This window comes from Weissella sp. ESL1177, from assembly GCF_058107185.1.
In genome coordinates this window covers 864205-921875 of record NZ_CM176591.1, presented here as the reverse complement: position 1 = coordinate 921875, position 57671 = coordinate 864205, and the positions used below count along the sequence as shown (strand labels likewise).

General features: G+C 33.4%; 58 protein-coding genes and 1 pseudogene (2 of these 59 only partly in view). 43 read left to right on the top strand and 16 right to left on the bottom strand.

What is annotated here, in order from left to right:
* The 4 genes from AC3B5D_RS04390 to AC3B5D_RS04375 all read left to right on the top strand — a co-directional run.
* Positions 1-1191, top strand: the 3' portion of a protein-coding gene (locus tag AC3B5D_RS04390; RefSeq protein ID WP_489839321.1) for a glycoside hydrolase family 65 protein. It extends 1119 nt beyond the left edge of the window; 1191 of the gene's 2310 nt are visible here — the last part of the coding sequence; its start codon lies off the left edge, out of view; the stop codon is at positions 1189-1191.
* 4 nt (positions 1192-1195) lie between these two features.
* Positions 1196-1867: a beta-phosphoglucomutase gene (gene pgmB / locus AC3B5D_RS04385; protein ID WP_489839322.1), complete on the top strand. Its 672-nt coding sequence runs from the start codon at positions 1196-1198 to the stop codon at positions 1865-1867.
* 202 nt (positions 1868-2069) lie between these two features.
* Positions 2070-3464: a flavocytochrome c gene (locus AC3B5D_RS04380; protein WP_489839323.1), complete on the top strand. Its 1395-nt coding sequence runs from the start codon at positions 2070-2072 to the stop codon at positions 3462-3464.
* A gap of 88 nt (positions 3465-3552) precedes the next feature.
* Entirely contained in the window at positions 3553-3870 is a 318-nt protein-coding gene (locus AC3B5D_RS04375; protein ID WP_489839324.1) for a SemiSWEET family transporter, read from the top strand.
* Between the two features lie 87 nt (positions 3871-3957).
* Here the strand turns inward: AC3B5D_RS04375 and AC3B5D_RS04370 are convergent, their stop codons facing one another.
* Positions 3958-4095: a hypothetical protein gene (locus tag AC3B5D_RS04370; RefSeq protein ID WP_489839325.1), complete on the bottom strand. Its 138-nt coding sequence runs from the start codon at positions 4093-4095 to the stop codon at positions 3958-3960.
* Between the two features lie 284 nt (positions 4096-4379).
* On the opposite strand from AC3B5D_RS04370, the gene AC3B5D_RS04365 reads away from it, so the two are divergent.
* Both AC3B5D_RS04365 and AC3B5D_RS04360 read left to right on the top strand, forming a co-directional pair.
* The gene (locus AC3B5D_RS04365; RefSeq protein WP_489839326.1) at positions 4380-5396 is read left to right on the top strand and encodes a zinc-dependent alcohol dehydrogenase family protein; all 1017 of its coding nucleotides are present in this window, start codon (positions 4380-4382) and stop codon (positions 5394-5396) included.
* A 187-nt stretch (positions 5397-5583) separates the two neighbouring features.
* Positions 5584-5967, top strand: coding sequence for a VOC family protein (locus tag AC3B5D_RS04360; RefSeq protein ID WP_489839327.1), 384 nt, complete (start codon positions 5584-5586; stop codon positions 5965-5967).
* 174 nt (positions 5968-6141) lie between these two features.
* Here the strand turns inward: AC3B5D_RS04360 and AC3B5D_RS04355 are convergent, their stop codons facing one another.
* Both AC3B5D_RS04355 and AC3B5D_RS04350 read right to left on the bottom strand, forming a co-directional pair.
* Positions 6142-6471 (bottom strand): putative quinol monooxygenase, encoded by a 330-nt coding sequence (locus AC3B5D_RS04355; protein ID WP_489839328.1) that lies wholly within the window; start codon positions 6469-6471, stop codon positions 6142-6144.
* A gap of 263 nt (positions 6472-6734) precedes the next feature.
* Entirely contained in the window at positions 6735-7835 is a 1101-nt protein-coding gene (locus AC3B5D_RS04350; RefSeq protein WP_489839329.1) for an iron-containing alcohol dehydrogenase family protein, read from the bottom strand.
* A 296-nt stretch (positions 7836-8131) separates the two neighbouring features.
* On the opposite strand from AC3B5D_RS04350, the gene AC3B5D_RS04345 reads away from it, so the two are divergent.
* The 4 genes from AC3B5D_RS04345 (at position 8132) to AC3B5D_RS04330 (ending at position 11425) form a co-directional block, all read left to right on the top strand.
* Positions 8132-8521, top strand: a complete 390-nt coding sequence (locus tag AC3B5D_RS04345; RefSeq protein ID WP_489839330.1) for a tautomerase family protein — start codon at positions 8132-8134, stop codon at positions 8519-8521.
* A 372-nt stretch (positions 8522-8893) separates the two neighbouring features.
* Positions 8894-9991, top strand: coding sequence for a glycerol dehydrogenase (locus AC3B5D_RS04340; protein WP_489840581.1), 1098 nt, complete (start codon positions 8894-8896; stop codon positions 9989-9991).
* 103 nt (positions 9992-10094) lie between these two features.
* Positions 10095-10922 (top strand): helix-turn-helix transcriptional regulator, encoded by an 828-nt coding sequence (locus AC3B5D_RS04335; protein WP_489839331.1) that lies wholly within the window; start codon positions 10095-10097, stop codon positions 10920-10922.
* Between the two features lie 71 nt (positions 10923-10993).
* Entirely contained in the window at positions 10994-11425 is a 432-nt protein-coding gene (locus AC3B5D_RS04330) for an SRPBCC family protein (protein ID WP_489839332.1), read from the top strand.
* Positions 11426-11537: 112 nt separating this feature from the next.
* Here the strand turns inward: AC3B5D_RS04330 and AC3B5D_RS04325 are convergent, their stop codons facing one another.
* From AC3B5D_RS04325 to AC3B5D_RS04315, 3 genes are read right to left on the bottom strand one after another with little or no spacing between them, the layout of a single operon-like run.
* A complete protein-coding gene (locus AC3B5D_RS04325; protein WP_489840582.1) occupies positions 11538-12512 on the bottom strand; it encodes an amidohydrolase family protein in 975 nt (324 codons plus the stop codon).
* A 42-nt stretch (positions 12513-12554) separates the two neighbouring features.
* Complete coding sequence (locus AC3B5D_RS04320; protein WP_489839333.1) at positions 12555-14012, bottom strand: PTS transporter subunit IIC; 1458 nt, start codon at positions 14010-14012, stop codon at positions 12555-12557.
* A 29-nt stretch (positions 14013-14041) separates the two neighbouring features.
* Positions 14042-14779, bottom strand: a complete 738-nt coding sequence (locus AC3B5D_RS04315; RefSeq protein ID WP_489839334.1) for a sugar phosphate isomerase/epimerase family protein — start codon at positions 14777-14779, stop codon at positions 14042-14044.
* A 614-nt stretch (positions 14780-15393) separates the two neighbouring features.
* Between AC3B5D_RS04315 and AC3B5D_RS04310 the strand changes: the two genes are divergently transcribed.
* From AC3B5D_RS04310 to AC3B5D_RS04300, 3 genes are read left to right on the top strand one after another with little or no spacing between them, the layout of a single operon-like run.
* A complete protein-coding gene (locus AC3B5D_RS04310) occupies positions 15394-15843 on the top strand; it encodes a NanQ anomerase/TabA/YiaL family protein (RefSeq protein ID WP_489878070.1) in 450 nt (149 codons plus the stop codon).
* Between the two features lie 12 nt (positions 15844-15855).
* Positions 15856-17118 carry an MFS transporter gene (locus tag AC3B5D_RS04305; protein WP_489839296.1) on the top strand — a complete coding sequence of 421 codons (1263 nt, stop codon included), beginning with the start codon at positions 15856-15858 and terminating at the stop codon, positions 17116-17118.
* Positions 17119-17144: 26 nt separating this feature from the next.
* A complete protein-coding gene (locus AC3B5D_RS04300) occupies positions 17145-17612 on the top strand; it encodes a NanQ anomerase/TabA/YiaL family protein (protein WP_489839297.1) in 468 nt (155 codons plus the stop codon).
* A 118-nt stretch (positions 17613-17730) separates the two neighbouring features.
* Here the strand turns inward: AC3B5D_RS04300 and AC3B5D_RS04295 are convergent, their stop codons facing one another.
* On the bottom strand, positions 17731-18738 hold the full coding sequence (locus AC3B5D_RS04295) for a LacI family DNA-binding transcriptional regulator (protein ID WP_489839298.1): 1008 nt from the start codon (positions 18736-18738) through the stop codon (positions 17731-17733).
* A 425-nt stretch (positions 18739-19163) separates the two neighbouring features.
* On the opposite strand from AC3B5D_RS04295, the gene AC3B5D_RS04290 reads away from it, so the two are divergent.
* The 5 genes from AC3B5D_RS04290 (at position 19164) to AC3B5D_RS04270 (ending at position 24363) form a co-directional block, all read left to right on the top strand.
* On the top strand, positions 19164-20120 hold the full coding sequence (locus AC3B5D_RS04290) for an NAD(P)-dependent oxidoreductase (protein WP_489839299.1): 957 nt from the start codon (positions 19164-19166) through the stop codon (positions 20118-20120).
* A gap of 72 nt (positions 20121-20192) precedes the next feature.
* Positions 20193-21200 carry a hypothetical protein gene (locus AC3B5D_RS04285; RefSeq protein ID WP_489839300.1) on the top strand — a complete coding sequence of 336 codons (1008 nt, stop codon included), beginning with the start codon at positions 20193-20195 and terminating at the stop codon, positions 21198-21200.
* Between the two features lie 11 nt (positions 21201-21211).
* Positions 21212-22738 carry an FGGY-family carbohydrate kinase gene (locus AC3B5D_RS04280; protein ID WP_489839335.1) on the top strand — a complete coding sequence of 509 codons (1527 nt, stop codon included), beginning with the start codon at positions 21212-21214 and terminating at the stop codon, positions 22736-22738.
* Position 22739: 1 nt separating this feature from the next.
* Positions 22740-23642, top strand: a complete 903-nt coding sequence (locus AC3B5D_RS04275; RefSeq protein WP_489839336.1) for an L-ribulose-5-phosphate 3-epimerase — start codon at positions 22740-22742, stop codon at positions 23640-23642.
* Positions 23635-24363, top strand: coding sequence for an L-ribulose-5-phosphate 4-epimerase (locus AC3B5D_RS04270; protein WP_489839337.1), 729 nt, complete (start codon positions 23635-23637; stop codon positions 24361-24363). The genes AC3B5D_RS04275 and AC3B5D_RS04270 overlap by 8 nt, the downstream gene beginning before the upstream one ends.
* 377 nt (positions 24364-24740) lie before the next feature.
* Here AC3B5D_RS04270 and AC3B5D_RS04265 read toward each other — a convergent pair whose 3' ends face one another.
* Positions 24741-25235 (bottom strand): GNAT family N-acetyltransferase, encoded by a 495-nt coding sequence (locus AC3B5D_RS04265; protein ID WP_489839338.1) that lies wholly within the window; start codon positions 25233-25235, stop codon positions 24741-24743.
* A 430-nt stretch (positions 25236-25665) separates the two neighbouring features.
* Here AC3B5D_RS04265 and AC3B5D_RS04260 point away from each other — a divergent pair, with 430 nt between their 5' ends.
* Complete coding sequence (locus AC3B5D_RS04260; protein WP_489839339.1) at positions 25666-25935, top strand: hypothetical protein; 270 nt, start codon at positions 25666-25668, stop codon at positions 25933-25935.
* A 60-nt stretch (positions 25936-25995) separates the two neighbouring features.
* Here AC3B5D_RS04260 and AC3B5D_RS04255 read toward each other — a convergent pair whose 3' ends face one another.
* Both AC3B5D_RS04255 and AC3B5D_RS04250 read right to left on the bottom strand, forming a co-directional pair.
* On the bottom strand, positions 25996-26280 hold the full coding sequence (locus tag AC3B5D_RS04255) for a hypothetical protein (protein WP_489839340.1): 285 nt from the start codon (positions 26278-26280) through the stop codon (positions 25996-25998).
* A 32-nt stretch (positions 26281-26312) separates the two neighbouring features.
* The gene (locus AC3B5D_RS04250; RefSeq protein ID WP_489839341.1) at positions 26313-27215 is read right to left on the bottom strand and encodes a helix-turn-helix domain-containing protein; all 903 of its coding nucleotides are present in this window, start codon (positions 27213-27215) and stop codon (positions 26313-26315) included.
* 104 nt (positions 27216-27319) lie between these two features.
* Between AC3B5D_RS04250 and AC3B5D_RS04245 the strand changes: the two genes are divergently transcribed.
* The 5 genes from AC3B5D_RS04245 (at position 27320) to AC3B5D_RS04225 (ending at position 32266) form a co-directional block, all read left to right on the top strand.
* Entirely contained in the window at positions 27320-28594 is a 1275-nt protein-coding gene (locus AC3B5D_RS04245; protein ID WP_489839342.1) for an MFS transporter, read from the top strand.
* Between the two features lie 66 nt (positions 28595-28660).
* Positions 28661-29254 carry a DJ-1/PfpI family protein gene (locus AC3B5D_RS04240; RefSeq protein WP_489839343.1) on the top strand — a complete coding sequence of 198 codons (594 nt, stop codon included), beginning with the start codon at positions 28661-28663 and terminating at the stop codon, positions 29252-29254.
* Between the two features lie 364 nt (positions 29255-29618).
* Entirely contained in the window at positions 29619-31019 is a 1401-nt protein-coding gene (locus tag AC3B5D_RS04235; RefSeq protein WP_489839344.1) for an MFS transporter, read from the top strand.
* A 305-nt stretch (positions 31020-31324) separates the two neighbouring features.
* Positions 31325-31837, top strand: a complete 513-nt coding sequence (locus tag AC3B5D_RS04230; RefSeq protein ID WP_489839345.1) for a PadR family transcriptional regulator — start codon at positions 31325-31327, stop codon at positions 31835-31837.
* A 144-nt stretch (positions 31838-31981) separates the two neighbouring features.
* On the top strand, positions 31982-32266 hold the full coding sequence (locus tag AC3B5D_RS04225) for a MarR family winged helix-turn-helix transcriptional regulator (RefSeq protein WP_489840583.1): 285 nt from the start codon (positions 31982-31984) through the stop codon (positions 32264-32266).
* Positions 32267-32483: 217 nt separating this feature from the next.
* Here AC3B5D_RS04225 and AC3B5D_RS04220 read toward each other — a convergent pair whose 3' ends face one another.
* A complete protein-coding gene (locus tag AC3B5D_RS04220) occupies positions 32484-33053 on the bottom strand; it encodes a TetR/AcrR family transcriptional regulator (protein ID WP_489839346.1) in 570 nt (189 codons plus the stop codon).
* Positions 33054-33177: 124 nt separating this feature from the next.
* Here AC3B5D_RS04220 and AC3B5D_RS04215 point away from each other — a divergent pair, with 124 nt between their 5' ends.
* The 3 genes from AC3B5D_RS04215 (at position 33178) to AC3B5D_RS04205 (ending at position 38304) form a co-directional block, all read left to right on the top strand.
* Entirely contained in the window at positions 33178-33888 is a 711-nt protein-coding gene (locus tag AC3B5D_RS04215) for an ABC transporter ATP-binding protein (RefSeq protein WP_489839347.1), read from the top strand.
* 2 nt (positions 33889-33890) lie between these two features.
* Positions 33891-36461, top strand: coding sequence for an ABC transporter permease (locus AC3B5D_RS04210; RefSeq protein ID WP_489839348.1), 2571 nt, complete (start codon positions 33891-33893; stop codon positions 36459-36461).
* Positions 36462-37359: 898 nt separating this feature from the next.
* Entirely contained in the window at positions 37360-38304 is a 945-nt protein-coding gene (locus AC3B5D_RS04205; protein WP_489839349.1) for an aldo/keto reductase, read from the top strand.
* A gap of 331 nt (positions 38305-38635) precedes the next feature.
* Here AC3B5D_RS04205 and AC3B5D_RS04200 read toward each other — a convergent pair whose 3' ends face one another.
* A complete protein-coding gene (locus AC3B5D_RS04200; protein ID WP_489839350.1) occupies positions 38636-39484 on the bottom strand; it encodes a hypothetical protein in 849 nt (282 codons plus the stop codon).
* Positions 39485-39630: 146 nt separating this feature from the next.
* Between AC3B5D_RS04200 and AC3B5D_RS04195 the strand changes: the two genes are divergently transcribed.
* From AC3B5D_RS04195 to AC3B5D_RS04165, 7 genes and pseudogenes are all read left to right on the top strand, one after another.
* On the top strand, positions 39631-40179 hold the full coding sequence (locus AC3B5D_RS04195; RefSeq protein ID WP_489839351.1) for a TetR/AcrR family transcriptional regulator: 549 nt from the start codon (positions 39631-39633) through the stop codon (positions 40177-40179).
* A gap of 186 nt (positions 40180-40365) precedes the next feature.
* Positions 40366-40449, top strand: a pseudogene (locus AC3B5D_RS04190) (putative holin-like toxin); the annotation flags it as partial.
* 273 nt (positions 40450-40722) lie between these two features.
* Positions 40723-42438, top strand: a complete 1716-nt coding sequence (locus AC3B5D_RS04185) for a DUF2207 family protein (protein ID WP_489839352.1) — start codon at positions 40723-40725, stop codon at positions 42436-42438.
* 929 nt (positions 42439-43367) lie between these two features.
* Positions 43368-44480: a glycoside hydrolase family 172 protein gene (locus AC3B5D_RS04180; protein ID WP_489839353.1), complete on the top strand. Its 1113-nt coding sequence runs from the start codon at positions 43368-43370 to the stop codon at positions 44478-44480.
* Positions 44481-44504: 24 nt separating this feature from the next.
* Complete coding sequence (locus AC3B5D_RS04175; protein WP_489839354.1) at positions 44505-45683, top strand: glycoside-pentoside-hexuronide (GPH):cation symporter; 1179 nt, start codon at positions 44505-44507, stop codon at positions 45681-45683.
* Positions 45640-45849 carry a hypothetical protein gene (locus AC3B5D_RS04170; protein ID WP_489839355.1) on the top strand — a complete coding sequence of 70 codons (210 nt, stop codon included), beginning with the start codon at positions 45640-45642 and terminating at the stop codon, positions 45847-45849. The genes AC3B5D_RS04175 and AC3B5D_RS04170 overlap by 44 nt, the downstream gene beginning before the upstream one ends.
* 215 nt (positions 45850-46064) lie before the next feature.
* Complete coding sequence (locus AC3B5D_RS04165; protein ID WP_489839356.1) at positions 46065-47063, top strand: LacI family DNA-binding transcriptional regulator; 999 nt, start codon at positions 46065-46067, stop codon at positions 47061-47063.
* A 783-nt stretch (positions 47064-47846) separates the two neighbouring features.
* On the opposite strand, the gene AC3B5D_RS04160 is transcribed toward AC3B5D_RS04165, so the two are convergent.
* Genes AC3B5D_RS04160 through AC3B5D_RS04150 form a run of 3 tightly spaced genes read right to left on the bottom strand, consistent with a single transcriptional unit; the run spans position 47847 to position 51357 of the window.
* Positions 47847-48383, bottom strand: a complete 537-nt coding sequence (locus AC3B5D_RS04160; protein ID WP_489839357.1) for a YbhB/YbcL family Raf kinase inhibitor-like protein — start codon at positions 48381-48383, stop codon at positions 47847-47849.
* A gap of 4 nt (positions 48384-48387) precedes the next feature.
* Positions 48388-50325 carry a hypothetical protein gene (locus AC3B5D_RS04155; protein WP_489839358.1) on the bottom strand — a complete coding sequence of 646 codons (1938 nt, stop codon included), beginning with the start codon at positions 50323-50325 and terminating at the stop codon, positions 48388-48390.
* A gap of 3 nt (positions 50326-50328) precedes the next feature.
* The gene (locus AC3B5D_RS04150) at positions 50329-51357 is read right to left on the bottom strand and encodes a zinc-binding alcohol dehydrogenase family protein (protein WP_489839359.1); all 1029 of its coding nucleotides are present in this window, start codon (positions 51355-51357) and stop codon (positions 50329-50331) included.
* Positions 51358-51580: 223 nt separating this feature from the next.
* Here AC3B5D_RS04150 and AC3B5D_RS04145 point away from each other — a divergent pair, with 223 nt between their 5' ends.
* The 8 genes from AC3B5D_RS04145 (at position 51581) to AC3B5D_RS04110 (ending at position 56281) form a co-directional block, all read left to right on the top strand.
* Positions 51581-51919 (top strand): winged helix-turn-helix transcriptional regulator, encoded by a 339-nt coding sequence (locus tag AC3B5D_RS04145; RefSeq protein WP_489839360.1) that lies wholly within the window; start codon positions 51581-51583, stop codon positions 51917-51919.
* Positions 51920-52245: 326 nt separating this feature from the next.
* Complete coding sequence (locus AC3B5D_RS04140) at positions 52246-52617, top strand: hypothetical protein (RefSeq protein WP_489839361.1); 372 nt, start codon at positions 52246-52248, stop codon at positions 52615-52617.
* 36 nt (positions 52618-52653) lie between these two features.
* The gene (locus AC3B5D_RS04135) at positions 52654-52782 is read left to right on the top strand and encodes a hypothetical protein (RefSeq protein WP_489839362.1); all 129 of its coding nucleotides are present in this window, start codon (positions 52654-52656) and stop codon (positions 52780-52782) included.
* Between the two features lie 64 nt (positions 52783-52846).
* Positions 52847-54496 (top strand): hypothetical protein, encoded by a 1650-nt coding sequence (locus AC3B5D_RS04130; RefSeq protein ID WP_489839363.1) that lies wholly within the window; start codon positions 52847-52849, stop codon positions 54494-54496.
* Positions 54497-54710: 214 nt separating this feature from the next.
* Entirely contained in the window at positions 54711-54875 is a 165-nt protein-coding gene (locus AC3B5D_RS04125; RefSeq protein ID WP_489839364.1) for a type II toxin-antitoxin system RelB/DinJ family antitoxin, read from the top strand.
* Between the two features lie 281 nt (positions 54876-55156).
* Complete coding sequence (locus AC3B5D_RS04120) at positions 55157-55366, top strand: helix-turn-helix transcriptional regulator (protein WP_489839365.1); 210 nt, start codon at positions 55157-55159, stop codon at positions 55364-55366.
* On the top strand, positions 55359-55808 hold the full coding sequence (locus AC3B5D_RS04115; RefSeq protein ID WP_489839366.1) for a hypothetical protein: 450 nt from the start codon (positions 55359-55361) through the stop codon (positions 55806-55808). Before AC3B5D_RS04120 ends, AC3B5D_RS04115 begins: the two co-directional genes overlap by 8 nt.
* Positions 55809-56008: 200 nt before the next feature.
* Positions 56009-56281: a hypothetical protein gene (locus AC3B5D_RS04110; RefSeq protein WP_489839367.1), complete on the top strand. Its 273-nt coding sequence runs from the start codon at positions 56009-56011 to the stop codon at positions 56279-56281.
* 361 nt (positions 56282-56642) lie between these two features.
* Here the strand turns inward: AC3B5D_RS04110 and AC3B5D_RS04105 are convergent, their stop codons facing one another.
* Positions 56643-57092 (bottom strand): PH domain-containing protein, encoded by a 450-nt coding sequence (locus AC3B5D_RS04105; RefSeq protein ID WP_489839368.1) that lies wholly within the window; start codon positions 57090-57092, stop codon positions 56643-56645.
* Between the two features lie 132 nt (positions 57093-57224).
* Here AC3B5D_RS04105 and AC3B5D_RS04100 point away from each other — a divergent pair, with 132 nt between their 5' ends.
* Positions 57225-57671: the 5' portion of a hypothetical protein gene (locus tag AC3B5D_RS04100; protein WP_489839369.1), read on the top strand. Its footprint extends 213 nt past the window's final position; the window shows 447 of its 660 coding nt (coding positions 1-447); its start codon is at positions 57225-57227; its stop codon lies beyond the right edge, outside the window.

The window sequence follows — 57671 nt, the reverse complement described above, 5'->3', positions numbered from 1 at the left end:
GCACAAATTGATGGTGAAAGTGGTGCGATGTATCCTTGGCAGTCTGGTATGGCAGGTGATGAACAAGCGCAGATCATTCATTTAAATACCGTTAATAATGAATGGGATCCGGATAACTCAAGATTACAACGACATGTTTCACTCGCAATTGTCTATAATTTATGGATATACGTACAACTAACAGGAGATGACAGTATTCTTCAAGAAGGTGGTTTGGATGTTGTCGTTGAAACTTCAAAATTTTGGCTGAATAAGGTAACTTTAGGTGATGATAATCGTTATCACCTGGCTGGTGTCATGGGACCAGATGAATTCCATGAAGCGTATCCTAATGCAAAAATTGGTGGTATGACGGATAATGCTTATACCAATTTAATGCTCACATGGTCACTCAATTGGTTGCAAGAATTGAGTAAAGACAATACCTTACCTTCTATTGATGCAGCTTTACTCACAAAGGCAGAAGATGTTGCGAAACGCTTATCATTGGAAATTAATGAAGATGGTATTATTGCGCAATATGCAGGGTATTTTGATCTCAAATCTGTTGATTTTAAAGCATATCGTGATAAGTATGGTGATATTCATCGCATTGATCGTTTAATGAAAGCAGAGGGTGTATCACCTGATGATTATCAGGTTGCAAAACAAGCTGATACATTAATGACACTGTATAATTTAGGTGCTGAACATTGCTTGAAATTAGTGAAACAACTTGGATATACGTTACCCTCAGATTGGTTGGCAAAAAATAAGGATTATTATCTTGCTCGGACAGTCCATGGTTCAACAACCTCACGTCCTGTTTTTGCAGAAATTGATATTAAACTAGGTCATAATCAGGAGGCACTAGATTACTTAACAACAGCAATTGGTTCTGACTATTATGATATTCAAGGCGGTACGACGGCAGAAGGTATTCACATTGGTGTCATGGGTGAAACTTTAGCTGTTATTCAAAATGGTTTTGGCGGTGTTTCATTACGTGATGGTCATATTGTGATTAATCCTAGTTTGCCTGATGGTTGGAAAAGATTATCATTCAAACAAAAATTCCGAGGTATTTTAATTTCGTTGGACATTTATCCGCATGAAGTCAAAGTTGTGACTGATCAGACTACTGTTGCGACAATTTATGATCAAGTGGTTAATTTACGAGCTAACGAAGAAAAAACAATTACGGAGGTTTAGACATATGGGTGATTTTAATGCAATTAAAGGTTTTGCGTTTGATATGGATGGTGTTTTGGCTGATACGGCTCGTTTTCACACAATTGCTTGGCGCAAAATTGCTGATGAAGTCGGTACAACCTGGACAAAAGAATTAGAAGAAAATTTAAAAGGCATCGATCGCATGGGAAGTTTAGCGCTAATCATTTCAGCTGGTGGTCATGAAAATGACTATGATGAATCAGCTCGTGAGACATTAGCTGAGAAGAAAAATGCCAATTATCGAGAACTAATTTCAACATTAACCCCAAAAGATATTCTACCAGGGATGCAATCATTCTTAGATGAACTAAAGAAAGCTGGTTATCAAATGAGCGTTGCTTCGGCTTCTAAAAATGCGCCATTTATCATTGAACGATTAGGTTTAGACACATATTTTACAGCTGTTGTTGATCCAGCATCAGTGTCTGCCGGTAAACCTGATCCTGCTATTTTTTCTGCAGCAGCAACTGTTTTGGATTTGTCACCTTGGCAAGTCATTGGATTAGAAGATTCAGCAGCTGGTATTAAAAGTATTAATGGTGCCGGCGAAATTAGTATTGGTATCGGGGATGTCACTGTATTATCTGAAGCAGATGTGAACTTTAAGCAAACGAGCGATGTGACTTTAGATGCTATTAAGGTTGCCTTGTCTTAAATAATAACGACATATGAAAAGTGTCGGTATGATGTATACTCCAAAAGTTAAAGTAAAAACTTAACTTTTGGGGTATTTTTGTATCTTTTTTATTAATTAATAATTCTTAAAACGTTTAACCCTTAAAAAGGGTTAAACGGTGCATACAAGTATGGTATTATTTGTGACACATATCATTAAGTATAATAAAGGAAGTGATATCATGGCAAAGTTTATTTTTCCAACGACAGCGATTAGTGATTTAAAGAATAGTTATGATTTTGTGGTGATTGGTTCAGGTATAACAGGAATGACTGCAGCAATTCAAGCACAAGAATTAGGGCTGGATGTGGCTATTTTTGAAAAGTTATCAGTATTAGGTGGTAATTCTGTGCGTGCTTCAACGGGGATGAATGCGACTGAAACTTTAGTGCAACTTTCACATGGGGTTATTGATGATCGTGTGGCTTTTTATGACGAAACTTTACGTGGTGGTCATGGTACAAACAATCACCAGTTATTAAAATATTTTGTCGGTCACTCTGAATCAGCGATTAATTGGTTAGCAAAACACGACATTAATTTAACGGATTTGACGACAACTGGTGGTATGTCACAAAAACGTGCGCATCGACCAGAAAATAAAGAGGCCATTGGCAATTATTTAGTAAAGAATTTACAAAAACAACTACTTAACAAGCAGATACCACTTTTTTCAGAGACAAAGGCAGTACAAATAATCAAAGATGATGGGGAAGTAACAGGATTAAAGGTTAATCACCGTGCTATCGGTGATAAAGTCATTCAAACGCGAGCAATTTTAATTGCGACTGGTGGCTTTGCTCAGAATAAGATGATGTTAGCAAAGTATGCTCCAGAGTTACTGTCCTTAAAATCAACGAATCACGCAGGAGCAACAGGTGATGGGGTACAATTAGCAGTTGCAGCTGGTGCCTCATTAGTTGATATGAACAAAATTCAAGTGCATCCTACTGCACAACAAGATACTGATCATGTTTATTTGATTGGAGAAGGTGTGCGAGGTGAAGGTGCCATTTTAGTTAATCAAGATGGTCAACGTTTTGTGAATGAGATGACTACTCGTGATGAAGTAACTGCGGCAATTAATCATTTAAATGAAGATGGTGCGACGCTAATTTTTGATCAAGGCGTACGCCAAGCATTTCCAGCCATTGATTTTTATGATGCTGTTGGTTTAGTAAAGCAGGCAGATAGTTTGTCACTACTTGCTGAAAAAGCTCATTTAAATGGTGAAAAGCTTGTGACAACGGTTGCAGAGTGGAATGAAAGTCAAAAATTAGGGATAGACACGGCGTTTGGCCGGCAGAATGTCATTCATCGTGAGCTGACGATGTCACCATTTTATGCGATTCATATTAAGCCTGCTATCCATTACACGATGGGAGGTATTAATATTAATCAGTTGACGGAAGTTTTAAATAGACAGGGAAATAAGATTAATGGGTTATATGCTGCTGGTGAAGCTGCTGGTGGTTTACATGGTGACAATCGAATTGGTGGTAATTCAATTGCCGAAACTGTTATTTTTGGCCGTCAAGCAGGAATCCAAGTTGCAAAATACATTTTAGAACTTTAAACTGCTATTTTTACTTGCATATTATTTTTATATTAGTATTATGAAATATGAGTATTATTATGTCTGTTGGGAGGAAAACAGTAAGACAATGAACAGTGGTACCGACGATTCGGGTGATAGACAGGGTGTTATCGATTCACAAAAGAAAGAAAAAATCGTACGTATTATTAGTGAACTAGCGACGATAATGTGTGTATTGATGTATGTTTCGTATATTTCAGAAATAAATAGTAATTTATCGGGACACCCCGTACCGCTTAGTCAACCGCTAACAATGATGTTAGATGCAATCTTATGGACTGGTTATGGATGGTTAAAAAAATATCGTGATTGGCCGCTAGTGATTTCAAATGTACCTGGCGTATTTTTTGGAATTGTGACAATTTTGACGATATATATTCACTGACAGTAAAAAGTTAAATATAAAAAGTGATTGGCTATTTTCATAGTCAGTCATTTTTGGTTTTTTTAAATAAAATGTTGTCTATAAAGTTTATTGTGCCACGTAGCCACCATCAATAACAAATTCTGATTCATTTAAAGCGAAATAAACACAGCTATAGGCGATATTATCTGGTTCCCCAAGATGTTTCATTGGTGTTTTAGAACGTTGTAACATAAATTCAACCATACCAGGGGCATTTTCTTTAACTATGGGTGTGCGAATGTAACCAGGTGTGCAGTTATTCATATTTTTAATGATTTATACCATTATAATTAAAGCAACAAAATGACGCACTTAATTATTAATAAAACACTTTTATTTATTTAAATATATTTTATATAGTATGTTTAATAATATTTTTAGTATAAAAATAAGTCAATAATATGTCATTACAAAAATCACTTGATATTTGTTGCGTAAGCGTTTACTATGTTTGTGAGGGTTATTTATATACAAAAGGAGATTTTATCATGGAAGCACTTGTGTTAACGGGGATTAAGCAGTTAGAGGTGAAGGATGTTGATCGTCCATCAGTATTACCTAATGAGGTCTTAATCCATACTGCATTTGCAGGAATTTGCGGAACAGACCATGCGTTGTATGCTGGATTACCTGGTTCTACAAATGCTGTTCCACCAATTGTTTTGGGACACGAAAATTCGGGCGTAGTTACTGAAGTAGGGGATGCAGTCACAAATGTTAAAGTAGGGGATCGTGTGACTGTTGATCCTAATATTTATTGTGGTCAATGTAAATTCTGCCGTACCGGGCGTCCTGAATTATGTGAGAATTTGTCAGCTGTTGGTGTGACGCGTGATGGGGGTTTTGAAGAATATTTTACTGCACCAGCTTCAGTCGTTTATCAAATTCCTGATAATGTTTCATTGAAATCAGCATCAGTTGTTGAGCCAATTTCTTGTGCTGTTCATGGTATTAAGCTTTTGAAGGTATCACCTTACCAAAAGGCATTAGTTATTGGTGATGGCTTTATGGGTGAGTTGTTTGTTCAAATTTTGCAAGCTTACGGTATTCATCAAGTTGATTTAGCAGGTATTGTTGATGAAAAACTTGCAATGAATAAAGAAAAGTTTGGTGTTAAGAATACTTTCAATACAAATAATGGTGATAAAATTCCGACAGAAGCTTACGATGTTGTGATTGAAGCAGTTGGTATGCCACAAACACAAGAAGAAGCGATTGCATCAGCTGCACGAGGCGCACAAGTATTGATGTTTGGTGTTGGTGGTCCAGATGCAAAGTTTGAAATGAACACATATGAAATTTTCCAAAAACAATTAACAATTCAAGGATCATTCATCAATCCAAATAGTTTTGAAGATTCATTAGCTTTGTTATCGTCTGGTAAATTAAATGTTGAAGATTTGATGTCACATGAATTGGATTACAAGACAGTTGATGATTTTGTTAATGGTAAATTAGGTGTTGTTTCTAAGGCTGTCGTCAAAGTTGGTGGTGAAGAAGCTTAATTGACTTTGAAACGCAAAAATAGTGATGTAGACGCATTAATAAGTGGCTTTTTTGCTCAGATAAGTGTTAGTTGACGTTATTGGGAGAACATGTCTTTCGTAACTTACTTTACTGATTAATTGCTGTTGGCATATAACATCAGTGAATACGAAATAGGTGTTATTATAAAAGGTAAAGGGGAAAATGATGGCATTTGCTGATTATTATTCAGGATTACAACATGTTGGTATTCCAACATCTTCCTTAGAGGAATCAGAAAAATTTTGGAAAAAGTTAGGATTTAAAAAAGTTGGTGATTTTCCAGTTGGTCATGTTATCTTTATGCAACGTGAAAATTTAGTTATTGAAGCATGGACAGGCGATGAAATTGTTGGTAAGCCTGGTGCAATTAATCATATTTCAATGGACACAAGTGATGCAGATGCAGCATTTGTGGCAGCCAAAAAAGAAGGCTTCCAGTTAATTGATAATGAAGTACAACATTTACCATTTTGGGATAAAGGCATTAAATTTTTTAACGTTCAAGGACCAGATGGTGTGATTGTTGAGTTTTGTGAAATAATTGCGTGAGATTAACAAAAGAAGCTAGGATAAAAGTAAAAACAAATCTGAATATTCAAATTATACATGATGAAATTGACTACTTATCGTAATTATATGATAAGCACCTGTTGAACTACAGGCGTCACTTCGTATAGTATGGATATTTTATTGTTAATAAGACTTTTATCCCAGCTTCTTTTATTAGTGACGTATGAACTTATCATCGTGTGATGAGTCAGATGTATCTTTTCGATAACGTTCGACGGTCATATGTAAATCGTATTTCTCTCGCAATTGTGCTAAATCTGTCATCATTTCTGATGCGTGGTGCTTATCGAGTGCATCTTGATTTTCCCAACTATCAATTAACATGACTGTTTCAGGATCATCCCAGGGTATAAAATAATGATATTTCAAGTTACCTCTTTCAGCACGAATTTTTGCAACAATTCCCTGGTCAATCATTTCTTGAACGAATTTTTTTGCAGCACCATTTGTCCCAGTGTAGTATAAATTAACGGTTAAACACATTGTTTTTTCCTTTCGCCTGTGTCTTTTAAACAGTACTATTATATTAGAAAACGATTTCAAAATCAAAAGAACAGATATCATATCAGGCACTAAATGATTAAATAACATGAAATGAGTGAATTTTATACTGTCGTTATTTTAGTATAATATCCGTGTATGTTACAAATATTTATAACATTTTTTTATTTAAAAAAGAACTTGAAATCTAATTGATTGACATCAGGACATCAGTAGATAACAAGTTCTTATTTTTGTTATTATGTCTATTTCGTAACGGCCGTTGTAATATCTTCCACTGCTAAAATAGACTCTTTGATCGTATCCGTGGTAATTGGCGTTTTCGTAGGAACGAAATGCATTTGCGTACTTGGAGCCGCTGCAGTTTGCGCAAGATATTCAATATCTTGGTCACTAATATCTTTTAAATCAAGATCCGCTAGGCTAATTGGTAAACCAAGCTTGATATAGAAGGGTAATAGCTTTTTCAAATCGTCAGTGTGATGTTCAATCGCCAATAGGACGAGAATACCATAAGCAACTTTGGCACCATGTAGATGTGATGATGTTGCTGGAAAGCTAGTCAATGCGTCATGAATGGCGTGAGCACCAGAGGCACGACCATAGTCATCACCCCAACCGCCAACAGTTCCTGCCATAACAATAATCGTTTCAGCAACCTGGCGCCATCTTGGTGTTAACTGACCTGCGCGCATATCATTTACGGCGCCAATAGCATGCTTGAGCAAAATTTCTTTACAGTTACGGCCCATTTGTTGTGAAATCATTAGGGCAATTGTATATGCGTTTTCAGGTAATTGTTCAAAAATAAGTTCAGATTCATAGAATTTTGCTAAGGTATCACCAATACCAGCCACAAAATAATCAATTGGTGAATTTAGAATAACCTGTGGATTTAATAACATTAAATTTGCGGTTTCTAAATAGATTTGATGATCAATATGTTCACCGGATTCTTTGTAGTGGACAGAAATAGCAGACCAAGGTGCGCAATTACTAGCTAAAGTTGGTATTAATACAAGGTAACGATGGGTTCCTGTTGTGACACTTTTAGCGGTATCAAGAACTTTACCACCACCAAGACCAACGACCATATCAATTTGATTCTCATCTGCAATGCTTCGTATCCGAGCAATTTCTTCATATGAACATTCACCGCCAAAAGGCACGTCAATGACTTTAACATTAGTTGGCCAATCGGGTAAGTACGGTTGTGCAGCCGCTAAAGATTTCTCACCATGTAAAAATAATAATGACTTAATATTTAATTCATTAATAAATTCTGGTAAATAATTGTAAGCCTCATTATCTGAAATATAACGCTGTGGTCCACTTTGTGAAATCATATGATGCTCCTTTATAAATTAATTAATAAACCTAACAAATTATCTGTGTAACGGGTTCATTAGTAACGTATTATCGACCTAAAAAAATAAAAAGTCAATTACTTTTTAATTAAATTCTAATTATTTTAATTTATCGATATTGTTTATTGTTGTTACAATATTTTTATTAAAAATTTCTTCATATATTCTTGCATTTAATCTTGTCATGTTGAAAATATGATTAAATGAAAGTATGTTTTTGTATTAATCAGTTAATTTCAGTAGAATGATAGGTAAACAGAAGGGAGATTCGTGTGATGCCACTTGTGAGATTTGATTTAATTAAAGGACGTACAAAAGAGGATATTGAGAATATTCTGAAAATTACGCAAATAACTGTAGTCAATAATTTTGGGGTTGATCAACGAGACTGCTATCAAATTGTAACGCAACATGAGCCCTATGAAATGAATATTCAGGACACAGGATTGGGTTTTGAACGGAGTCAAAATGTGCTGGTTGTCTCGGTGACTAGTCGGCCTCGAAATGAATCTGATATTAAGAATTTTTATGCGGAGTTAGCCCATGAATTGGCAGCACACAAGTTAGTGGCTGAAAATGATTTGATGGTTAATTTTACGATCAACGGGGATGCTAATTGGAGCTTTGGCTTTGGTGAGGCACAATTTTTAACGGGGAAACTTTAAATAGCAATGATGTTTGGAGAAATTGGAACACAAGTTGTTATGACACCCTTAAACGTGTTTCAAAAAAATGACGTCTTACCAACAACAAGCACCTAATTGTTGTTACAATCGTCTTTAGAACGTCTTTTATTTCATTCTCGTTTTGTTATATTTTGTAAAAAATATGGTTGATAATGATGGCGTATGCAATATAGATTGGTAAGCATCAATAAATGATAACTTATTTACCAGCGTCATACGGGTAAATTGCACGTTTTGAAAAATTTTGAGCAAGTTGCTGGTCATATACCTTCAGATTTGTTAGACTTTATTTAGTGAAATAAATCACAAAATAAGAACCGTAAATTTTTCATATGGGGGATAATAAATATGATTAAAGCATTTTCAAGTCCAGCACACTATGTTCAAGGAAGTGGGGTATTGGATCATCCCAAGGAATACCTTGAAAACTTTGGACAAAAACCAATATTATTGTGTGATGAGATTGTTTGGGGAATTGTGGGTGAAAAATTAAGTCATACCTTATCATCTGATTTTATGGTAACGCATGTGACCTTTGGTGGTGAAGCGTCAGAGGAGGAAATTGATCGAGTCGTTGCCATTGGTGAGAAAAATGCAAATGATTTTATTATTGGTTTAGGTGGTGGTAAGACATTAGATACGGCAAAAAATATTGCTGATACATTGCAAATTCCTGTTGCTATTTTACCAACAGTAGCTTCAACAGATGCACCTTGTTCAGCATTGTCGGTACTCTATACACCTGAAGGACAATTCACTAATTATGCTTTTTATGATAAGAATCCAGATATCGTTTTAGTTGATACAAAGGTTGTTGCTAATGCACCAGTACGGAATTTAATTGCTGGTATTGGTGATGCGATGGCTACGAATATTGAGGCACAAGATGTTGCAAGAGGGTATAATAATTCAATGTTAGGACAATCACCAACACTGGCATCTTTGGCGATTGCACAAACATGTGAGGATAATTTGTTTGCGCACGCCCATGAAGCTGTTGCTGCGACAAAAGCTCATGTTGTGACAGCAGCGCTAGAAACAATCGTTGAAGCAAATACGTTACTAAGTGGTATTGGCTTTGAAAGTTCAGGGTTGGCTGCTGCCCACGCCATTTATAATGGTTTTACCGTTTTGTCTGGTGAGAGTGAAAAAATGATGCATGGTGAAAAAGTTGCCTATGGATATCTTTGTGAACTAGTGTTAGATAATGTTCCAACGGAAGTATTAAATAAATATATCGATTTTAATCAATCATTAGGTTTGCCAACAACTTTGGCTGATTTACACTTAGAGAATGCAACATATGATGATTTCTTAAAAGTTGGTCAGCAAGCAACGATTCCAACAGAGACAATTCATCAAATGCCGTTTGAAGTAACTGCGGAAGATGTTGCTAATGCGATCATGACTGTCGATAGCTATGTTAAAAATAGAGAAAAAAAGAATTAATAATATTTAGATGAGAAGATTTGGTTATAAAATAGCTGAGTCTTTTTTAGTGACTGCTTGTATAATGTATTTTAAGTACAGACTGTGTTGGAGGAATCGAACAATGAAAAATCAATTGGGAAGTTCATTAAAAAAAATTCGTAAACAACAGCATCTTTCACAGGACGCTGTTGCACGAGGTATTTGCGCACAGTCAATGTTATCAGCTATAGAGAATGGCAAGTATATGCCGAATGCACGTTTGTTGCTATCTTTGTGTGACCGTCTTTCAGTTAGCTTAGATGAAATTAGTTTATCTAGTGATTTTTTGATCTCAACTAATAAACAGTTTAATCAAGTACTTTCCAAATTGTGCAACCAACATCAATATGAAGACTTAAAAAAATTTTTGCTAGATAAAAATACAATTGATAGTGTTCAAACAGCAACACAAACACAAGCCTATTACTATTACTTAAGTATTGTGAATGTGCAAGTTGATGCAAATCTTTTAGAAGCAGAACACAATATGAAATTATCTCTATCTAATGACAACAGGCTTAAAAATAAATCTGTTTTAACAAGACTAGGCCTTATTTCATTAGGCGTTATACAAGCGAAAAAAGGTTTTTTTAAACAAGCAACAGACTTAATTAATGAAGCAATGGATGAATTAATTAGCATGAAGTATGAAGAAAATTTGAACATCGTTTTTTATTTAGCAGCTTTAATTAATTATGAATGCGATCATAAAAGTGTCGCTTTAGAATGGGCACTTAAGGGAATTGATTATATTACCACTCATAATTCGCATTATATGTTAGCAAATCTATATCGATTAATTGCGCAAATTGCAAAAGATAATGAAAAGGAAGATGAACGACTAGAAGCACAACAACATAGTGATTTTTTAAGAGAACTTTTTGATGAAAAAATAAATGAGAATTTATAAATATCAGTATTCTGATTATGAAATATTTTATTTATTTAATACATTAAGACTATCAAGTATTGGAGGACTTAATGATGAATCAAAAAATTTTTTCAAACGTAATTATTGCTAACACAAGTCAAGTACAGATCGCTAAAATTTTGTCAAACCCACAAACTTTAATAAAATGGGTACCAGAAATCACATTAGTAAAGCAAGAAGGCGACCACTTCGTAATTACTAGAAGTGGTTCGGCAGTTAATCAATATGAGAAAATTACTGTCAAAACAGAAGATGGTATTATCGGATATACGAGTACTAGTGGTAATTTATCATATGAAATTATATTTAAATTAAAGGGTAATCATGAACAAACGACTGTTCAAGAAGATGTTTATTTAGCAGAAAAGGCGGAGATACATTTACCGTTACAATTACTGAAACCAATTGCAAAGCATGCTCTTAATATCAACTTAAATCATTTAAAGACATATGTTGAGCAGGTAGGTCATATTGAAAAATAAAGAGACAAAAAAGATCAAAGTGAAGATAAATCCTTCATTTTGATCTTTTTTCATTTTAATTGAAATGGCGCTGTCTTAGTTTTCTAAGTTTAGGATATTCGGTAAATGTGATTTACTGTTTTACAACTGGGTCATCGGCATTAGCGATGGCAGCAACGGCTGTTGGTTTGAAGTAGACGCGTAAAGCATTGTTATACATGACATCGGCATATTCTGCTTCAGTAAATATGTTTGTGCTTTCTAACCAAGTTGCTAACTCATGATATGTGTTGAATGTGGCAGACCATGGAGAGTCAGTTCCCCAGATGATACGTTTTGCGCCTAACATTTCTTTAGCAATTTTAACATCTTGTTCACAACGTGGAAATGGAAAGACTGTTTCACTTTCAATATCTTGAATAGCTGAGATATCTGTGTAAATATTCTCATATGGTTGCCATTGTGCAAGTGCAGCACGTAAACGGTCTGGGTGATCAGCATTTGGAAATGACAAATGGCAGACAACAAAGTCAATATTTGGATACATTTTAGCCAGATTAGCAATCGCCTCTGGTTGATAACTAAATTGTTCAAAATTACCATAATCTACCGTGACAACGAAACCAGGATAGTCAGAAATAAAATGCATGATACGGCCAATGCGTGGATTAGTATCTAGTCTGAATGGTGTGTCATAGTGATAACCATGCATACCACCACCTTGGCTAATTTCAAATTTAATAGCCCGGAAACCTAAATCAACGACATATCGTTTAACGATATCCATGTAAAATTCTGAAAATGGATCAACTGAGAAGGCACCGATAAACTTATCGGGATATTTTTTAATTGCTTGATAGGTGTAATAGTTTTGATAACCATTAAGACTACCCTGTAAAACAACAGCTTTTTCAATATTAGACTCAGCCATCATATCTAGGGCTGCCTCAGCGGTAAAATTATCATCACCTCGACCATCGGGAATTAGCTTAATGATAGTACCATCATCCCAAACTGCACGACCATCTCCCAATGGGGTTAAGCGTCCTTTACCATTAAAACCAGCAATTGCTCGAACTAAATGTAAATGTCCATCAATTTTTTTAATCATTATTAAATTAACCTCAATTTCTTATTTGTTGTGTAAAAGTTATACGATTTTTTCAGTACTACCATTAAAACCAGCGTTCTTTTCAGACATTTTCTTAAGGTATAGCCAGATTTGTTCGCGATGTGTTCGAAGCAAAACGGCAAATACGACATAAATAATGATAGTTAAGCCGATCCATATTGGATTTTTTGAAATCCAAGCGGCGAAAATTAACGCGTTTAAAGGACGCGCCATTAAGTTAAAACTGGTGATAAGCACAATACCAGCAGGAATAGCAACACCATAATGTGAAATAGCACCTGTATAAACACTACCTAGCCAACTACTTGCATAAAGACCTAGACTAAACCAAATTACGCCGTTGCAGATAACCTTTAATATGTTACCGTGTGTAATTGCAACAATCGATTCAATCATAAATGGAATTGAAATAAGATCTACAACGGGCAAAGTTTTGTTGCCAGGCAAAATAAATGCGATCAGGACCATGATCGGAATTAAAATAATACCCGCAATAATGGTTGCTGGTTCACCATAACCCACACCATCATCAACAGCTAAGAACCAACGTTTCTTATCTTTTATAGCTAATTCTTCAGCGTCTTCATCAGTTGTCACCTCATCCTTTGAACGCTTGTTATCAATTTCTTCAGCTAGAGGTGAAAATGCCTTTGAGAAAACGTCAGTTACAAGAGGGAAGATTGTCATGACAGCTGACAGAGCAATTGCAAATGACAAAATTTGTCCCCAAGCTGCCAGTGTATTTAATGACTTTAGATTTCCTAATAAGCCAATAATGATTCCCAAAATTGCCCCTAGTGTGGTTGGTTCACCAAAGACACCTAACTTTGTTTTAAATGTTTCTGGTGTCATTTTCACTTTGTTAAATCCTAATAGGTTCCAAAGCGGATCAAGTAAAATAGCTGGGACGGCTTGCTCCATATTATGAAGAGAACAAACACTTGCATTTTTAACACCAAAATAATTTGACCAGCGATCAGCTTGTGTTTCTGCCAGTGCCAACGTGTATAGTAACATAAAAAATGATAATCCTAATGATAACCAAAAATTATGAGTGACATAATATGCAAGTGTTCCCCAGACCATGAAGCCAAAATTATTCCATAAATTAGAAGGCATAAATATTTTAGTCCAGCCAATTGCAAACAACACTAATTCCAGAATTAAGCCGAAGACGAAAAAACTAAGGCCGACAGTAGAACCGAATGTTGCCAGTGAGCCGGCTTGCCAACCGATATCCACAATTGGTAGATGAATACCAGTGTTATTCACCATTTGTTTGATAATTTTAGTAACGATGGGGGTAAATGCCGAAATAATCCAACTAAATCCGGTTAGACCAACACCAGCATAAAAGGCGCTCATCATAGCAGTTTTTAATGAAACTCGTAAGCACAAGGCTACGATAAAAATCATAATGGGCACAACGACTGTCGCCCCAAAGGTTTGAAAAATATGATTTATAAACTCTAACATAAAAAGTTTCTCCGTTTGAAATAGAAGTGTTAGTAAGCTTTTGTAATAGATTTAATTTTTAATAAATCCTGTGTTAATTTTTCAGTAGTTGATTGATATTCAAAACCATAGTTTTGAACTGAACATTTAGAAATAATCCTTGGAATATTAATAACACCAATTTCAAGAGATTGCGTTGTAGACCAAGTGTCTGAAGATTTAGAAGCATTCTTTAAATGTAAGTAACTAACATTTGGCAATAATTTATCAATAGCAGTTATTGGATTTGTATCTAACCAAAGCCAGTTCGCTGTATCAAAACAAAATGTAATAGGCATTTTGTTAGCATTAATAATCTCAAAAAAATGCAAAATGTTGTTTAGATTACTTTCTATTGATGATTGATTATTTTCAACAGTTAAAGAAATGTTTTGTGAGATAGCATCTAAAAATCTGCTTGGGAAAATATTGTCAAAATTTTCTAATGAACCAATTGTCATTTTTAAATTTTTAGCATGTAATTTCTGTAAAATATTTAATTGATCAAAAAAATGTTCATTAAAGTGGCCGTCTTTAATAAGCGGTTCGTTTGCACTGTAATAGACTGCCATATTTAAATCTTGCGCTTGCTGTACAATTTTAGGAATGTCTTTTTCTTGCAAAAATTCATCACGCAATTCAATAGCATCAAAACCCATGTCATGAGCTAGAGGAATGAGTTGTGATTGTGAATAACCACTGTTTAACTTATCTACCAATGCAATGGTATTAAGAATAAAGTGGGCCATGTTGTACCTCCAATAAAAATATTAAGCATAATTCATGAATTATATTAATCGGTTAACCTATGACACGAATTGTATTATCTATCACAAATAAATGCAAGCGTTTTCTGTTTGTTTACCAAAATTATTTTAGATAAAAAGCATTCTATTAGTGTTATATAATATATATTTATCATTTGAAATAATTATAGTATTTGGTTTAATTTTATAATTAAACATATCATTAACAAATTTTTTTGTTTATCGATTAATTAATGAAAATAATTGTATTGATTATTTTGTTAATTACAAAATAAAATGTCATGGTATTTTTAACTTATTGTGAATAATCGAGTAATTTTTAAAAAAATAAATGGTTTTATACATTGATTTGACAGCTTTTACAATATTTTAGCAACGTATTTTGTGAAATATATATAAAATGGTTGCAATTAAAAATGAAATCGCTTACAATAGCTCTTGTAAGTTAGTTAAGCGATAAACCTACAAAAAGTAATTTTAGTTATAAATGTTGATTTTATAGTAATATATTGAATAAATTATTACTTTATTTTTTTGAATAAATTGTTAAACGATTAACTATTTAAGATTAATTGATTTTTTGGGGAGGTAAAGTGTTGTTAATATCAAATGTGAATGAATTTAATGATAAAGATTATCAACAGATTCAAGCGGCAATCGATTATTTAAAAAGTAATCGTTTGTCAGAAATTACGGTGGGACGTCATTATCCGAATCAGGGGAAATTTTACGTACAATGTTTAGAATATGAGACGGCGAACATTGAAAATATTGACTTTGAAGTTCATCGTAATCGGCTTGATTTGCATTATGTTGTTAGTGGTGAAGAGCGAATTGATGTTGGTGTTAGGGGGCAAGTGACACCTCATTCTGAATATGATGACCAACGGGACATTCAATACGTTGAAAAACCGACTGTTTTTAATCAAATTATTTTGCATAGTGGTGATTTTGTTCTAATCGGGATGAATGAGCCGCATCGAACAAATGGGATCGTGAATCACACGTCATCAGTTAAAAAGTTAGTTTTGAAGTTAGAAAGATAAGGGATAATGGGGATGGAAACTTTATCAAATACACACAACAGATGGACTGCGAAGCAATTTTTAGTTTTAGCAGGAATATGGTTGGCTTTTTTAATTAGTTTTATTACAAGGTTATCTTGGTCGACTATTATGCCAGCAGCGATTGACTCACTGCATTTTACTGTTCAACAAGGTAATAATTATTTAACCGCTTTTTATATTGGGTACGCTATTACAGTACTTCCCGGGGGTATGTTAGCCGATAAATTTGGTTACCGTAAATTATTATTAGCGGCAGTTCTAGGTAATTTAGTTGTTATGGCAGCGATGGTATTTATGCATGGCTATTGGGATGGTCTAGCACTACGGTTTATTTTAGGATTAGTTAGTGGTCCTGATTTGTCAGCATGTTTGGGTATTATTACTGAATGGTTTGGTGGCAAAAAAAGAGCTACTGCAACTGGTATTTTTAATACCTGCACATCATTTGGTTTAACCGTTATTAATTTGTATGCACCAACTGTTATGGTGCATTATGGTTGGCGAGCAACTTTAGCAGTGACAGCATTTTTCCCATTAGTCGCATTTATATTCGCTTATTTTGCACTTAAGGGGAACCCACCTTATCCGCAACAATTTGTGATTAAAAAGAGTGATGGAGAAGTTGAAGAAGAAACGGCGCTCGAGCGTATAAAGAAAGCAGTCAATAATCGTAGTGTTTGGATGCTTGCGATTACAGGTTTATTTGCAACTGGTGCCAAGTGGGGTGTTACGAATTGGGCAAATTTGTTCATTGTAAAGAATTTGCACTTTAGTTTGGTGACGGCTGGTGTTGCAATGTCTATTTTTGGAATAACTTCCGTCATATCAATGGTCGTTGCTGGTTGGATTTCAGATCATTCAACACTCTCAAAGCATGCTTGGGCAGCAATATTTATGGCAATCTTTACGCCAACTATTATTGGCTTTACATTTGTGCCACATGGTAATATCGCTATGCTTTACTTTTGGACTGGTGCAATGGGTGTTGGTGCATTTATGTTCAGTACCATTACGAATAATTTATCGGTAGAAGTTGCACCGGCTGATCAAAGAGGTACAGTATCAGGATTTATAAACGCATTCAATCAAGTAGGATCATTTTTGGCACCAGTATTATTGGGTCAAATTCTAGCAACTACAGGTAGTTATGTCACATCATACCTAATTATTTCAGTATTTCCATTGATTGCAGTGGTTGCATTAATGTTTGTGCGTGAATCAGATGCACATAAGTATGATGAAGTTAGCGATTAAACACATTTAGAATAGGGGAAAATAAAATGGAATTTGGATTAAGCAAGAACCACATTAGAAATGAAAAAGTACAAGAACGTATTCAGTTAGCTTTAGATTGGTTAGATAAGCATACGACCGAGGAGTTATTAGCAGAGCCTTTAGGTGCAAAAAAGATTGCGGAAGGTGTTGAGTTACGGTTCCAAGAGTACGATACACGTGATTACAGTGCCATGGATTATGAGACACATCGCGATCATATTGATATTCATTATATGATTACAGGAGCCGAATGGGTACGCTGGGCAGACATTGGCACAACTGAACCGACTGATGAGTATGACCCAGAAGAAGAAATTCAACACTTTCATCATCCAGAATTTCATAGTAAGGCATTGTTAACAGATCGACATTATGCGATTTTTGATCCGAGTGATTTACATGCAGCTCATGGTATGGTCGATGGTCAGGTTGGGCACAATCATAAGCTATGTGTCAAAATTGCACTTGCTTAAAATGTAAAATTTTAATTTAAAAAGCAGTAGGTTATAGTGAAATACCCCATAATTGTATACCTAACAATTATGGGGTATTTCACTATAACCTACTGCTTTTGTATTTCAAAAAAGTCGTTTAGAAACTATCTCGAATAATAATGTCTGTTGGGATAGTTTTCATTCTAGGTGCCGGTTCACTTGTATAATCCATTGCCAATTTTTCCTTGAGCAAATCCATAGCAGCATAGCCAATAGCAACAGAATCTTGACTAATACAGCTAATACCGGGTGTCATTAATTGCATCCAATCAAAATTTTCATAAGTTGCAACACCAAAATCATCAGGATAGGTATAACCTAAACTTTGAGTGACCATCAAAAAGTTTTGTAAAACGCGTGAATTCATTGTAAAGAAACCAACTTTATCATGACGATTACTAATGATTTGATGAATCGTCTGCGTAAAACGATCATCGTTTGTGGATTCATAATCATAAGGAATGGTTAGCAAGTGATCATCGTTTGTATATTTTGTTGCATTTTTAAAACCAGTGTATCGATTAATACGTGTACTAATACCGGATAGTGGCCAAGTGACAAAATATAAATCAGTATAACCAGAAGCTAACATTTTTTGTGTCATTACTTCAACAGATTTCATATTATCGGTAGTAACTGTATCGATAATGCTTCTTTGAGCTTGTCGATCAACAATAACGGTATATGTATTTGATAATCTTTGGTAAGTATTATTATTTGGATTAACTGGATCAATGATTAAACCAGCGACTTCTTCTTCCAGTAATCGATTAATATTTTCGATTTCTTTCTGTTCGTCGTTATTTGAGTTTGTAAACACTAGTTTGTAACCATAGTCTAAACAGCGTTCTGAAATACCAGAAATAACGGGCGATGTAAACGGATTAGTAATATCGGCTACAGATACACCAATGGTTTTATTTTCACTTTTTGCGAGATTTCTTGCCGTTGTGCTTGGACGATAGTTCGTTTTTTCAATGATGTTGGCCAACTTTTGTTTTGTATTTTGTGACATTTTAGTATAGTTACCGTTCAAATAGTTCGAGACTGTTGCGGTTGAAACGTCACTGAGTTTAGCAATGTCTTTTATCGTGAATTTATCCATGTGTCATAAGTTCCTTTTAAATTTTAATTTATTTTATATATTTAAAAATAATAAATATCCGTTAATTTATATTGATTTTCCCTAATGCTTCTTAAATTAGTAAAACGGGTAACATCCTACAATAGTTTGGAAGAATATTTTCAAATAATTCTAAGCTAATTAATCATTATTATTTCTAATTAAAGCACATATGATAAGTATATGTAAAGAACAGATAGCTTTGCGATATAACGTAAATAATACTTGAAAAGATGAGACGCAAGAATTAAAAAAACGTTGAAATATTTGACAAAAATACGAGCATGAGATAGAATTCACTTGTAGATAGTTAATCGCTTAACTAAATTATATTGTTGTCAAATATAAGCTTTAAAAAATAAAATTAAAGCGAATAAAGCAGTTGAAAAAATAGGGGATTTTTAAAGATGAATAAAGCAAAAGTATTAGTGACTGGCATCATACCTGAAGCAGGTTTAACTGAATTGCGTGAAAATTTCGATGTTACTTATGAGCCTGAAAAAGAAACGCGTGAGTGGATTTTAGATAATTTAAAAGATTATGATGGCCTATTATTGATGGGAACTAAGGCTGATAAAGAATTAATTGATGCAGGTACTAATCTAAAAATTATTACAGCCAACGGTGTTGGTTTTGATCATATTGATATAACATATGCTAAGGAAAAAGGAATCGTTGTTTCAAATTGTCCGACAGGTGTACGAGTACCAACGGCTGAAATGACTTTTGCATTATTGTTGGCAACGGTTCGTCGTTTATCTTTCTATGATAAAGTAGTTCGTAATGGTGATTGGATTGACGTTTCTGAACAACAGTACATGGGAATGAGTTTACAAGGTAAGACGCTTGGTATCTATGGTATGGGACGTGTTGGGTCAGAAGTTGGTCATTTCTGTCAGGCATTGGGAATGACAGTCATCTATAATGATGTTCGTCGTTTGGATGCGGATTTAGAAAAAGAACTCGATGTAAAATATGTTGATTTCGATACGTTAGTTCACGAATCAGATGTTGTTACGTTGCATGCGCCAGCACTTCCTTCTACAAAAGGTATTTTCAATAGCGAGGTATTCAATAAAATGAAGAATACGGCTTACTTGATCAATGCAGCACGCGGCGTGTTAGTTAAAGAAAAAGATTTAGTTGATGCATTGGTATCTGGCCAAATTGCAGGTGCTGGCTTAGATGTTTTTGAAAATGAACCAGTCGTTTCAAGTGAATTGCGGGCATTAGATAATGTTATTATGGCACCACATGCAGGAACAGGTACCTTAGAAGCACGGACTGCAATTGCTAAAGAAGCATCTAATAATTTGATATCATTCTTACAAAAGGGTGAGCCGTTAAATTATGTTAATGCATAGCTTTAAAAAAGATAGGAGTAATCCTATTTTTTTAATGTTTTTGTTAATCGGTTAACCAAAGAAGAGGAAATTATGATATTTACAAAAGTATTTGAAGATGAATTAGATCATTGTTATGCCATTATGCGGCTTAAAAATAATAATGAGGATTTTATTGTTGTGGCATCAGAAGAAGATAGTCCTTGTTATGCCTATGATTTAAATAATAATTATGCAAGAAAGACCGTTTGGTCAACCGTAGGCGGTACGATGACAATGGTACAAATTCCAGAGACTTTGAATTTTTTGGCAACACAAAAATTTTATCCTGGATTTAATGCACCACATTGTCGGATCGTTAAAGAAAAATTCAATGGTCACGATTGGGATCAAGTAGTTGTTGGCGACTTTCCTTATATTCATCGTTTTGATATTTTTCCAAAGTCAGACCATACGGGTTATTGGTTTGTTGGGTGCTCAATTGCAAACTCCAAAAAAGATGTAGATGATTGGTCTGATCCAGGAAAGATATGGGTTGGTGAGTATGATGACGACCGTGAGACGGTGAACAATTTACATACGCTTGATTTTGCTTTGACCAAGAATCATGGCTATAAACGTATGACCGATTATTCATTGATTACTGGTGTGGAAGGTATTTTTAAGTTACAACATCCAACGGCAACTAGTGATTGGCAATTAACGCAGTTATCAGATATTGAAACTTCAGATATTTTTAGTGCTGATATTAACAAGGACGGACAAACTGAATACCTAACAATAGAAGGATTTCATGGCCCATATCTAAGAATTTCAGATGAAAACTTTAACACGATTAAATTAAGTCAGCCAGAGACACCATTTGGTCACGCAATTTGGGGCGGTACATTAATTGACGGTAATGAATACTTTATTTTCGGTTGGCGTGCAGGTAAACAAAATTTAGAGTTAATCACTAGTGATCAATTAGATACACAATTGATTGATGAAAAAGTTGGCCCAAGTAACGTGACAGTCTATGAAAAAAATGGTCGAGAATTTTTACTATCAGCGAATCGAGAATCAAACAAAGTAGCTGTTTACGAGATTAGTCTAAACTAGGGGAAAGTTTTATGACAAACTATTATTTAACAATTGATAATGGTGGCACAAATACAAAGGTGACTATTTTTGACGATAAAGGTTGTCAAACTTCAGTTTCAGCCTTTCCGACAAAAGGACTTGAACGAAAAGCAGGATTCCATGAAATTAATTTACTAGATCTAAAAGATAAATTAGTAATTGCTGTAAAGGATGCATTAACTAAGGCTAGCCTCTGTGGTAATGATATTGTTGGCGTTACAACGGTGGGTCATGGTAAAGGATTGTATGTTCTAGATAAGAATAATCAAATTTTTATGAATGGTATTTTATCTGCTGATAGTCGTGCAGCAGATTATGCAGCAAATTTTGAAAATAAAGTGACAGAAATTTTTGACATTAGTCACCAACATGTGATGTCAAGTCAGGCACCGGTTATTTTGCGATGGTTAAAAGAGTATGAACCTGAACGTTACAATCAAATTGGGAAAGTTTTATCCAATAAAGATTTTGTACGGTTTTTATTAACTGGTGAAATTAAGCAAGAAATTGGGGATGCATCTGGAAATAACTTTATTAATTTAAATTCAAGACAATATGATCAGAGACTATTTGATTTTTTTGAAATTTCTGAAATGTTCGATAAGATGCCAGATTTGGTAAATGCGACTGATCAATGTGGTGTCATCACGAATGAAATTGCGATGATGACAGGGTTACGAGTTGGTACGCCAGTATTTGGTGGGATGTTTGATATTGATGCATGTGCAATTGCGACAGGTGTCTTAAATAATGACAAACTAAGTTTAATTGCAGGTACATGGAATATGAATACATTTGCTGACAGTAAATTAGCCCCACTTGAAAGTGGCTTAATGAACTCTATTTTTCCAACGGGTAAGCATTTGATTGAGGCCTCAAGTCCAACTTCAGCTGGAAATTTGTCGATTATCATTAATATGTTGATGACATCGGAAATACGTGATGCAAAGGCAAGTGGTAATTCAATTTATGATACTTTAGAGGTGTTTTTAGAAAACACCGATGCGAACTTTTCTAAAGTTATTTTCTTTCCTTATCTATATGGTAGCAATTCTGATGCGAAGGCAACTGCTTCATTTATTGGTCTCCAAAGTACCACAACAAAATCGGAGTTAATTCGAGCTGTGTATGAAGGAATAACTTTTGCTCATAAGTATCATGTACAAAAGTTATTGACTGTTTTAGGAAAGAAACCAGAGGTTATTCGAATGTCTGGTGGTGGTACAAATTCAACAAGTTGGGTACAAATGTTTGCAGATGTTTTAAATTTGCCGATTGAATTAGTTGAAGCTAATGAACTTGGTGGTTTGGGTGGCGCCATGGCAGCAGCAGTAGGTTCAGGTGAATATGCGACCCTTGAGGAAGCTGTTGTTAAGATGTGCCATGTTAAGAGAAGGTATGAGCCCCAAGCTGATCAAACGTCTGTTTATGACAAAAAATATGCGGCATTTGTTTCATTGATGAATGCTTTAGATGGTAATTGGGAACTCTTAAAGTCATTTCAAGAAGGTAAATAACATGACAGTAAATGCATTGGGAATTTATGAAAAAGCCTTGCCACAGGATTTAACGTGGGAAGAAAAATTTAATTTAGTACACGAATTAGGATTTAATTTTTTAGAATTTTCTATTGATGAAAGTGACGACAGATTAGCTCGTTTGGATTGGACACGCGCTCAAAGAACGGATTTTAGAGATATTATGTGGAAGACGCATAGTCGTATTAATACCTTAATGCTTTCAGGACAACGACTCTATCCATTGGGTTCTGCCGATGAAAAAATTCGTCAAGAATCGTTAACCATTATGGAAAAAGCAATTGATTTGGCCGTTGACTTAGGCATTAGGAATATTCAAGTGGCCGGTTATGATGTGTATTATGAGAAGAAAACGGTTGAGTCACGAGAATTATTTGTTGAAAATTTAGAAAAATGTGTGCGTATGGCCGCCAAAAAAATGGTGATGCTTTCAATAGAAACAATGGATGATCCATTCATTAATTCGATTAGCAAAATTTCACATTATAAAAAATTAATCAAAAGTCCTTGGTTACAAGCTTATCCCGATTTAGGAAATATTTCTGCCTGGCCAGAGAATGATATTTCTTACGATATTGAGGATTATGTGCAAAATATTGCAGCTATTCATCTTAAGGATACTTTACCAGTCACATCCACATCCAAAGGAAAATTTAAAGAAGTTCCATTTGGTACAGGTTGTGTTGATTTTGAAGGATGTTTACGGATGTTAAACAGACTAAATTATTCAGGAAGTTACACCATTGAGATGTGGACAGGTGCTAATAACAATGCGATCGCCGAATTGAAACATGCTAAGAAGTTCTTTGCTGATATTTTCGAAAAAGTGGGTATTATGCAAGAGCCGATAGATTATTTTGAAGGAGTAAAAACGAATGCTTGAAAATTTAAAACAAGAAGTTTATGAGGCTAATATGAAACTGCCAGCGTTAGGCTTGGTTTCTTTTACTTGGGGAAATGTATCTGGTATTGATCGGGAAAAAGGATTATTTGTTATTAAACCATCTGGTGTTTCATATGATGAATTAAAACCTGAACAAATGGTTGTTATCGATTTAAATGGTAAAGTTGTTGAGGGTAATATGAATCCATCAAGTGATACGCCAACACATACGTATCTGTATAATCATTTTCCAAACGTTGGTGGGATTGTGCATACGCATTCACCATGGGCTGTTTCTTTTGCTGCTGCAAAAATGGATGTTCCGGCAATGAATACGACACATGCAGATACCTTTTATGGTGATATTCCGGCGGCAGATGCGCTTAACCAAAGCGAGATCGAAGAAGATTATGAAGGTAATACTGGTAAAACAATTGTAAAAACATTTAATGAACGACACATTGATTATGAAGCGGTACCAGCAGCTTTAGTTAGTCAACACGGTCCTTTTGCGTGGGGACCAACACCGGACAAAGCAGTCTATAATGCGAAAGTTCTTGAAGTAGTTGCTGAAGAAGATTATCATACAATGTCATTAACGCATAATAATTCTGATTTACCACAATACTTGTTAGATAAGCATTATTATCGTAAGCATGGTGCAAATGCTTATTACGGACAAGATAACGCGCAATCAAAAAATCATGCTGATCACGTTTAATAGGCATGTACGCCAAAGATAGTAAGAAACTATTTTGCATGATACGCCTTAAACATCTTTTGTCGCACTCACTTTTTATGGATTGATCTTAAATACAAATATATGATTTTTTTAAAATATCAAATTGTGTTACCAATAGAAAATATTTAAATGAATAATTGTACCTAAAAACCACTAAATTTTTCGAAATTTAGTGGTTTTTAGTTAATAATTATTTGAAATAAAAAACGCTAGTAACTGACGTTAGAGTTAGTTATCTAGACAGCAGATTTTTTTTAAACTTGTTTCTGCTTGAACTAGATTAGCATTCATATGGTAAAAATTTGTTAATTCATTTATATTTGTTTCGTAGTGTCATTCCTTACTAGAAGAACTTACTAATATTTTTTCCCTAAAATATCTAAGTCACGTTTAATACCATCCATTTCGGCTACTTCAGGTAAATGTGCCCAAGTCTGATAATTAAATTTTTTAAATAGATGTTGACTGGCAATATTGTGACTAAAAATAAACGCTAATATTGTCTCAATGCCAAGGCTTTTAACATTATTTTCCACAAATGTCAGTGCCTGAGAACCGAAGTGATTACCAATATAATTTTGATTGATATAAATGCTTACTTCAGCTGTTTTATGATAGGCAATTCGTCCATAAAAATCAGACAAACTTATCCAACCAACAGTCGTGTTTTCTAACTGAATAATCCAGAGAGGACGGTGCTTTTTGTTATGTGATAAAAACCAAGTTTTGCGGTCTGACACAGTAACGGGACTTAAGTCAGCGGTTGATTGTCGGGTTGGAATCGCTTGATTATAGATACGAACAATTTCGGGTAAATCTTTTTCCGTTGCAATGGAAAATATTGGCTTCATGATACAGAACCTCCCATGAATGATCACTAAAAAATGTACACATTAAAAGTTAGAGAATAGGTGGATGCACAAGATTAAAAATTGTAGGCAAAATATGTTAATTACTGATAGGTAAATTGTAGCACGATTTATTTCGTTGACAAAAAACTGCATATTTCGATATTAGCTACTTAATATTAATAAATAATAATCTATTAGTAACTGATATTGCCAGATCGTGTATCAGTTATAAGTGATATTGTCATAAGAAATCTAGGAAAGTGGTAATATAAATATACTGCTGAACCATATGCTTTCTTTGTATAGTAAAGATATAAAATCATGGAAGATGCTTCAATCAATCTGATCAATGTAACATATAACTGATGTTGCCTTTAATGATTGGACACAGATTATTGATAGACTATTCACAATAATTGAGGTAGATAATATGTTTAAAAATGACAAAAAAATTTTTTTATTAAATTTTTTAGAGAAACATCCAAATACAAATAATGATGAGAAAAAAGTCATAAATGATACGATCAATAGAATTAATAATAAAAATCAGGACAAAGAAGTGTTGGACTTGATTAAGGCGTTACGACGGTTATCTATTGATGGTATCTTATCAGAAACTGGACGACTATTGCTAAAAAAGTTGCAACGAAGTCAATGGATAGCTGGAATTTTCAACATTGCCCCATTCTTTGGCAGATAAATAATGCTTAATGAACACGACGGATGTAAACGATAGTTCAAATTTTACTAGTGAAATAAATTATGGCATAAAATCCTCTTGGTTAATTTCAATAGAAGGGTAATGAGATAATTTAGTTAGGTCTACATCTGTTGGACAACTGTATAACATATAATAATCATCACTATTTTTATTTTTGTTAAGTTCGTCCAATTTTATTTTGGCTTTTTGCGGATTTTTACTAATGAACACGACTGAAACAACACCCATTTTTTTATTATGTTCACTTAAAATTTCTCCTTTGAGAATAAGTTTGATTTCGTCATTGTCTGTTAGCGCCATATTAACGTAATCTTGATAATTCATACATTTTTCCCCCTGTGCAAGTGATAATACCGTTATTCAATCCGTTTGGTCAATCGATAAGCTTTTGCATCAGCCACACGGATTTTAAATATTGCATCAATGTTTAATGAAAAACTCGTTTGAAACATTGATTTAAAATCGATTATTTTAATCAGCGTTTCTTTCCCAGTTTTATAATTACCAAAGTATAACTCCCATACAGCTAACCATAGTTGTTTAGAAATTTGCCCGTTCCAATCTAAGAAAAGTTTATCGGCAGCAAACTTATGGCGTAAATTATATGCTGCTTGATAATGTTTAGTATTTAAATAATTTTGTAAGACGACCCCATAGTAATTAATTAATTCATCAGAAATTTGAAAAGGGTCGGCATATTTTGTTAAATAATGTTTATAATTTTCTTCAATACGAGCTGTGATTGTTTCAATATCAATATGAAATTGTTTATGAGTTGCGATGATGGGAATCAAGATTTTAACCATTTTAATTTCTTGGAGCGTCCAACTTTTTTCATGCAATAAATGCAGCATTAACATCTGCATATTTTTTGACAATGGAAAATGATGATAGCTATAAGCGGCTAATAATACTTCGGCATAACCACTAACAATCTGTATTCGAATATTATGTGAATTTTTATGCTGTTTAACCCAGTTTGATAATGTTTTAAAAGCATGTGTTTCATATAAGTAGTTTATTTTAGTTATTAGTTGCTCAGAAATCGGTAATTCATAACCGTTGTTAATATATTGAAACTCAGAAGGCGAAATACCTAAATTATCAAGAATCATTAAAAACTTTTCGGCTTGAATATCATTAGCGCCACTTTCAAATCGATTAGCGAACGATCGCGAAATAATATTTGTATATACCTGTTTTTGTGACAAGCCTTTGATAATACGTATTTTTTTAATCGCAGGACCTAGTTTATTCATATTTTTCTCCTGTTATCATGTTGCATATTTGCAACCTAGTTAATAATATTATCTCTTAATTTATTGATAAAGTGAAATTACCAATTAATAAAGGAGAAAAAGTTATGATAATTAGTATGCAGGCTTCAAATAAACAAATCTTTAAAGACGTATTAACTAACTTGATTAGTTCATTAAGCAGTAATATGTTTACGTATGGTCTGGGACTGATGCTTTTAAATCAAACGCATTCAGCATTAAGTTTTGGCGTCGAATTAGCGATTAGTCCGGTGATTAGTTTTTTATTTATGGTTCCAATAGGTAATTTAACTGATCGATTACCACACAAGCAAATCATTATTACAAGTATGTTAATTCGTATATTACTACTACTGGCTTTAGTATTGACAATTGACTATTTTACAGATATTTTTAAATTCATTCCAATTATCATTTTTGTTGCTGTAAATACCATTGCAACTGTTTTTGCAAGTACTGCGTATGCTGCATCAGTTCATGAATTGGTGAATGATCAAAAAATACAGCAATTAAGTTCATTAACAAGTGGTGCTAGTTCTATATCAAATATTTTCGCACCGATGTTGGGAGTTGCGGTATATGCTGCTTTTGGATTTCGTATCTTTATTTGGATAGCAATCGGTGCCTTATTAGTATCAGTAGCGATTGTGACAACGATGCAGTTTTATTATAATGAACCGTCTAATATGAATGATGTCGTTGAAGAAAAATCTTCATTGAAAAATTTTCAGATGGGCCTAATTTACGTGTTTAAACGTCCATTGATCAAAACATTGATTTTGGTTGCTGTATTTCTAAATTTTATTTTTGCTGCTATCAATATTGGTTTACCGTATATTATTAATGTCCAATTAAATCTAGGTAATGCTTTGATTGGTATTTTGGATACTTTTAATGCAATTGGCGGTATTGTTGCAGCGTTATTATTAAACTTTTGGCCTAATCATAAAGGTGAAAAGTTTAAAATTATTGCGCCTTTATTTATTTGTAGTTTTTATTTTATATTGCTAGGAATCTTGTTAATCATTACTAAAAATAGTCACTTGATTAGTATAGTTGGGTCAATGGTCATGTTTTTCGGTGGTTTTGGTGTTGCGATGTTAAATATAACAACGCAAGTAAACATTCAAAAAACTACACCAACGAAAATTTTAGGACGCGTAACGACAATTATGACAACAGCTTGTACAATCATTATGCCTGTCGGGACGTTAGTATTTACATTTATTTTTCAACAGACGACTAATGGGGCAATCATTTATTTCATTGCAGGCATTATTTGGTTGTCAATCATGATTGTCGGTATGCCTTATCTCTTAAAAGCGATTAATTCGGACTTTAAATTTCGTGAAGAGGTCTGAAATTTTCGAGAGTTGCTACGGATGTAAAAATGTTATAATTGCTGAAAAATATGAGGAGCGAATTTCATGAAGAATGTTAATTTTTTATTATTTGATCGTTTTGAAACACTTGATTTGTTTGGACCTGTGGAAGTATTTGGTCAGTTAAAAGCAGATTATCAGTTGAATTATTATTCAATTGAAGGTGGCTTAATCACAAGCGACCATTCAGCAGAAATTATGACAAAATCTGTGTCAGAAATAAAAGAAACAGGCATCTTGATTGTACCTGGTGGTCAGGGAACGAGAACTTTAGTCAGTAATCAAAATTGGATTGCTATTTTAAATAAACTTTGTTTACAAGCTGAAAATGTCTTAACAATCTGCACTGGCTCTGCTTTACTTGCACAAACCGGTCTTTTAGATAAAAAGAAAGCCACCAGTAATAAAAAAGCGATGGAATGGGTAGTTAGTACTGCTCCACAAGTTTTTTGGCAAAAAAAAGCGCGCTGGGTCGTAGATGACAAGTACTATACGTCATCTGGTATTTCTGCTGGAATAGACATGGCTTTAGGGTTTATTTCTGATAAGCATGGGCGGAAGATTGCAGAAAAGGTTGCAAAAGATATGGAATACGTTTGGAATGATGAGTCAGATAAAGATCCTTTTGCTGTAAAATAATTGTTGTGAAGTTTAAGTAAATCACTAGCTAAGCAAGTTATCCTAACGACAAGTAATGTGAAAATCGTGAAGCGTTTTAATGGCGTTGATGAAAATTGCCCGTAAATTTGATGTTAATGACATCGAATTTACGGCTTTTTTGTTTATAAATAGTAGTTATTATTGGTGAATATAACGAAGATAATTCAAAATGGATCATTTTTGTGGCAATATTTTAAATTCTTACAAGGCAGTCTATTATAAATAATATTTCGTTGAAAAGAAGATACTTCAGGCTAGCTTTTTTTAAAATCAAATGTTGACAAGTATATTAATGATGTTAATATTGATTTTATCAATATCAGTGACTGGAGATTCTTAGATAATGAAAAAGATGCTAAAAATAACGATATTCGTATTAGGCATATTTATATGCATGCTTGACACAACTGTTATGAATGTGGCATTACCACAAATTAGTGATTCATTGCATACACCATTGAACAATTTATCATGGGCACTTAATATTTATACGATTTTATTTGCGTCACTCACAATCCCATTAACCCGAATTGCTGAACGATACGGGATGAATCGTTTAATGATGTTAGGCTTCATAATATTCGGTATTGGTTCAATGATTTCGGGGCTATCGATCGGATTAAACGTTCTTGTGATAGGAAGAGGCGTTCAAAGTATTGGTGCTGCCTTAATTTTTCCGCTTTCAATGACTCTTGGTATTAATTTAGTAAACACTAATAAGCGTACTGGCATCATTGCGTTACTAGGAGTTACTCAGGGATTAGCAGCATCGCTCGGACCTGTCATTGGTGGCATTATTACTCAGTACTTAAGCTGGCGTTGGATTTTCTTCATTAATTTTCCCATTGTATTATTAACAATAATAATTGGACTACTCGTATTAGATTTAAAGATTGCTGGACAAAATGTGACAAACTTTGATGTTTTAGGGGCATTATTTAGTGTTTTATTTCTATTAAGTCTTACGACAGCTTTAACACAGGGTCGATTATGGGGATGGTATTCTTGGCGTTTAATGACGTTGATCATAATGACAATCATTTTTTTTGCAGCATTTGTAGTCATCGAGTTAAAATCAAAAAAACCTATGATACCACTGGCATTATTTAAGAATAAGAATTTTAATGGTGCAACGATAGTGATTGTGCTCAGTAATTTATTTTTAGTAGCTGTCACTGTCATATTGCCAACCTATTATACAGATGTTGAACATTTAAATGCTTTAGGTGCATCATTAATGATTTTTCCGATTACAATATTTATTTTTATTATGTCCCCAATTGCTGGATTTGCCTTGAAAATACTTGGACCAAGAATTTTAATATCATTTGGGTTTGTTCTTATGACTATTGGTTATATCGGCTACGCAAATAATGGACTTGATTCACAAATATATGCCTCGCTGTATGGCTGTTTTGTAGGAGCAGGTTATGGGTTGATTACAGGCCCCATAACAGTTATTGCAGCATCAAATTTTACGGGAGAATTGTTATCTGCATCTCAAAGTGTCAGTGGTGTACTACGACAAGTCGGGACTGTGTTAGCAGTAGCAATATTTGTTACGGGTCTATATACAAATATATCTGGGGCTCAGCAAAAATCATCTAGGTACGTCAATCAAACCGTTAAAAAGTTGCCTGTTCCAGCTCAAGTCAAGACAGCTATCATAAAAATCAAAAGATGGCATAAAAAGCCAGCAAAATGTGCAGTTGCCAAAAACACATACAGGTGTCAAAAATATTGACAAAGAAGTAAATCAAACATTAAAGAAAATCAAGGTTCAAGCCACAGTAAATATCATCAATGCGTTTAAAAAAATTTATAGCATTTCAGTACCTATCCTTATCGTTGTCATTGCATTTATGTTAGGCTTTTGGGAAAATAAAAACAATAATGGCAGTTGATACTACAGAATTAGTAATTTATAATAATCAATGTTTATATTAACTTAATTAATATAAACATGATAATGACAAAGTCGTCCATGTTATCCTAAAAGTATTTGGTCAGACAGTCTCTAGAATTTATAACATTGTAAAGGAGTCAGTCGTGAAAGGTAGAGAAGTTATCTTAGGGTTGTTATCAACTCGTGGCGGTTTATCGGGCTATCAAATAAATGATATTGTTCGTAATCAATTAAATCATTTTTATGACGGTGGGTACGGTATGATCTATCCAACTTTAAAAAAACTAGAGAAGGAAGGATTAGTAACGAAAGAAAAGATTACTCAGGATGAAAAACCTAATAAAAATATTTTTCATATTACTAATGCTGGAAACGAGGCATTTCAAACAATCGTCAACGAGAAGACTGAACCGGAAATTTTTAAATCAGACTTTTTGCTCAAACTTTATTTTAGTAATTCATTGACGGAGGATAGAAAGCGAACGCTTTTAGAAGAAGAATTAATTCGAAAAAAAGAAAAATTGGCTACATTAGAGAATAATCTAAATCAATGGCTTAAAAATGGTATGTCTGAAGACCAAAAATTCACAGTTGATTATGGTATGGCATATTATAGAACAGCAATTACAATGATTGAAAAAAAATTGTCTGAATAATAAATTCATAAACTTCGACTTAAAGATTTATTTTAATGACATTGAAGTCTCTATTAGAAATTATGAATATAAAAAACTGATATTAATTTGGACTTTGAGTTGTTTCCAATAATTATCGATATTTCAAAGTTGCAACCAATTACAGTGCGAGAATTAAGTATTTTCACTGGACAACCGCACTCTACAACAAGCCGACAGCTACAACGATTAAAGGCGAGTAGGTTGATTGTGTCTACTGTTAGTCCCTTAGATAGTCGGAGTCGTGTCGTTAAGTTAAGTGATGATGGCATTGACCTGCTAGATAAGATTAAAAAGAGTAGACTTCAATTTTTAGATAGAGCATTTTGTAACGTACCTAAAAATAAAATAGAAGCTATTTCAGTGAATTTAAGGCTTTTAACGGAAATATTAATGACACAGAGTGATTGAAAAGCTGGCAACAATCTTTTATTTAAACAAGATTGTTGCCAGTTTATTTATTATTGTATATGGGTTAAAAATAGGAACCGACCTTTTCTCAGAAGCGAGTATTTATGGCTTAATTACGGATAGCGTGAAAATCGTGAAATTGTCTAATGCTTTTGGTTAAATATGAATTACTCAATATAGTGAACAACTAATCTTTTATCAAAGAATGGTATGAATATCAATTTTGATGTAGAACTAGTTGCATTGGGGAAAATAACTGTGACTTTTTAACCAACTCTATAAATTCTTGCGGCTCAGGCCGTTCATCATCATTAAGCCAAACAATAATAAGTTCCAATAATCCACGAGAAACAAAGTGACAAACATAATTTGATACGTTATTATTTTCACCATAAATTTGTGTGATTTGTTGACAAATAACATTGGAAATTTTAGTTGCAAATTTTGGATCACCATTTTGAGAAAGTATGAGTTTTAGAAAACTAAAGTGGTTGGGTTCTATGGCAAAAAAAACGAGTTCTTGAATAGACAAAATAATGGCATCCTGAACAGAATTATTTTTAAATTGTTTATCTAAAGTTTGACTTATTTGAGTTATGAAGTAACTCTCTAAATCATCTATTAAATTAAATTTATCGACATAGTGGCTATAGAAAGTACTCCGATTTATTTTTGCTGCTCTTGTTAAATCACTAACTGTAATTTTTTCAATTGATTTTTGATTTAAAAGTTCCAGAAAGGCCATTCTTATACTATCTTTAGATCGTTTACTTTTAATATGATCCATTTCTATTTCTCCTGAAACCAACATAATTTGTTAAATTGTTGGTTGTTTTATGGCAGCATTTTTTTAAAATTAAAGACAACAGGTTGTTGGCTTTGATTTTATACAATGAGGAGAACAAATGCAAATGGTAAAAGAGTTTATACGACTATCAAATGTTTCCAAAATTTATAATGCTCATCAAGATAACGAAGTTCGAGCGAATGATAATTTAAATTTTAATATTAAACGAGGTGAATTAACCATTATAGTAGGTTCGTCAGGTGCAGGTAAATCGACGCTTCTTAACACTTTGGGTGGTATGGATAGTGTTTCAGAAGGTGAAGTCTGGATAAATGGAAATGATATTTCCAAATATTCGGAAAAACAAAGAACAACCTATCGCCGACAAGAAATTGGGTTTGTGTTTCAATTTTATAACTTGATACCTAATCTAACGGCTTTAGAAAATGTGGAATTAGCTAATGAAATTGTCAAAAATCCGATTGATGCGAAAAAGGTAATGGCGTCAGTTGGTTTAGGGAAAAGAATGGATAACTTTCCACCTCAAATGAGTGGTGGTGAGCAACAAAGAGTTGCAGTTGCCAGAGCAATAGCAAAAAACCCATCCTTGCTTTTAGCTGATGAACCAACTGGTGCACTGGATTATAGTACCGGTAAAAAAATATTAAAAATATTTCAAGATTATATCAGTCAAACAGGGAAAAATGTTATTATCGTCACTCATAACAGTTTAATTAAACCTATGGCTGATCATGTCATTGAAATGATGGATGGCAAGATCAAAAGTGATACATATAATGATCACAAAATTTCTGTCGAAGATTTGGAGTGGTAAGCATGTCGAAGATAAAAATTAATATACTACGTGAATTAAAATCTTCTCAAGCTAGATTTCTTTCAATAACTTTATTACTTGCATTATCAGTATTTGTTTATGTCGGTTTAAAAGTAACAACTCCAGATATGCAAAAAACAATGCGCAATGTGTACAGTGAATCTAATCTAGCAGATGCGCAATTAGAAAATTCATTGGGATTTTCTGATTCTGAGATAGCTGCCATACAACAGGACGACAGCGTCAAGGCAATAACAAAAAGTTTTCAAACAACTGTGGTAACAAATAATAATAAGCATGTCTTTAACATGATTTCTAATCCAGAAAAAATGTCAAAAATTACTGTAACAAAAGGGCATTTACCAAAAAAGAATAATGAAATTGTGCTGGGAGAACAATTCAAACATTATTATAGCCTTGGGCAAAAAATCAAAATAAAGGGTAATATGGACCTAAAATCGACACAATATAAGATTGTTGGTTTTGCAACCAGCAGTGTCTATATGAAAAAAAATAAATTAGGACAAACAAATTTAGGCAATGGTCAAATTAACGGATTTGCTGTGGTTAATCGGTCAGCTTTTTCTCAACAGGACCCAACTTTTTTGCAAATTAAATTTCGTAATCTGAAAGGCAAAGCATATCAGGATAAGTATGAAATAGCACTTCGAAATAAAGTTGCACATCTACAGAACGTTTTGAATGATTTAAGTCAACAGAGGAAAGGGAATTTATTAACTGCTATCGATGCCAAAATAAAGCATGCTCAAGCAACGCAGACAACACTAGCAAATCAAAGAGAACTTACTTCAGATCAGACCATTCTTCATGCCATAAATATTAAGCAAGAAGCATTGTCAAAGCAAATTGATGATGCTGAAAATAAAAAGAATATAATTAATCAATTGGCGTATACGGCTCAGTCTCGCGGTCAATTTTCAGTTGGGTATAGTGATATGGGAAGTGATGCAAATAGAATTAAGGGCCTGTCAAATACCTTTCCAATTTTCTTTTTTGCGGTTGCTTTGATGGTTAGTTTCACTGTTATGCGTCGTATGGTTGAAGAAAAAAGAGTGGAAATTGGTACTCTTAAAGGGTTAGGTTACAGTAATAGTAAAATTTCTCTTCAATTTTACTTGTATGCTGGCTTAACAAGCATTGCTGGAACTATTATTGGTGCTAGTTTCGGGTTAATTATTTTACCCAAAGTTATATTTAATTCTTTTGCAGCTAACTATATATTGAATGACGTTGTACTAACATGGCAATTCAAGCCAGTATTAATTGCATTTGGTTTGACTTTACTGAGTACTGTGTTCGCAGTATTTTTAGCCATAAGACCTTTGTTGCCACAACGAGCTGCAATACTTATGTTACCCAAAGCACCGACTACAGCCAAAAAGATATTATTAGAACGTGTGACTTGGTTGTGGGAAAAGTTTTCGTTTTCATACAAAGTGACAGCCAGAAATATTTTTCGCTATAAAGGACGAATGTGGATGACAATACTTGGTGTTGCTGGGAGCACGGCAATGTTAATAACAGGTTTTGGTATGCAACAATCGTTAGACAAAATGGTGCCCGTTCAATATGGCACAATTACACATTATCAATTATTGGGCGTATTTAATAACAAAGAAGAACATAGTCGTGATTATGAATTAAAAATCAAGAGAGAGAAAGATGTTTCTTCTCATAAATCTGTCTATTTTCAGAATATGACAGTAACAGTTCCACATATTCAAGACTTACAAAATGTTCCAATGATTGTTACTAACAATGTTAATTTATCAAAATTTATTTCATTGAAATCAGATGATAACAATGATATTAAATTAAAAAATGACGGAATTACCATTAGTAAAAAGTTAGCTAAAATTCAAAATCTTTCTGTTGGGGACTATTTTACTATTAAAGATGCACAACAAAAGAAATTTAGAGTTAAGATTGCGAATGTTACTAAAAATTACACAGGACATGCTATTTATATGTCACAGTCCTATTATCAAAAAGTATTCAGCAAAGACTATAACACTAACGCCTATCTTATTAAGTTAAAGAATAATAAGAATGCCAATCGGGTAAGCAAAGAACTTAATTCAGTTACTTCAGCAGTAACAGTTATAAAGTCAGATGAAACAAAAGAGACAATTAATAACATTTTGAAAAGTTTAACAAAAGTGGTTTGGGTGATTGTTATTGTTAGTGCACTGCTTGCATTTATTGTTTTGTATACGTTAACGAATATTAATGTTTCCGAAAGGATTAGAGAGTTATCGACAATTAAAGTTTTGGGCTTTTATCCAAGAGAAGTTTTAGCATATATTTACAGAGAAACAATTATATTGACGATTGTGGGATTGATCTTAGGCAGTATTGCCGGAATATTTGTTCATTCGTATTTGATGACCATTATTACACCTGAAAATGTGCTATCAGTACCAGGTATTTCTTGGCAAATATATGCTATTGCGACATTTTTAATTGCGCTATTTACATTGTTAGTAGCTATACTAATGAAACACAAAATTGATGCGGTAGATATGTTAGAAGCTTTAAAAAGCATTGATTGATTTGTGAAAATAAAAAATATGTTGATTCACTCTATCAAAAATTTTGCTGAAGAATATTAAATATAATGTTAAAAATTTTAATGGTGAAGTGAAATTTTAGAATTTGATGTGCGGTGAAAAATCAATTTAATTTGGTCAATAGTCCGATTTGTCATCCAATACAGCTACAGCAGCTGAGGCGTTGACTGATGGTTTGATAATACTTCTTAATACAAGAGAAAAATATTTTTTGATTCCTTAATAATAGATATCAACGAATAACTTGTATTATTAATTGATTAAATTTTACACTAAAACCTAACGAAGGGGGGAGCCCAAGACGTCTGTTCACGAGGAAATATCGTTAATGATATTGTTCAGGTGGCTTCTTGCTGGCGTTATTGATGCATATCGACAACCACTACAAGAAGTAGGACAAACTAAAAAACGCCTATAATTTTGACAAGTCGGACGGGCTAAACTTTGTATTAAAGCAGCCACCGTTGAATTAATTTGAGCTCCGTGTATACAGCATGGCGCTCTTTTTTTGCAAATAAATCACAACATGGCAATGAAAAACCCAAAACTTTTTGGTTGTCAATACCTTAATCAAGGTAACATATTTTTTCCATTAGGGGATGTGTTATCAGTAATATTTTCAGTTTATAAATAATGGGTAGTATTAAAATGGTCAGTACTGGTAAATTAAATTTTAGAAAGCTATACTAAACTTGTGGGGTTAATTCATTGTCTTAGGGGGAGTATATGAAAAAATATAACTTTTTAAAAACTATATTTATTTAGAAACTAGAATGTAGAATTTAAAAACAAGACAGTAATTACATTATTGACGGAACAATTGTCATTATAAGACAACGACTGTTGACTATATAGAATTTGTTTTGAAAGGGGTGTAGACATGACAAAACAAGTGAAAATTGGTAAAAGCAATGTTATTGCAACCAAATTGGGTTTAGGAACAAATAAAGTTGGTGGCCATAATTTGTTTCAGAATCTTGATGAAAAGGACGGCTATGCTTTATTGCGTGAAGGATTGAACCAAGGAATAACCGTACTTGATACGGCATACTCATACGGATTTGGGCGCTCAGAAGAAATAATTGGTGATGTTTTACAAGATTACGATAGTTCCAAAGTAGTAATAGCCACAAAAGCAGCGCATGATAAAGAGAAAAATATGGCTATGAATAATAGTGCGGCATTCATTAAAAAATCTGTTGATGAAGCACTGTTACGACTTAAGACTGACTATATCGACATTTTTTATTTGCATTATCCAGATGATAACACGCCTAAAGACGAAGCAGTCGAAGTCCTAGATGAATTGCGAAATGCTGGGAAAATTCGGGCAATTGGTGTTTCAAATTTTTCACTAGATCAAATAAAAGAAGCTAATAAAAATGGGAAAGTTGATGTTGTTGAAGATCAATTTAGTCTAGTCTATAGGAAAAAAGTCCGAGAGGAAATGGATTACTTGCAAGAAAATCAAATTTCTTTTGTACCATATTTTCCATTAGCCTCTGGCTTGTTGACTGGGAAATATACGTCAAAAGATTGGAATCAGTTTAAGAATAGTGATGGCGGAAAACTCCTAAAGAATTTTACAGAGAACGAATATAAAGATGCTTTGATAGGTCTAGAAAAAATACGAGAAATTTCTCAAAAGTATGAGGCTACAGTAACACAAATTGTTTTAGCCTGGTATATTGCCAATCCAGAAATTAGTATTGTTATCCCAGGTGCTAGAAATCTTGAGCAAGTTAAAAGTAATGCAGTTGCACTGCAAATTAATTTGACACAAGATGAGTTCCAAGAAATAGATCAAGCTTTCAAGATGTTCTAACAATTTATGAAGGGGAGCATTTATATTTGCTGGTCTGTTGTAGTTTTGTCTTGTAAAGAAGCTTTGTTTATGATTTTTAGTCGACTAATAATTTGTCTGGTAAAAAGTAATATAAATTTTTAAAAGCCTGAATATAAGGTTAGACCTCGTATTCAGGCTTTTTTCGTTCAATTGCAAGTAGTGTGAAAATCGTGAAATTGTCTCAGTGATTATACGAGCCATTTGCTTATTAAGATTCTACAATATTTGGTCACCGGTTATTATATTGTGTCAGCACGTTTATGTGGCATATAATTGTGTATTTTTTAATTCATTATTTAAAAAATAATATTTAATTTTTCTTTGCCATGTGATTGATCACCGTTTCTAGTAATTTCTTTTGGACAAATGAAGGGTGTTGTTTGGCTGCAATATGCAAACCATTGTTAAATTCAACAAGTAAGTGCCACTTATGACCCTCAGCAATTTCTTTAGGAGCCCCTTCAGGTAAAAGAACACCTAATTTGACTTTCATGCCATCATCAGTACGTGATAATTGATGCATACCTAACATTTTGGTGTTTAATCCAGTATCCATTAAGTAAGTATTACCAGCCATTACGATATCAGCGTTTTCCTTTGGTTGAACAGAGAAATCTGGATCAATTTTACCAGGCTTTAAATTAAGGTATGAGGGATCTTGATACATACCAAACGTTTCAATGATTTCTTGGCGACCGTCCTTAGTTGCATTAAAGTAATAGTGTTCTGGATGCACTGTTGAGGGTAGATATAGATTGTTATGTTTCGCTAGTGATTGATTAAACATCATAAACTGTACAAGTGTAATGCCATGGGTTTCAACATCAACATAAGCTTCTTGCATGTTGACACCTTCACGTGAATTATTGGCGATTTCTGTCCACATTGTATCGCCACGTTCAATTTCTGGTTTAAATACTTCGAGCGTCTTTTCTTTTCCCATGTGTTCACGAGTTTGTGCCAAGGCTTCTTTGGCATCAGTCAATGGTAAGCGTATTAAATCTTCATAAGGAATGACTTCATCGTTTAACGTTATATCAATTTGCTTTTTATTGAAAATTCCAAAAACATGATAATAACGACTTAATTCCATATCGCGGATTTCTTGTTGTGTAACTTCTTTACCATCAATAGAAAATTTAATTGTATAATCGCTCATTACTTTTCCTTCTTTCAAATCTGACAAATCTGATTTATTTATATTATATGGTTAAGTATATTAAGCATAAAGCTAAATTAAAACATCATTTTTTTAATAGATGTATAATAAGACAACAGATGTAGAATAAAATTGGAGGTAAATTAATGGATTTACGTTTTTTGCGAACTGAAACATTAATTAGGGATAAGTTTTTACAAGCATTAGAAACAAAAAATTTTCAAGATATTACAGTTACACAATTAGCGAAAGATAGTATGGTTGATCGGACAACTTTTTATACACATTATCCCAATACATATGAATTGGCTGTGACATTAATTGATGAGCAAGTCAATCATTTTAAGGATGTTTTGGATACTAGTCAACGAAAGAGGAGGCAACAACCAAAAGATTTTGATAGTTATTATTTTTTTTCAAAAGAATTGGTAACTTATCTGTTAGATAATGCCAAAATACTTAAAGTATTACGGAATATTCCTTTAGGAAAAATGGGTTTTGATGTGCAATTGCGAGAAGTTTTTAAAAATATGTATTTAACTTTATTTCATTATGAAGAATCTGATTTCATTACTTATTTAATGGTAAATTTAGCAATGGGTAATGTTGACTTTATAATAAACGAATCTAAAGTGCCTAAACGAGGAGAATTAATAGAAAGTGTGCAATTGATAAATCAGATTATTAATCACTAAACTGTAGTATTTAATTTAATAGTGAGTTAATGTCATTTTCAATATGGACTTGTCATGTATTAATAGTAGGTACAAATTACATGAACAAACAAAATATTTATAAACAAGATAATAGGCTGCTGTATACGAATATGATTCATGGACACCAGAATTTAACGAAAGGAGGATCAGCCGGAGACGTCTGTTTACGACGCATTGTCCTTAGTGATATTGTTCGCGAATTTCTTGTTGGCGTTGTTGACATATATCAACAACTACCACGAGAAGTAAAATAAATTAAAAACTGCCCTACATCCCAATGAAGTGTACCCCGAAAATTAAAACAAAAATTTAACTTTCGGGGTATTTTTATTGATGTCTTTTTTCTTGTGAAAAAGAACAAAATAAACGCGTGAAATTGCTACTTTCACGCTAAAAAGTATAGAGTCGTTTTTTAGGCATTAATATTTTATGAGTAAATTAAGTAGTGGTATCGTTAAGATATAATTTTAATTTATTTTGAATGATGAGTAAGGGAAAATCATGTGGAGGGTTAAATAAAGAATGAGTAGAAGGTATTGGCTCGTGGTGCCGTTACTAATAATGGGGATAATGTTTGTGCAAGTGCCAACAATTCACGCTTATCAAATTGTTGATTCGATGAAAATTGACGTGCGCTTAGATAAAAACGGCAATGCTAATTTCACCGAAAGATGGCTGGTTGATTCAGATGAGGGTAGTGAAATTTATAAAAATATGAAACTCAATCGATCACAACATCTAACTAATTATCAAGTTAGTATGGATGAACAACCATTTGAACGACAAGCAAAATGGCACACGAATGATAGTCGTAAACAAAAAGCTTATCGTTATGGTCAACGCCGAAATGAATTAAATTGGGGTATTACATCATATGGTGAACATGTGTATACGATAAAATATCGTATTAGTAATTTTGTGCAACAAACACGTACGCAACAGATGATTGCTTGGCAATTTGTTGAAAAAAATACTGATGTTGCTCCAGAAAATATTCAGATTAGAATTCATGATCGGCATCAGACATTTAATGCTAAAAATGGTTTTGGTATCTGGGGCTTTGGATTTAAAGGGCAAACCAAGTTTAATAATGGGCAAGCAGTAATTAAGAATCAGGCAGCATTACAAGATGATAATCGCGTGAAGGTTATTATGCAATTACCGCGGCACACGTATCCAACTAAGTATACGTCGATTCGTTCATTTGATTCTTTTATGAAGCAGGCTTTTATTGGTAGTGATTTTAATTATATTAAATATAAGACGGGGAAAACGAATACTACCGGTTTAAGCGATATGTTGGCACCAATTGGATTAGGTATATTTATTATACTGGTGATTTTCGTGAATGTGCGCGGTCGTTTACAGTCCGTAAATTATCATAAATATTATCCAAGTTTGCGAAAACTAGAGCGCCAAACCAAAGGAGAGTATGTTCGAAGTGTACCAACTGGAAATATCTTTAATGCGTATGCATTTGTAGCTTCATTAATTGATACATATCAGTTGCCGAATAACTACTTAGCAGCAACAGTCTTACAACTAGTTAAAGAAAATATCATTACGTTACGTGAAGTAGACGAGGACGTAGTGATTGTCTTAAAGGCTGCAAATTTACCGTCAGGAATGTCCGATGGTATTGCAAAATTATTTAATGTGTTACAAGTAGTTGCCAAAGATGATGAAGTGACGATGTCAGCGTTATCAGCATATTTTCAGAAACATAAAACCACTTATAAAAATATTTGGGATGCCTTTTTACAAAGTAGTAAGGATTATGGACGCAAAAAACAATGGATTTATCCATTTAACGAATATCAAACTGTCAACTCTAAAGAAACGAAAGCCAATGCCTTGGCGCAGGCACAAATTGGAGTTGCTTTTACATCAACTGGACATGAAATGCGTAAAGATGTGGTTCGCATGAAAAACTATTTAGAAACCTTCACGCAATTGGATGAACGCACGCCAAAAGAAGTTGGCTTGTGGGATGATTTGATGATTGCAGCGACCGCATTAGGAATTGCTGAAAAAGTTGCACAAAATTTAGCGATGATTTATCCAGAATATCAGCAAGCAAGTATTTATTATCAAACCATTAGTAATCCGTTTTATCATGTAACGAGTTTTACTGCAACTAGTATATTTGCTACTCAAAGTAGTGGCTCTGGTGGTGCAACAAGTACCGACGGCGGTGGTAATTTTGGCGGTAGTTCTGGTGGCGGCGGATTTCGTTAGAAAATCAGACAACTTTATTAATTAATATTTAAATGGATTTATAAATATTTCAGTACTTTTTTAAATATGATTATCATGATTGAGGCATGGTGGAAGGATAATTTTTTTCTTATCATAAATTATAGACAAAAAAAGGTACCGATGACATCTGTAAGATTAGCTATCGGTACCAAATACTGTGGAGCCCAAATGTGTAACGAATTAGGTGACTTTCGATTTTAATTATTAAAACCTTTTTGATATGTAACTGGTAAAAATTTAATTTTCTGGATGCATTTTACTTTGTAGCTTTTCAACAAAGATTGGTGCATGAACTGAACCCCGTAAGTTGGAGTAAATCTAAACTTACGGGGTTTTATTATGTATTCAATAATATCGGTTAATGGATAAACAAAAGAATCAATAACTCATTCAGAATTACGACAAACAATTTGTGCCTGTTCGAGTTGCCCTGCAGGTAAAAGATAAAACTATTAAACATTTAATTATTTTAGTTGTAGTTATTCTAGTTGAAGTGCTTTAGATACGATTTAATCAAGAAATTCTTAATCAGATATGTCAAAAATATAAATTAAAATAATAATTCAAAAAAATGAACTTGTAAAGTTGATGTAAATTTAACTTTTTGAGTGTTTTATTAATTTAATAATATGTTCTAAGCGAAATTTTTATGCTAATTTGTCTCAAATTTACTAAAAATAAAAATTAATTTTATAAAAATAATTAGTTAACAACTATGATTCTGTCAATGTTTAGCCATTTTTCAATGTTGTAATAAAATTTTTATTTTAATGAAACCGCTTGCAAGAAAAAATGAATGATGGCATAATGTCATTTATAGTTTTAGTAAACGTTTACGTAATAAAAGATGGGGCCACATTTTTTAAATATTTTTATACTATTTTGTTTTTAAATTGGGAGATAATGATATGCAAATTCAAGATTTGACAAAAATTAATCGTAGTGAGGAGAATCGTGCAATTTCTCCTGAAAATATGATGGGTGAAAAAGGAAAAGCTGCTATGACTGGCAGTGACTTGGGTCCTGAACGTAAAGGACATGCTTCAATTAGTTTGAAACAAGGCGAGACTGTAACTATTGCTGATATTCATGATGCTGGTGAGATTCGTCATATTTGGATGACAATTGCTGATGCGACACCGGCTGGTAGTTTTGTTCTTCGAGATGTGGTGTTACGCATGTACTGGGATGATTCTGAGACGCCAGCTGTTGAATCACCGATTGGGGATTTTTTCTTTAATGGTTTTGCACAACGTCAAGAAATTGATTCTGCATTAATTAATGTTAATCCGGTAGGTGGTTTTAACTCATACTTCCCAATGCCATTTAAAAAGCATGCTGTGATTACTATTACTAACGAGCACCCAGCTGAAGTGCCTGACTTTTTCTATACAATTAACTATGTTCTAAAAGAGCAACCTGAAGAAATTGCTTATTTCCATGCTTATTGGAATCGTGAAGATTACACGAAAAAACAACAAGATTATACAATTTTGCCAACAATTCACGGTGCTGGTCACTATATTGGAACGTACTTCGAACTAGCTGCTTTGCAACGCTATTGGTGGGGTGAAGGTGAGTTTAAGTTTTATATTGATGGTGACGGTAAATATCCAACTGTTACTTCAACGGGTAGTGAAGATTACTTTGGTGGTGCTTGGGCATTTCATGTTGAAGATGATGGCCAAATTCATGCACAAACCTTCCAGCACCAATATTTAGGATATCCATTAATGGATCAATACGATCACACACGTGAAAACTTCTCTACTGGAGATGCAATGCCATTACATGGATTTGGTAATGATTCTTTGCCAATGCATGCATTATACCGCTTACATTTACCTGATCCAATTTTCTTTAAAGATGATTTGACAGTTAAAGTACAACAAATTGGTAATGATGATATTAAATTGTTTGAACGTTCAGATGATATTGCATCGGTTGCTTATTGGTATCAAGATTCACCAACTTCTGAATTGCCAACTATTTTGCCACGTGAAGAACGGGTACCACGGTAATATTTGGTAATAGGAGGGGAAAAAATGAATAACGAAAGTTCTAACGTTAAATTATCTTGGCGTGAACGACTTGCCTTTGGACAAATTGATTTAGCTGGTCTATTAGTTTATAACATGATTACGGTATATCTTTCGTACTTCTTAACTGATGTTGCGATGATTCCGATTGGTGTTGCTGGTGCAATTATGTTAATCGCTCGAGTATTTGACGCAATTGATGCCCCATTTTGGGGTGTTTTGATTGATATGACCAATACCCGTTGGGGAAAAGCTCGACCATATTTCTTGTGGATCATTTTTCCATTTACATTGTTTGGTATTTTACTATTTTGGGTACCTGATTGGTCATTGAATGCAAAAATCATTTATTTTACAATAAACTATATTTTTACAAATGTGTTGTATACAGGTTTGAACACACCGTTAGCAACCATTTTACCGTTACTAACATCAAATATTGACGAACGTGCGACATTGAATTCTGTACGTTTATCAGTCGCACAAATTGGTGTTTTAGTTGTTAATGTTGGTGCGTTACCAATGGTTCATTTCTTTGGACATGGTGATGAAGTACTTGGTTTTAAGTGGACTATTGTTATCTTAGCTTTGGTTGGAATGATATTAACATTAATTTCATTCGCTAATATCAAGGAACGTGTTAAGCCTAAGGTACAAAAGATTAAAATCAAAGATAGTTTTAAAGCGATGAAAGGCAACTGGCCTTGGATACTAATTATTATTAGTAATTTATTCTTCTGGACCGCTATGACAGCACGTTCTTCAACGCTTGTTTATTATCTAACTTATAATTATGGTAACCAGCATGTTATGTCATTGGTTAATGGGTTGAGTATTTTACAAGTCGTTACAACTATTCTAGTACCATTGTTAAACCGCAAATTCTATAAACGAACATTGTGGATCTTTGGATTTTTGTTCTTAATCGGCGGTCAGTTAATCATATTGCTTAGCGGTAAAAGCTTGCCAATTATTATCATTGGTTGGGTAATTGGTAGCCTTGGTGTTGGTCTTGCTTTGTCACAGGCATTTGTATTAATTGGTTCAGCTGTTGATTATGGTGAATGGAAAACTGGTATTAATGCTGCTGGTTTGTTAACAGCATTTGGTACAACGTTCTGTACTAAAATGGGAACTGGTATTGGGAGCCATTCCAACCCAAATTATGAGTTTCTTTGGATATAATGCTGGTCATGCACAAACTGCACATGGATTACTTGGCATTTCTATTTCATTTATTTGGATACCGATTTTATTCTATGCATTGGGAATTATTCCCATGCTCTTCTATCGCAAGTATGAAGGAATGGAAGGACAAATAAATCGTGAACTAGCAGTTTCAAGAAAGTAAATAAGTCAAGAAAAATTTAATTATAAAAGATAATTACTATGTTATACTTAATGTGATAATTAGAAATTTAGAGTAACCATTTAACTTAGCAAAATGCGAGGTTAGATGGTTATTTTTATATTGCAAATAATTATATTAGAAATTTATACAAACAATGAATTAATAATGATAAGTTAATATAGTATAATGCAACTTAAAAAAAGTGAGGTGATATCTTGGCTGGTAAATTACCAAGTATTAAAGATGTAGCAAAATATGCGAATGTTTCAATTGCTACTGTATCAAGAGTGATTAATCATAAACCTGGTTTTTCTCAAGCTACCTTAGAAAGGGTTCAGCATGCCATGGATACTCTAGGCTATCAACCCAATAAGGTTGCACAAGCACTTAAAAATAATTCAATGCATCTTGTTGCTTTAAGTATTCCATTTATTTGGCATCCTTTTTTCTCTGAATTTGCCTTTTATTTTGAAAAAAGACTGGATTCCTATGGATATGGAATGTTGTTATCAAATAATCAAAGTGATTCAGTCAGCGAATTAAATTTTTTAAAAATGGCCAAGGAAAATAAGGTCGACGGTATGGCAGGAATTACATATAACGATATTGAACCATATTTATCTAGTAATATTCCTTTTGTTAGTATTGATAGATACTTTGATACACAAAAATATGATCATGTTGCAACGATAACTTCGGATAATTTTTATGGAGGAAGACTTGCTTTTGATGAATTAAGAAAGCGTCATGCTAAAAAAATAGCTTATGTGGGTAAGGTTGCACCTTTTCCTAATAATACGACGGAAAGAAAAAGAGGTTTTATAGAGGAATCCCAAAAGTACAACGTAGATGTTCAAATATATGAGTGTCCTGAAGATTCCTTAGAAAGTCAATATCTTTTAGATCGAGTAATTACTAATATGGAAGAAATTGATGGTATATTTTGTGTTAATGATGAAATTGCTTACCATTTGATTGATAAATTGAAAGAAGCATCAATTGTAGTTCCTGAGAATGTCCAAATTATAGGGTTTGATGGGTTTAATATATTAGAAGGTATTCCCTCACCAGTGTCAACAATAAAGCAATCCGCAAAAATCATGGCTTTTACAGCGGTTGATAGTCTGTTGTCTTTAATTAAAGGGGAACAAGTTAAAGATACTATAGTTCCAGTTTCTTTTCGCCAAGGTGAGACAACACGTCTTCTAAATTAGTAACAGATATATGCTGTAATAGTAGGTAACAATGTGAAATCGATTATATTTTTATCATGGATTTTATGGTAACGGTGAATTCAATTTGGAAAGGGAATATGATTCTGCTTTAACCTATATCTGATACTTTAGTAGTCCTGAAATACTCCAAATAATTTGGATGAAAAAAACGTAAACGATTTAATTTGTTAAGTATATGTCACCATATGAAAAGGCATGCGACATTAATTTTATGTTGCATTTCTTTTTGTTATGATTTCATATAAAATTATTTATCGTATTTTCTCATCATTAGGATGTTTTGTTAACGTTTCACAAAATTTTTTTGGACGTTAAATCAGCATTTCGTTGAATTTTTTTCCTTTGCACTAATTCATCATTAAGGCCCACCACTAAATTGCCAATAGATGTTGTATAGAGTTTATCCATATAATTTTTTAATGACTTTTTTCTGTAAGTTAAGACATACGTTTATGTTTTTTATTATGGGGTATAAAAAACGGAAAAGTTGAGACAGATGTTTTTCAACCAATATAAAATCCGAAGAACTCACTAAAAAAATATGAGATTTTCGGATTTTTTTATTTAAAGTTATATGATTGGTCAAAATTGGTTGGAAAAGGTGAACTATTTTTGAATATAAGTTAGTTTCATACTAGTTTCTTGTTAATTATAGAAATTAAAAAAATTGTGAATCTAACAAAATTGCTAAATTCACAAATAGTATCTTACAAATCGTTTGAATTAATTATATCTAAATTAATTATATCTAACATGAATTCTTTATAATTTGGCATAAACAATTTTTGAACCCCGTGCTAATTCATGACCAAGCATGTTAAAATTCATAAAAGCAGGAGTACTATCAGGAGCAACGTCAAGAACATCAACATCTAATGCAGTAACTACTATATGATAAGGATGTGGTTGATCTCCTTTAGCAGGGGCAGCACCTACATAGCAATTCATTCTAGCATCCATGGGCATAGCAACTGCTTTTTTGGGTAGTTTGTCACTGTTCATAGCACCTGTATTTTCGGGTAATGTTGTAATATTTGCAGGTATATCTTTAATTGCCCAATGCCAAAATCCTGATTCAGTTGGTGCGTCAGGATCATACATAGTGACTACAAAACTTTTAGTCCCTACAGGAATATCTGTCCAACTAATTTCTGGTGAAATATCTTGACCACCCTCAACACCGAAAATACCAGAATAATTCCTCTTTTGGAAAAAATCATTATTTATTAAACCGCTAACCGAAACTTTTAAGTTTGGAACATTAGTTAAATTATTAAATACAACATCTTCATTTTTCATAATTCTAATTTCCCCTATTTTGTTCAATGATATGAATAGTTTCTTGTAAAGTATCATAGTCATGTAAATTAATTGCATCGTTCATGACATTTTTAAGTTTTGAAATATTTTCAGTACTAATTTTTGTATTACTGAAAATATTTGAACGATCAGCATACTTTAAAATACGCCGAGCAGTTTCAAGTATTGGATGATTTGTATCAGTTGGTAAATCAACAATTTCTGTTAATTGATACAAGTCATTTTGTACTGATGACGAATCTTTTCTAAGTAAATGAGTGAAGAGCTCTTCGCGATTTTTTGAATATTCCAGTGGTAGGGAATGCTCAAAAAACATTTGATCCATTCTTGATAACAATTGTGTTCCGCGACCTAAAATTGAATTTTCAGCTTTTTGATTAATTTCAAGAATGTCTTTAACGTTATTAGTTTTAAAAGGTCCTTGAAAACCATTATTCTTATCCATAAATCTAAGAATTTGAGCACCTCCAAGGCCAATACCATCAGTACCACTTAATACAATGTCTTCAAGATGTTTATACCTAAAACCGGCAGAAAAATAAGTCAATAATCCTAAGGAATGGGACTTGTGTACCAGAGTTAGAGCGTTTTCAAAACCTAACTGTTCCATTATCGGAACACTAGGATATTCATTAGCGGTTCCATCAAAGGTTACTTTTTCAAAGCCACCTTGATGAGCCAGTTCAATTCCTAGTTCAGCTACTGCCATACGATCGGTAACAGTTAATGGTTTTCCATTATTTTTGGATAATGTTTCGGGTCTATCGTCAATAATTGGAACATTAATGGCATATGCAGCTGATAAAATTTGTAAAGTCTTATCTCTAATTGCATTAGAAGAGAGGGCTCGCATAAATTTTACTTGCTGAGTAGCAGTCATTCGTTCCATAGCCACTTTACATTCAGTTAATCCCTCTAAGAAAATAGAAGATACTACAGCTGACAAAGTATTTAGAGTTTTAATAAATGAATTATCAAAACTATCTTCGAACATAGGTCTTCCGACGTACGATGTAACAGTAGTGTCCTCACCAGTTAAAATTTTAACTTGTGCAACAGTCATTGCGTTTGGAATACGATATGGTTCTACTTTTTCACGATTTTCCTCTTGACCGCGCTCCAAATATTCAATGTGAATATTAGTCCCATTGATGTAGGTCATATTAGTAAGAGTACCAGTAATATGTCCCATACCTGGGTCAGTAATTGACGCTTGAGTTTGTATATTACGGAAACCAGGATTACCCCACGGTACAATACATGCTTCAGTAAATCCGTGACGTCTGGAAGCTTCAAAACTAACTTGAATAGCAAAATACTCATATGATGTTGGCTTTCGTTGAGAATGCCGATTATTCATATTCACATTACTTACTAATTTTAAGAATTCTTGATCATTCAAACGTGCAAAATCTATTTGATTAAGAGAATCTTCTTTTGAATTAATATCACCTATTAAAATTAGTTGATGATCATGATCTAAAATACTAAAACTACCAATTCTTTTACTATTAATAAAATCAAACCCAAAATCATCAAGTAAGTTTAGTAGATTGATATACTGATTAATTAAATTTTTTAAGTTTAGTTCATAAGTAAACGAGTTTAATATTTTTTCCCATTGATTTACCACTATTTGTGACTTGTTATTGCCATATTGTTGTTGAATATTGTCGATCTTAGACTGATAATATTTTTTAACTTCATCAATGGTACGGTATTTTAATGGTTCAAAAGGCAAGTCTTGGTGATAATCATCATCGGTTAAATTACAATTTTGAACTAACAGTGTTTGGAATCGATAAATTAATTCTTCTTGGTTTAAAATAATGGCGTGCTTTACATTACCTAAATTTAAAGGATAATAACCCTTGGTAGTTAAAATACCATTTCTACGAAAATAACGATGATTATTTAGCATTTTTTATTTCTCCCAACTAGTCAAAACTACTTTACCAATCATTGAACCCGTTTCAACATCAGCATGGGCTTTACGCATATTAGAAGCATTGATGACTGGATAGTGAATGGTATCAATTGGTAATAATGCATTATCCGTATACAGATCAGCGATGTGATTCAAAATTTTATTTTGTGATATCATTGTCGCTGTCTTGAAATACGATTTACTATACATCCATTCCCAAGCAAACGTTGCACGTTTTTTTGTTAATTTCTGTAAATCAATTAAACGATGATTTTCGGTAGTAGCTACAATTTCACCATCTGGCTTGATTAACTCAGCAATTTCATTCCAATGAGCGTCTAAATTATTTAAATTTAAAATAAAATCTACATATTTTGTATTAAGTTTTCGAACTTGAGATACTAAATCTTGATGATGGTTAACTACATAATCAGCACCCATTTTTTTAGACCATGATACAGATTCTGCGCGAGAAGCAGTCGCAATTACCTTTAAGCCAGCTAACTTTGCTAGTTGTATAGCCATAGAGCCAACTCCTCCAGCACCGTTAATGATTAATAAGGTTTTACGATCATTTTTGTTCCAATTAATACTAGTTTTTTCAAATAGTGATTCATATGCAGTTAATCCCACTAAGGGAACAGCAGCTGCCTGTTCATCGGTTAAATTGCTTGGTGCTAAACCAACAATTCGTTCATCCACTAGCTGTAATTGGGAATTACTACCTGAACGTGTAAAATCCCCAGCATACCAAACCCTGTCTCCTTTTTGAAATAGAGTAACGTCATCACCTGTACTAATGACAACACCTACAGCATCCCAACCAATAACTTTCGGTTTGTTTAAGCGATTTTTACGACCACTTTTTCTAACAAAAGTATCAACAGGATTCACTGACACTCCGTCTACGCGAACTAATAAATCATGCCCATGAGGTTTTGATATATTAATATTTATATCCTGAAAACTTTCGGGATTTTCTATGGGTAAATGTTGATCAAATCCAATTGCTTTAATAGAGTCCATTGTTTTTCCTTTCTTAAACTATAAGTTTTCTTGAACTATAAGTTTTAGTTCATGAGTTATATGTTAATCTAAAAAAATAAAATGTTAAGACGTGAATTTAAAGTCACTCAGTGAAAAATAAAACACCAGGTGACATTAAATTCACCTTATTAACAAATAAGTAGCAAAATGGTAGATTTAATTATAGAGTAAAAGTAATTTATGTTTAGTTCGGGAGAATTATATGAAAGAAATATATAATTGCGATAAGGGGTGCCCAATTCAAAATACATTGCAAGTAATTTCTGGAAAGTGGAAGAGTGTTATTTTATATCACTTGTTTGAATCCGGTGTTTTAAGATTTTCAGAACTCCAAACAAAGTTGCCTTATGTTACTAAGAGAATGTTAGCTCGGCAGCTTTCTGAATTAGAAGAAGATAATATTATTAATAAAAAAGTGTATGCTACGATACCTGTAAAAACAGAATATTCAATTTCTGAATTTGGTAAAACTCTTCAACCAGTTATAAAATCAATGGAAACCTGGGGAATAGCTTATAATGACGTATACACCAACAAATAAGTTAATTTCTAGCAGAAGTATTGTTAAAAAATAAGTATATTTTTAGATTTATTTTATGTTTGTCTTTGTTTAAGTATTATAAAAACGAAATGTTTATTGGTTAAACTTAATTGTATAATTCTGATTCGTAGCAACCAGTTAATGTGCTATGCTAACTTTGGTAATTAGATTTCAAGAACAACCGTTCACTTGGTGCCGTGCACTGCCAAGTTGGATGGTCGTTCTTTTTTTGTATGAAATGGTTCACTTTTACATAAGTCTTTCTAAATTCGTTACGATAGGGTTGCGCTAGTGATAGTGACGTCAAATTTTTTGGAGGTCTTACAATGACAACATTCACAAAGCCTTTTTCACGAGGATTAGTGACAACCACTCTTAGTGTTGGGACGGTTTTATTAGCAAGTAGCCAAGCAACTTTAATTCATGCAGCAGCTTTAGAGGAAACAGCCAAAAATACGGGTAGTAAAGTGAGTACTTTTTTGATCTTACTAACAGTCGTTTTAGGTGCAATTGGAGCCGCCTTAGGGATTGCCATGATGGCATCAGGTAATCAAATGCTCCATGCATCGGGTACGAAAAAGATTATGATTGGTTTAGCTAGTATCGTGGGTATCCTATGCTTGAGTCTTGGGGTAACTTGGATTGTTAATACCGTTACCAGTGCTGGTGGTGGCTTTAATTGGACATGGCCATTTTAAGCAGGTTGCATTTAATTTGAAGGGAGGTGCATGTGGATGCATTGGCTGAAAACAAAAAAACGGCAACCGCAGATTGATTTAGGTGATTATCGCGCACAAGTGGTTAAAAGTACGTTAGATCGTGAAAATCCGTTGATTAACCGCTTGCCAATACGGGGCAAGTAGCACAAACCTGGCCCAATCTTAAACTAGACGAATTAAAAACGCTGACAGAAAAATACAACAGAATGTGGCGGCGGCCACTGGTGAAGTGGTGCCGTTAGGTGACATTAGTTTTTTAGCGGTGGATCCGAAAAATCCCAAAAAAGCTGTAGAAACAGGATTAACATGGGAACATGCCGTGGTAAAACCTGACATGGAAAATTTTGTCATTGAAACGGTCAATCAAGTTTTGAACGATGAACAAGTGCGGCTGGCAGATGATTTGTCGTTTCAAGAATTAACAGAAGCGCTGGAAACTTTTTTGGCTGCAAGTCATGATTTAGGGAACTTTACCTATCAAGATTTACCGACCTTGCCGAACGAAGAAGAATATATTGAGGCTGTTGAGCATAATCAGTTGTTTAAGCTGCTACCACAACGGTTGGTGGTTAGTGATGAACTCACTACTGATCAAGCTGAACAGACAGTTAATCCAAGTCAAACAGAATATGAAGCAAAAGAAACATTATCAAAGACAGATATTGATTCTGAATCGGCTAGTACAGCTAATCAAGCTATGCCACTTGTACCAGATGATGAGCCTGTTGCCGAACAATCTGTAAAATCAGTTGCATTAACAGCTAATAGCACTCTAACCATTGCTAAACTCATTCAGGCCTTTCAAGTTAAAACCACGTTTTTCAAAACGAAACCGCTGGATGAATACCAAACGGTGGTACCAGAAAGTGATGATTATGTCGACGTGATGATGGTGCGTGAAACCAAAGAGGCAAATACCTTCATGCAGCAAACCACTGATAAGTTGGCGGACGCCTACCGCGAGACACTAACGCAAAATATTGCTGATGTGCACGAAGATACACAAGCCATTGATGAACTGTTAGCAACGGATTGGCAAACCCCGATTAAACAACAGGTGACGCAGCGCCATACAAAAGATTATGGCAAGCGTTTGGACAATTCGTTAGCAGCTTTGGAGAATGATTATCAACAATTTGTTGCAGAAGAAGAACAGCGTCATGAACAAACATTAAAGAAACTTGAACAACAATTAATCGCTGATAAAGATAAAACAACGGCTAAATTAATGGGCGATCGTGACCAAATTATTCAACATGAAATTGCCCAAGTTATTACCACGCAAAAGCAATATATCGAACAAGAAGTGCAACAATTACGCTATAACCAAGCAGAATTTAAGCGACACAAAGTGATTGATCAAATTGTGGCTGGGCAAAAGGAAGCCAATGACTTAATGACGAAAGCCTATCGGCAATTATTGAATGATTTAGAAGTGCGCCGACAAGATTTTATTAAGGAACATGAACATGGCTTAGGGATTCGTGAGGATTCGGATAAAGCTCAAGCTGAAAAGGAACGTCTCCAATTCGCTAATGCGGAAGTGCTGAATCTTGAGGAACGCTATGACCAATTGAAATCAGTTAAAATGAACCTAGAAGGTCAAATTGGTCAACTCCAAGCTGAGTCATCTAAGTGGCAATTCCGTGCAGAAATGGCCCAAGAAGATTTGGAACGCTTTAAACAACAATTGGTTGAAGTTAATCAGCAATATGATCATCATTTACAGAGTGATCAAGTTGATTTAGCGCAACATCAATTGGCACAACAAGCTCGCCAGACTAAGTTAGCCAAGTGGTTACATCCGTTTAAAAATAATCAAAAAGAAACGAAGTATGTCTCACAATCGAAAACTTAATTTCATTATGTCCGGAGGTCAGTTCTAGATTAAATAAGCCATCAAGTTTATTTAGAAATTTTGATTAAAAAAGACGCAAAAACTGTTTCAATCAAAGCGGCAGCTAAATCAAGGAAAGTAGCTTTTAATTTTTGTAATGAATAATATGCTGAATAATATTCAATAGTATGAAGCTACATACGGATATACATAAAGGGAGTACAGTATTATAGTTATGGGTGAAAAGTTAATTCAGTTACGAGTCGAAGATAGCGTTAAGGATAAGACAGATGAAATTTTTAGAGCGCAAGGTTTATCAACGCAAACAGCCATTAAAATGTTTTTAACGCAAGTTGCACATACAGGTGAATCACCGTTTGATAATTTATTTAAAAAATAGGGTGTGCGTGTTGTCTGATTAATATTAATTGCAAGGCTGACGTAAAATTCGTACAATATGGGTAATAGGTAATTAGCAATAGGTACCTATTGATTATTTATTTTTACTACATCTTTTTCAAAAATCTTTTGATTTGCGAAGAAAATTAAGGCCAGTAACTTATTGGTCTTTTTTAGTGCTTGTTCAAACGGTGAGCTGTTTTTATTTGACAGATTATGTAAAACATGTTTTACTTTAATTGTAAAAGATATTTTACATTAAGTGGGAAAGAGGCATGGTTAATGAAAAATAACATCAAGGAGTGTCGTCGTGAATTAAAATTATCGCAAAATGAACTTGCAGAATTAACGCATGTAACCCGGCAGACGATTAATGCGATTGAAAATGATAAGTATGATCCATCACTGCAACTTGCATTTGCCTTAGCAAGGGTTTTAAAGTTATCAGTTGATCAGTTATTTAAAGACGAAGGGGAATCAAATTATGAGTAGAAGTAAGAAGCTTGTGAATTTCACATTCTGGATGAATAATATATGGCAAATTGGGTTTATATTTATTGCAATAGCAACCGTTAATAATTGGCACTTGAGTGCACTTGTTGCGTTAGGAATAATAATCATCGCACTAACTATTGAATTAGTTTACGTTCAAAAGAAATATCATGTTTTTCAATCAAATCCTTTTGATTCACTTTATTTTATTGAAGATGAGCGAGATAAAATAATTGCTTTAAAAGTCTATAATCAGGTAATGATGACGTATGTGATGCTTTCTATGCTCTTCTTTTTGCTAGTCATGTGGTTGTGGGGTTCTCATAATGGCTTATCTTTATCAGCTATTTTTAATTACTTAATTGCATGGTTAGCCGCAATACTAATTATTCCAAATATTCAATATTTTATATTATGGAATAAATATGATAAGACCAATTAATTTAAACTAATAAAATACGAAGGGGGAGTTGAATTATGAGTAGAAGTCAAAAGATTGTACGTTTTAAGTTTTGGACAAATAACATCTCGTTTTTACTATTAATTACTTTTATTTTTAGTATCAGCATGTAACTATCTAAAAATGTTTTAATTGGACAAATTATTGTCTTAGTTATTTTTGCAAGCTTAGAACAGTGGTATTTGTATAAAAAGTTGGGTGTTCGGCAACGAAATACCTTGTATTTCATTGATGATGAGCGAGACAAAGAAATTGCTTTAAAAGTACATAGTAAAGAGATTAGTTTACTATTAAATGCTATTTCAATCTTAATTTTAATTGTCTTTGCCTTATGGATTATAGGTGTAAGTGCACAAGTTTTTGGTATGGTGACATTAGGGGGCGTTATCTTGATGTTATTTATTTCAAATATCCAGTATTATTTTCTTTGGAACAGGTATGATCAAGTTAATTAATAACGTATTGTCTGTTGGTTATCTTTTTAATTTAAGTACATTTAAGACTAGTAACTTTACTAGTCTTTTTTAGTGGATTAAACAAAATGTACACGCCAAAATAGGAATTGATTAATCAAGATGAAAAATTATAGGAACGATTAAATCGAGTAGCACATTTTTTTAAATATGATTATCATGATTGAGGCGTGGTGGAAGGATAATTTTTTTCTTATCATAAATTATAGACAAAAAAAGGTACCGATGACTATCTGTAAGATTAGCTATCGGTACCAAATACTGTGGAGCCCAAATGTGTAACGAATTAGGTGACTTTCGATTTTAATTATTAAAACCTTTTTGATATGTAACTGGTAAAAATTTAATTTTCTGGATGCATTTTACTTTGTAGCTTTTCAACAAAGATTGGTGCATTCTTTTTTTCAAGACTGTCCAATAAAATCTCTGTTGTGTCAGTCTTAATACGGACATTGGCAAACAGTAACTTTTTTTTAAATGAGACGTCTTTGATATGGTCAAAAGCAACTTCCATAATCGTATTGGCTTTGTCACTGTTAACAAATAAAACACGCTTTGTGGTAATCACGACTAAAGTATTATCGTTGTTAACAAATGCTGCGGTTGCATATGTAATTGCTTCATCATCCGCTAATTCATCAGGTAGCTCAGCAACACTAGTTTCAGACTGATATAAATCAGTAGCCCCAACACTAAACAATTGCTGTTGAATATCCTTTAATCTGTCTGCACGCTTACTTTCTAATTGTTTTTTTGCAGCGGCAAGTTGTTCTTCAGTTAATTCTTCACTCATAATATACCCTCCCTTACCTTAATTTTAACATAAATTAGCTATTTTAAATCTAGTTAGCAACTGGCAATATGGCATAAGTTTTTTTAATTGCAATAACAAATTTAAAAATTTACACTTAATTGAGGGGGGAAGATGGATAAAACTAAAATTATTATAACTAATTGTTTCATAATTATTTTTTTATGTAGTGTGGGTATTGGTGGATATTATTATTTCCATCAGCCAATGATTACTTTAAATCATCTATTAAGACCAGTAAATATCAATGCTGTTGATGATTCTTCACCTGCATTAATTAATTATCAGCCAGTTAAGTTAGCACATGAAAAAATTACTTATGATGTCACTGCTCAAAGTACTGGGGCAGGAAAAATTGAGCAAGAGAGAAAGCCAAAAATAATAGACTTTGATGATATTGAAAATGATGATGGTTATCGTTTAGGGTTTGCGTATAATTTTAAAAAACAAACGATTAATTTCTATTATAATGAAACCAATGAAGAATATTTTAATAAGCAAACAACAAGTATAGCTGAGCAGACATATAAAGTTAATAATCGTGGGCAAATAAAACAACTA

Excerpts from the sequence above, each read along its gene's own strand:
- AC3B5D_RS04305 (WP_489839296.1), top strand. The coding sequence starts at position 15,856 with ATGGAAACTTTATCAAATACACACAACAGATGGACTGCGAAGCAATTT.
- AC3B5D_RS04155 (WP_489839358.1), bottom strand. The coding sequence starts at position 50,325 with ATGCTAAATAATCATCGTTATTTTCGTAGAAATGGTATTTTAACTACC.
- AC3B5D_RS04245 (WP_489839342.1), top strand. The coding sequence starts at position 27,320 with ATGATAATTAGTATGCAGGCTTCAAATAAACAAATCTTTAAAGACGTA.
- AC3B5D_RS04195 (WP_489839351.1), top strand. The coding sequence starts at position 39,631 with ATGGATTTACGTTTTTTGCGAACTGAAACATTAATTAGGGATAAGTTT.
- AC3B5D_RS04265 (WP_489839338.1), bottom strand. The coding sequence starts at position 25,235 with ATGAAGCCAATATTTTCCATTGCAACGGAAAAAGATTTACCCGAAATT.
- AC3B5D_RS04240 (WP_489839343.1), top strand. The coding sequence starts at position 28,661 with ATGAAGAATGTTAATTTTTTATTATTTGATCGTTTTGAAACACTTGAT.
- AC3B5D_RS04150 (WP_489839359.1), bottom strand. The coding sequence starts at position 51,357 with ATGGACTCTATTAAAGCAATTGGATTTGATCAACATTTACCCATAGAA.
- AC3B5D_RS04135 (WP_489839362.1), top strand. The coding sequence starts at position 52,654 with ATGCATTGGCTGAAAACAAAAAAACGGCAACCGCAGATTGATTTAGGT.
- AC3B5D_RS04120 (WP_489839365.1), top strand. The coding sequence starts at position 55,157 with ATGAAAAATAACATCAAGGAGTGTCGTCGTGAATTAAAATTATCGCAA.
- AC3B5D_RS04315 (WP_489839334.1), bottom strand. The coding sequence starts at position 14,779 with ATGGCCCACTTTATTCTTAATACCATTGCATTGGTAGATAAGTTAAAC.
- AC3B5D_RS04330 (WP_489839332.1), top strand. The coding sequence starts at position 10,994 with ATGATGAATCAAAAAATTTTTTCAAACGTAATTATTGCTAACACAAGT.
- AC3B5D_RS04180 (WP_489839353.1), top strand. The coding sequence starts at position 43,368 with ATGCAAATTCAAGATTTGACAAAAATTAATCGTAGTGAGGAGAATCGT.
- AC3B5D_RS04220 (WP_489839346.1), bottom strand. The coding sequence starts at position 33,053 with ATGGATCATATTAAAAGTAAACGATCTAAAGATAGTATAAGAATGGCC.
- AC3B5D_RS04250 (WP_489839341.1), bottom strand. The coding sequence starts at position 27,215 with ATGAATAAACTAGGTCCTGCGATTAAAAAAATACGTATTATCAAAGGC.
- pgmB (WP_489839322.1), top strand. The coding sequence starts at position 1,196 with ATGGGTGATTTTAATGCAATTAAAGGTTTTGCGTTTGATATGGATGGT.
- AC3B5D_RS04125 (WP_489839364.1), top strand. The coding sequence starts at position 54,711 with ATGGGTGAAAAGTTAATTCAGTTACGAGTCGAAGATAGCGTTAAGGAT.
- AC3B5D_RS04345 (WP_489839330.1), top strand. The coding sequence starts at position 8,132 with ATGCCACTTGTGAGATTTGATTTAATTAAAGGACGTACAAAAGAGGAT.
- AC3B5D_RS04270 (WP_489839337.1), top strand. The coding sequence starts at position 23,635 with ATGCTTGAAAATTTAAAACAAGAAGTTTATGAGGCTAATATGAAACTG.
- AC3B5D_RS04185 (WP_489839352.1), top strand. The coding sequence starts at position 40,723 with ATGAGTAGAAGGTATTGGCTCGTGGTGCCGTTACTAATAATGGGGATA.
- AC3B5D_RS04140 (WP_489839361.1), top strand. The coding sequence starts at position 52,246 with ATGACAACATTCACAAAGCCTTTTTCACGAGGATTAGTGACAACCACT.
- AC3B5D_RS04365 (WP_489839326.1), top strand. The coding sequence starts at position 4,380 with ATGGAAGCACTTGTGTTAACGGGGATTAAGCAGTTAGAGGTGAAGGAT.
- AC3B5D_RS04300 (WP_489839297.1), top strand. The coding sequence starts at position 17,145 with ATGGAATTTGGATTAAGCAAGAACCACATTAGAAATGAAAAAGTACAA.
- AC3B5D_RS04105 (WP_489839368.1), bottom strand. The coding sequence starts at position 57,092 with ATGAGTGAAGAATTAACTGAAGAACAACTTGCCGCTGCAAAAAAACAA.
- AC3B5D_RS04160 (WP_489839357.1), bottom strand. The coding sequence starts at position 48,383 with ATGAAAAATGAAGATGTTGTATTTAATAATTTAACTAATGTTCCAAAC.
- AC3B5D_RS04210 (WP_489839348.1), top strand. The coding sequence starts at position 33,891 with ATGTCGAAGATAAAAATTAATATACTACGTGAATTAAAATCTTCTCAA.
- AC3B5D_RS04350 (WP_489839329.1), bottom strand. The coding sequence starts at position 7,835 with ATGATTTCACAAAGTGGACCACAGCGTTATATTTCAGATAATGAGGCT.
- AC3B5D_RS04235 (WP_489839344.1), top strand. The coding sequence starts at position 29,619 with ATGAAAAAGATGCTAAAAATAACGATATTCGTATTAGGCATATTTATA.
- AC3B5D_RS04145 (WP_489839360.1), top strand. The coding sequence starts at position 51,581 with ATGAAAGAAATATATAATTGCGATAAGGGGTGCCCAATTCAAAATACA.
- AC3B5D_RS04280 (WP_489839335.1), top strand. The coding sequence starts at position 21,212 with ATGACAAACTATTATTTAACAATTGATAATGGTGGCACAAATACAAAG.
- AC3B5D_RS04215 (WP_489839347.1), top strand. The coding sequence starts at position 33,178 with ATGGTAAAAGAGTTTATACGACTATCAAATGTTTCCAAAATTTATAAT.
- AC3B5D_RS04355 (WP_489839328.1), bottom strand. The coding sequence starts at position 6,471 with ATGTGTTTAACCGTTAATTTATACTACACTGGGACAAATGGTGCTGCA.
- AC3B5D_RS04360 (WP_489839327.1), top strand. The coding sequence starts at position 5,584 with ATGGCATTTGCTGATTATTATTCAGGATTACAACATGTTGGTATTCCA.
- AC3B5D_RS04370 (WP_489839325.1), bottom strand. The coding sequence starts at position 4,095 with ATGGTTGAATTTATGTTACAACGTTCTAAAACACCAATGAAACATCTT.
- AC3B5D_RS04380 (WP_489839323.1), top strand. The coding sequence starts at position 2,070 with ATGGCAAAGTTTATTTTTCCAACGACAGCGATTAGTGATTTAAAGAAT.
- AC3B5D_RS04175 (WP_489839354.1), top strand. The coding sequence starts at position 44,505 with ATGAATAACGAAAGTTCTAACGTTAAATTATCTTGGCGTGAACGACTT.
- AC3B5D_RS04205 (WP_489839349.1), top strand. The coding sequence starts at position 37,360 with ATGACAAAACAAGTGAAAATTGGTAAAAGCAATGTTATTGCAACCAAA.
- AC3B5D_RS04320 (WP_489839333.1), bottom strand. The coding sequence starts at position 14,012 with ATGTTAGAGTTTATAAATCATATTTTTCAAACCTTTGGGGCGACAGTC.
- AC3B5D_RS04200 (WP_489839350.1), bottom strand. The coding sequence starts at position 39,484 with ATGAGCGATTATACAATTAAATTTTCTATTGATGGTAAAGAAGTTACA.
- AC3B5D_RS04295 (WP_489839298.1), bottom strand. The coding sequence starts at position 18,738 with ATGGATAAATTCACGATAAAAGACATTGCTAAACTCAGTGACGTTTCA.
- AC3B5D_RS04115 (WP_489839366.1), top strand. The coding sequence starts at position 55,359 with ATGAGTAGAAGTAAGAAGCTTGTGAATTTCACATTCTGGATGAATAAT.
- AC3B5D_RS04335 (WP_489839331.1), top strand. The coding sequence starts at position 10,095 with ATGAAAAATCAATTGGGAAGTTCATTAAAAAAAATTCGTAAACAACAG.
- AC3B5D_RS04255 (WP_489839340.1), bottom strand. The coding sequence starts at position 26,280 with ATGAATTATCAAGATTACGTTAATATGGCGCTAACAGACAATGACGAA.
- AC3B5D_RS04275 (WP_489839336.1), top strand. The coding sequence starts at position 22,740 with ATGACAGTAAATGCATTGGGAATTTATGAAAAAGCCTTGCCACAGGAT.
- AC3B5D_RS04260 (WP_489839339.1), top strand. The coding sequence starts at position 25,666 with ATGTTTAAAAATGACAAAAAAATTTTTTTATTAAATTTTTTAGAGAAA.
- AC3B5D_RS04290 (WP_489839299.1), top strand. The coding sequence starts at position 19,164 with ATGAATAAAGCAAAAGTATTAGTGACTGGCATCATACCTGAAGCAGGT.
- AC3B5D_RS04285 (WP_489839300.1), top strand. The coding sequence starts at position 20,193 with ATGATATTTACAAAAGTATTTGAAGATGAATTAGATCATTGTTATGCC.
- AC3B5D_RS04375 (WP_489839324.1), top strand. The coding sequence starts at position 3,553 with ATGAACAGTGGTACCGACGATTCGGGTGATAGACAGGGTGTTATCGAT.